The sequence below is a fragment of the Devosia sp. genome, from assembly GCF_028290625.1.
Taxonomy (GTDB): domain Bacteria; phylum Pseudomonadota; class Alphaproteobacteria; order Rhizobiales; family Devosiaceae; genus Devosia.
This window is the reverse complement of record NZ_JAQGJM010000037.1, coordinates 1-56,478: the sequence shown is the minus strand read 5'-3', so window position 1 is coordinate 56,478 and position 56,478 is coordinate 1. Positions and strand designations below refer to the sequence as shown.

Genomic DNA, 56,478 nt, shown 5'->3' with positions numbered 1-56,478 from the left:
CGTGGCGGCCGATTTTCAGGGGTCATTTTCGCTCTTTCTGCAGCACCGGGATTTACCACGCCTCGCGCCCGAAAAGGCATCAAAGCTTTGATTATCCTTAAGCTATCCGGCCGCTTGGGGATTAACGATGTTCGCTTTCAACAGGGGTGCCGAGCGATGTGACATGCTAAACAAGACGTTAACAACACGGATATGACGGCCATGCTGACCAAAAGAATAGCTCTGCTCGCGGCCAACCCGGCCTTTGGCGCTATCGTCGGCAGCGGTCTGCAAAGCGAAGCTCGGCTCAAGGTTTATGCCTTTGAGACGCTCGAGGCTGTGACCACCTTCGTCCGCATTTCGCCGATCGACATGGTGATCCTGGACGCCGATAGCGTGCCGGCCGATATCATGGAGACCGTCGCGGCATTGCGCGACCTGCCCAAGCGGGCCCAGCAGGATCTGGCACTGATGCTGCTGACGCGCGCCGAGCCGGCCTTCCACGCGGCGCTGCTGGCCCAGGGCATCGACGTGGTGCACGGCAAGCCGGTCGCGCCGGGGCGGCTGCTGGAAAGCGTGCGTGGCCATTTGCATATGCGCGCGGCCGGCCCGATCGTCGATGGCATTTACCGTGGCCCCGAACGCCGCCGCCATGGTGGCGCCAGCCGCGTCGCGCTCGTCGCGCCCCGGCTCGACAATGTGATCCAGCTCTTCGGCCGGGCCAGCCAGACCGCCTGACTTTGTCGTCTAGAGCGTCAGCAAGGCTTCGTACTGATCCCCGATCCGCTCGACCGAGAAATCGGCAGCGCGCGTCTGCAAGCGGTTTGCGGAGGTGGGGTTTGCCAACATTCGCGACATCGCTGCGGCAATAGCCCCGGCATCGCCAACCGGAGCCAGTTCCCCCAGGGCGCCGTTTTCCAAAATCTCGCGCGGACCATGCGGGCAATCGGTGCTGACCACCGGCAGGCCAACCGCCATCGCCTCGACAATGACGTTGCCAAACCCCTCGCTGGTCGAGGTCAATACGAACAGGTCGGCCGCCGACAGGCTTGGTCTGATATCGGCGACGAAGCCGGGCAGCAGCACATCGGCTTCGAGTCCGCGCTCGGCCACCAGAGCGGTTAGCTCACCCCGGAGCGGACCATCGCCAAGGATGACGAGTTTGGCCGGCATGTCGCGGCGCAACAGGGCGAAGGCTTCGATCAGCGTGCGATGATCTTTGACCGGCGCGAGGCGGCCGGCCGTGATGATGATTGGGATGTTCGCGGCGCGCACTGCTGTCAGGCCCCCCATCCATTCGCTGTCCTCGACCGGCTTGAGTGACGGCGGCGGCAGGGGGTTATGGATGACGGCGATCTTGTCCGCCGCGATGCCGTGGCTAAGATCGCCCGCAATGCCTTGCGACACGGCGATTGCCCGCGTGGCTCGCCGCGCCATCAGGCCGGAAAATCGGCGTGCCAGTTCCGAGCCGGTTCGGCTGTCGCGCAGGATGGCGGCAGCGTGGAAGCTGGGGAAGAACTTTGCCCGGCTGGCCGAGAGCCACAGGGCGAGCGCCGTCGTCAGATTGGCGAATTCGGGGGCGCTGAAGACAGCGTCGGGCTGGTGGCGGCGGAAAAACGCCGCCATGCGCAGGAGCCCGCGCAGCGTCGCGGGCTTGCCGAAGCGCTCGCCGCCAAAGAGCGCGATACCGAAATCCACCAGATGCACATCGGGGGACACATGGACCCGGTTGGGGCCGAGGCCGTTCCACACCAACAGCGTCGTATCATGCCCGCGCCGCGCCATTTCATTGGCGACCAGCACCCAGACCCGCTCGGCGCCACCGCCGATCAGGCTGGGGACGTGGAAGATCAGCTTGGCCATCGATGCGTGGTCTCGCTAGGCCACGCGCTCGGCGCGCGGGCCGCGGATATCGCCCACAATGCCCAACCCGAGCGCCAGCACCAGGCCGAGACCCAGGCCACCGGCGCCGCCCAGCATGACCATCAGCACGGTGCGTGGCGGCCAGCTGCGCGCCAGCGGCGGTACGGCGGTCGAGATCACCCGCACATTGCTGGTGTCGAGATTCCCGCTTTCGCTGAGCTGCTGCGAGCGGCTCAGGAAGGCCTCATAGACCGCGCTCCTGGATTTGGCCTCGCGCTCCAGTTCGCGCAGGGCGATCTGTGCCTGATTGTCGGAGAACACCGCCGTACGCTGGCCGTCGGATTTGGCGGTCAGCGCCTGCAACGCGTTTGTTGCTTCATCGAGGCGCGTCTTGGCGGCGGCGATCATGCGGGTGCTTTCGCTGGCCACCTGGGCCTGCAAGGCATCCACTTCGGTCTGCAATTGCAGGATGATGGGGTGACGGGCGCCATAGACCATCGACTGGCTCTGCAGCTTTTGCTGCGAGGTCGCCAGTTGCGCCCGCAGCGAGTCCAGCGTGGCGTTCTGCGCGGCGTCGCCGCTGCCAGTGCCGCCGGCGCGCAAGCCGTCATAGGTGGTTTGGGCCGCAATGACCTGCCCCTGCGCGGTGACGACCTGCTCGTTGAGCTGGTTGAGCAGCAGCGTGCTGGTCAGTTCACCAGCGCTCGACTGCAGGCCGTTGGCGCGCTTGTAGTCTTCGACGGCCGCGTCGGCCAGGTTGACGGCCTTCTTGAGCTCATCGAGCCGGCTATCGAGGCCGCTGACGATCTGGTTGGAGCCGTCGGTCTCGGCGCGTGACAGCTCGTCCTGAAACGCCACGAAAATGGCGTTGGAGATGAGGATGGATTTGTCCACATCCTGGGTGGTGACCGCCATGGTGGCGACGAAGGATTTCTCGTCGGCGGTAATCTTGATGGCCGCGCGCAAAGCCGCGAGCGCCGCCACGTCCGGGTCGACCTTGCCTGCCGGATCGGCGAATTCGGGGTCGCCGGTCAAGCGCAGGTCGCTGACGACGCGGGTCAGCACATTGCCCGAAGTCATGACGCGCAACTTGCTTGCCGCCGCCAGCAGGGCCGTATCAGGCTGTTGTCCGGCCGTAGCCGCCGCCGCGTCGCCCAAAACCTGCAGCCCGGCGGGGTCGATCAGGATATCGGAAGTCACGGTATAACTGGGCTTGCTGAGCATGCCATAGGCACCACCGGCGACCGCGCCGAGCACGGCCAAAGCCGCGATCCAGCGGAGTCGCTGCCGCAGCCAGACCGTTATCCGGCGCAGGTCGAGTTCGAGAAAATCACCGATCTTTTCGAGAGTGACAGTCTCGTTCTGAGGTTGCGCTGGCGCCTGCGGCTTTGCCGCCGGGCGTGGATCGGCAATGCGCACCATGGGACGTTCGCCGACGGCACGCGTGCGCGGGCGGGCAAAGGTTCGGCCACCCGCATCCGGCTTTGCGGGGGTCATGCTGTCCGAGGCGTTGGACATCGTGTGAGTTTCCGTGGCTTTGTTCGCCAGCTTTATAAGCCGGAACCACAGCCTGCCTGCGCGGCTTCTGGATTCTTGGTAAATCTCAGCGCGGCTGGCGCACCACCCCATCCACCACCTCGAGCCGTCCGGCCCGATTGGTGGTGTGCCTGAACTCACAGCGCCAGCCGGGGACGTCAAGAGGGCGGACGGGGCCGACGCCAACGCGATCCAGATTGAGTTCGGTGATTTCGACCAGGCCCATGCCGCTGCCATAGCCGTGCGTGCCGTCCTGCACCGGCAGCATCGGATATTGGCCGCCCAGGATAAAGGCACCGGCGGGGCGCGCCGAGGCCTGGTCGATCAGGATGGGATTGGCGGCGTGGGGAAGGAAGGGGCCGGACAGGGTTTCGGCGTGAAACACCAGCATGGAGTCGGAGGAACTGCCGCGACCGCCATCGGCGGCGAACAGCCAGAAGCGGTCGCCGTGGTGGAGCAAGGTGGCGTCGGAGAGTGGGGTGTCGGCGACGAGGACGGCGTGGCGCACCCAGCGGTCGGGGAAGTTTTCAGCGCGGTAGAGATAGAGGTCGCGGCCGCCAGCGGTTTCAGGGATCATCCAGAATGCGCCGTCATGTTGGAAGACCTGCGGGTAGGACAGGTGGAACGGCTCTTCCAGCACGACGCGGGGCACGCCGAACGTGCCGTCGCCATCGGCCTCGGCGACGGCGATGACGCCCTTGTGGGTGGCATGGGGAAAATCCTCGACAAAGAGGAAATAGCGGCCGTCTACCTCAACGGGGAAGGGATCGGCGTAGAAGCGCGAGCCGTCCTCGGGTAGCTCCTGCCATTGCGGCGCTGACAGCGTGGCATAGCCGGTGGCAGTCATATCAAAGCCAAGCCCGGCGAGGGGCTCGGGATGAAAGCGATATCCGACGCGCCAGTGGAATGGTTTGTAGCGCAGCTTGAGGAACAGGCGGTGTGCAAGCTTCGGCGCGATGCCCAGCCAGTAGGCGGCGGTTAGTGCGGTCGGTGATTTGGCGGCCGCGAGCGGTTGCAGCGTCGCCGTCCTGCCCGCTGCAATATCGCGGACGCTACGCTCCAGCAGATCGAGCGTGCGGATGAGAATGTCATCGAGGGCGCGGGTAAGCCAGATGCGCTCGCTCACCATGGGGCGCGCATTGCCGATCGGCTGGCCGTTGAGCAGTGTTTGAACGACTGGTTGGGCGCCGGTGAGAATGGCGCGAGCGGTACCGTCGAGGGTGGGGTGACTGTCGAACAGCACGCTCAGGGTGGGGGTGTCGCCGCTTGGGGCGGTTCCGGTTAGGTCGATTACTAGACTGGGTGGCGACTTGCCTTCGACTGGATTGACCGTCGCCCGTGAAGCGAGTCCGGGGCCAAAGCGGAAAGCTTCGAAGGCCAGGATCGCGTCGAGGGCGCCCGATGCGGTATTACCCGCGAAGGAGACGCGTAGCTGGTGCCCGGAATGGCTTAGGCGGTGGATCAATTCGGCATGCCAGTGGCGGGATTGGACGGGCAGGATGACGGCAATGGCGAGCGGCATGCCTGTCTCTCCGGCTTCGGTCCCACTGCAAAAACAGTGCAATTTTACGCGTTAAGGATGCCTTAAGGGACATGGCGACGGGCGGGCCGGCCGAGCGTATTTCTACGCACAAGGCCTGCGTCGGGCCGAATGGACGACACGAACATGATCGACAGCAGAATCGGGAGCAAGGCGCCGAAGGCCGGACGCGTCTGGCCGCCGTTTTATACCCATCGCCCCTATCCCGAAAAGCAGCCGCCCGAGAGCGAGCCGCACTTCTGGCAGCAGCATCCGGTGATCGCCGAAAGTCGCACCACCTTCCTCGATGCGCCTATGCACACCCTGACCATGACGCAGACGCTGGAGCTTGCCCGCGAGGCGATGCAGGCGCGCCAGCCACTGCACCATACGGTCATCAACGTATCCAAGCTGGTCAACATGCACGCCAACGAGGAATTGGCGCGCGACGTTTCGGAAGCCGACCTGATCAATATCGATGGCGCGGGCGTGGTCTGGGGCGCACGCCTGCTCGGCATTGCGGTGCCGGAGCGCGTGGCGGGTGTTGAGATCATGGAACGCCTGTTCGAGCTGTGCGCCGACAAGGGTTTTAAGCCCTATCTGCTGGGCGCCGAAAGCCAGGTGCTTGACGCGGTGCAGGGGCGGCTGCAGCGGGATTATCCCACGCTGCAGATCGCCGGTGCGCATGACGGCTATTTCACCGACGAAGAAGCGATCGTGCTCGACATCAATGCCTCGGGCGCCGATTGCCTGTTCGTGGCCATGTCGAGCCCGCGCAAGGAGCGCTTCCTCTACAAGTATCGCCTGGTGCTGGCGCCTTATTTCATCATGGGCGTGGGCGGCAGTTTCGATGTCTATGGCGGCAAGGTGCGCCGCGCCCCGGTCTGGGTGCAGACCATCGGCATGGAATGGCTCTATCGCGTGTTGCAGGAGCCGCGGCGGCTGTGGCGGCGCTATTGGGACACCAATCGCGCCTATGCCAAAATGCTGTGGACCAGCTACTGGACGCAGCGGCGCGGTCCTCGCCGATAGGCTGGCCTCGTAGTGACTGGGCTGCCGTGGCGGCGGAGAGAGTGGCGAATGACGAAAACGGGTGCGCAAGTGTTGGACGTACTGGTGGCGACGCCGGGCGGCGGCGTCGGCCAGGGCGGGATCGACCGCATGATGGCGGCGCTGCGCACCGAGGCGGAACGCCAAGGCCAGCCCGATCTGCGCATCCAGTTCGCCGCCTCGCGCGGGCTCGGCCATATCGGCTTTTCGATCTTGCATATGAGCGTGTTCATCGTCCGCATGCTGGCGCTCCGCCTGGCCGGCCGCCTCGATGTGCTCCACCTGAACCTCGCCATCCAGGGCAGCACCTGGCGCAAGCTGATCCTCGCCTCGATCGCGCATGGCATGGGCGTGCCCTATGTGCTGCATCTGCATGGCGCCGAATATCAGGAATATTGGACCGATGCGCCGAGCCGGCGCAACCGGGCGATCGGCTGGCTGTTCGCCCATGCCGGGCGGATTATCGTCCTCGGCACCATTTGGGAGCAGTTCGTCACGTCGCGCATTCCCGAAATCGGCTCGCGCGTGCTGATCGTCCCCAATGCGGCGCCGCGCCCGGTGCTGGCGCATCGCGGCGGCGGCAACCAGGTACATATTCTCTTTCTGGGGCGGATCGGCGACCGCAAGGGCGTGCCCCAACTGGGCGCAGCGCTGGCGCGCATGCAGGGCGATCCAGGCTGGCGCGCCACCATTGCGGGCGACGGCAATGTCGAGGCTGCGCGGGTCGCGGCGCGCCAGGCGGGACTGGCCGATCGGGTCGATATCCCCGGCTGGGTCGGGCCCGAACAGGTCGCTGAGCTGATCGCCAATGCCGATATCATGGTACTGCCCTCGTTCCACGAGAACCTGCCGATCTCGGTTATCGAGGCGATGGCGGCGGGGCTGGCTGTCGTCGCGACGCCGGTCGGCGCCGTCGAGGATATCATCACCAACGAGGTCAACGGGCTGCTGGTGCCGCCCGGCGACGTCGATGCGCTGACACTGGCCTTGCAGCGCCTGGTGGCGGACCCCGCCCTACGGGCGCGGCTCGGCAAGGCGGCGCTGGAGGTGCATCGGGCGCGGCTCGATATGGCGCCGTATCTGGGCGCCATCACCGATGCGTGGCGGGGCGCTGCGCGGCATTCTACGCATTAAGCTTAACGAACGGTAAAGATTGGGCCGGTCCCCCCGGCGGTCTATTAAAGTCAGACCAGTCGGAACGAAGCGGTGACGCCATGATTCATGAGACATCGGCCAGACTTACTGCGGGCGCTGTCGTGGCCTTCCCGGCCCGCCAAGATACCGATCACGTCACCATCACCGAAATTCACGACGCCGCCCGCTGGGATGGCCTGCTGGCCTTGGCGGACCACCCGCAACTGACCCAGACCTATGCCTATGGGGCCGCCAAGGCGGCGCAGAACTGGAAAATCGTGCGGGTCTGCCTGTCGATCGGCACCGTGCCGATCGCGCTGTGCCAGGTGCTGGAAAAGCGGATTTTCGGCATACGCGTGGTCTCGCGGATCAATCGCGGGCCGCTGATGTTGCAGTCCAACCCCTCCAATGACAGCGTGCTGACGGTCTATCGCGCTATTCGCCAGCGCTGGGGCCACTGGTATTCGGGTCCGCTGACCATCGCGCCCGGATTGACGCAGAGTGACGAGAACGCCGCGCTGTTGCGCCAGGCCGGGTTCGTGCGCCGCGGCAAGCAGAGCTGGTGGTCGGGCCGCATCGACCTGACGCGCCCGCTCGACGCCATCAAGGCGGGCTTCGCCTCGACCTTTCGCAACCGGCTGCGCAAGGCGCTGGACGGTGGCCTGACGTTGCGCGTCGCCAGCGATGTCGAAACCGCCGACTGGATGATTGCGCGCCATGTGGAAAACATGCGCGACAAGGGTTTTACCGCGGTCGACGCCAATTTTCTGGTTAACCTGCGAGCCACGGCGCCGCAGGACTTTATCGTTTTTCAGGCTATACTCGGTGACAAGCCGATTGCCGGCATGTCGGTGATCCGCTTTGGCGACGTCGCCGAATATCATACCGGCTGGTTCGGGCCCGAAGGGCGCGACGCCAATGCGGGGAATTATTTGATGTGGGCTATTATGGCCGAGATGAAGGCGCGCGGTTGCACGACCTTCGATATCGGCGGGCTCTATGAAGGCCATGGCTATACTCAATTCAAACGCGGCATGAGACCGCTTGAGTATCGGCTCGCGGGCGAATGGGTCGCGTTTTAAGGGTGGGGCAATGTTGAAACTGGACGCGGCGCGAGGCGCCTATGTGCGCGCCCCGGCGATCGTGCGGCGCACGCTTGCGCCGTTCCTGCGCCTGTTGCCGACCAGTTTCATCTATGGCCGCACCTATCGCGACTGGCGCGCCACTATAGCGCGCGGCGCCAGCGACGACTGTTTCGCACAAAGCTTCCAGCTCAACTCGCTGCGCCAACTTCTGGCCAAAGCCCATGCGGGCAGCCCGTTTTATGCGGAGCTGTTTGGGCATACCTTCGGCCCCCATTTCGACGCGGCCACGATGACGCTCGCCGATTTCCGCAAATTGCCGATCATCGACAAGCAGACGCTGGCCGCGGCGGGCGACGCCATGCTGGCGGTGCCCAAATCCAGCATGGATATCTCCCATACCAGCGGCTCCAACGGCGAGCCGCCGTTCAGCTTTTATCTCGACAAGGATCGCAGCGTCCGCGAGATCGCCTTCGTGCATCATGTCTGGAGCCGCACCGGCTATGAGCCCGACCACGCCAAGGTGGTGATGCGCGGTTTCGCCACGCAGGTGCCCAGCGGCAGGAGCCACGAATGGTCCCCGGCGCTGCGCGAACTGCGCCTGGCGGTGTTTCCGATGACGCGGGCCGATGCTGCTGTTTACCTCGACCTGATCGATCAGCGCCGCATCCGCTATCTCTATGGCTATCCGTCGGCCATCGAGACCTTCGCGCTCCATCTCAACCGGCTCGGCCGCCGGCCCAAGTTGCCGCTGCTCGGCATCTTGCCGATTTCGGAGCCGCTGTATGGTCACCAGCGCCGGCTGTTCCGCAAGATTTTTGGGGACACGCCAATCGCGCCATTTTATGGGCTCAGCGAGAAGACGCTGTTCGCCGCCGAACTGAGCGGTCAACCCGACATCTATGAGTTCGATCCGCTTTATGGCGTCGCCGAACTCGTCGATGAAGGCGGCAAACCTGTGACCCGCATCGGGCAGGAGGGGCGGCTGATCGGCACTGGCTTCGTCTCCACCGGCATGCCCTTCGTCCGCTATGACAGCCAGGATCGCGCCAAGCTGGTGCAACTGCCGAGCGCCGAGAATGGCCAGCGCCTGCGCGTGAGCGGCATCATGCCCCGCCGCAAGCCCGATTTCCTGATCAGCCATGCCGGTGATCGCATTGTGGCGATCGACCTGACGCCTGAGGACCCGTCCTTCTTCGAGGATATCGAAGGCTATCAGTTCTACCAGAACACGCCGGGGCTCTGCGTCATCAAGTATGTCGCCACGCCGGGCGGTGGTGACGCCAAGGTCGAACGCATCCGCAGCGAACTAGCCCGCAAGGCCAAGGGCAAGCTCGACTTCGTGGTGCAGCGCGTCGAGGGGCTGGAAAACCCCGGCAGCGGCAAGCGGGCCTATATCGACCAGCAGTTGGACCTTGCCGATTACTGAGCGGCGGGCAGTCCCAGCGGCGCCAGTAGCGTTTCGTCAGGCACGGCAGGGCCGGTCGGCTGGATGAAGGTCATCCCATAGGGATTGGCATATTCCCAATAGGCCCAGGCCATGCCGTAGCTTTCGGCGAGTGTGCGCGCATCGGTGATGTAGCGGTTGCGGTCATCCGTCCGGGCGCCGGAATCGCCCTTGGCGTTCATGTCGATGACGCCGAATTCACCCATGAACAGCCGATTTGGCGCAATGCCCTGGCTCTTGGCCCAGTAGACGCCCTGCTCGAACAGTTTGGCCATCTCTGCCTTGTCCCAGTTGCGGGCATAATAATCGTCGATATCGCCGGAGATCTGCAGCCAGTTGGCTTGCTGTTCGATGAAACCGACGCCGGCAGCGTCCATCCGTGCGGTCAAGTCGGCCTCGACATGCTTCCGACTGCGAGAGCTGGCCGGCCAGGGCAGTCCCGAGGCCCAGCCACCATCGTCCATCCGCTGGTGGGTGAAACTGTGCGGATCATACATGTGGAAGCTATAAAGGATGTTTGGGTCGTCGAACGCGGTGGCATCCAGGTTCAGCAGGTCCCCGATGTCGCCACCGCAGGCGCCTGTCGCAACTATGGTGATGTCGGGGCTGACAGCGCGGATCATCTGGACCTGCGCGGTCTGGATGCGCTGCCAGTCATCAGTGCCGGTATCGTCGCAGGGATAGTAGTGCGGCTCGTTATACGGCTCGATGGCCACATTCTCGGTGCCGATCGCCGCCAGCATCTTGGCAACATCAACCACCATGGCGTCGTAGCGGGCAACGGGTTTGGAGTCCGCGCCCTGCTCGATAGCTTCCTGGCTATAGGCATCCACCTGGGAGTTGAAATGCAGGTTGAAGACCACCTTGAGGCCCGCCGCCACCACGTGACGTACGGCCTTATCCAGCACGTCGAGTGCCGCCTGCCGCTGCGCGCCGTCATTGGCAAGCAGCGGGCCGGGATCGACCGAGAGCCGCACGAAATCGAAACCGAAGCCCTTGATCCGCTCGAACTGGTCTTGCGCGGGCCATTCGTCAAGCGGTCGGTAACCGCTCAACCATTCCGACATGGTGTTATAGGGCGGCTGCCGGTAGTTTCCCGTAGCATCGAGGGGCGACCAGTTGAGCAGGTCTTGGACGCCAATGCCCCGATGCAATGTCAAAGGCGCGGCCTGCACGGCCCCGATAGCCAGGAGACTCATCACGGCGATGCCGAAACTGCGGTTCATCACGATAGCGCTCCGCGCTCTGTTCTGCGGTCACTGGCGCTCGCCGAGCGCCTTCGGCGGCCGTTTTAGCAGCATGCCGCGCGCTCGCCGCCGGGTTTCGGGCGATATGGTATATGCGGGTGGGCGCCGATGAAGCTGGCCTGGTATGTGGCGCGGCTGCGCAATATGAGCCCCGGCGAGGTGCTGCACCGGCTGGTCGAGACCCAGCGGCGTTCGGCATCGCGCAAGCGCCACGAAGGCTGGGACCGGTTTTCCGCCGGAGCCTTGCCGATAGCGCTGCCGGGCCTGCGCAGCGCATTGCTGGCGGCGCCAGCGTCGCACGAGGCCATCGCCAAGGCCGCAGAGGCCATTATGGATGGTCGCTTCGCTGCGCTTGGCCTCGAATGGCCGCGGCGCGCGCCGTCCGACTTGTTCCCATCGAGCCTGTGGCAATTGTCGCCCGATACCGGCAAGAGCTGGCCGGCCGACACCTATTGCTTCGACATCAACTACCGCCAGACCGCTGGCGTCGGCGATATCAAATATGCCTGGGAGTTCAACCGGCTGCAATTTCTGCAGCCGCTGGCCGCCAAGGTTGCACTGAGCGGTGGCGTGGCGGAAGTCGCGGCCATCGAGCAGGCTATCGAGAGCTGGTACACGGCCAATCCCCCGTTCCGCGGCATTGGCTGGGCCTCGGGCATCGAAGTGGGCCTGCGGGCCATCAGCCTGTTGCTGGTGGTTTCGCTGTGTGGCGAGCGTCTGTCGCAACCCACGCTGTTGCGGATCGGCGCGATCCTGGGCGCCAGCGCCTTTTGGCTGCATCGCTTCCCCTCCGATTTCTCCTCGGCCAACAACCACCTCATGGCGGAACTGGCTGGCTGCTACCTGATCGCCATGGCGCTGGATGATAAAACCGTCGCCGCGGGCGTGCTGGCCGATGTCGAGCGCGAGGTCATGCTGCAGATCCTGCCCGACGGGGTCGGCGCCGAACAGACGCCCACCTACGCGGCCTTCACCGCCGAAATGGCGTTGCTCTGCGGCCTGGTGGCGCAAAATGCCGGAACGCCATTCGCGGCGGAGGTTGCGGACCGGCTGGGCCTATTCGCCGATTTCATCTTCTGGATCAGCGGACCTGACGGCACCGCGCCGGCGATCGGCGACGATGACGAAGGGCGGGTGATCGGTCTCTGCCAGCCGGAACCCGACTATCCGGTCTCTGTCGCTGTCGCCGTCCGCGGATTCCTGCGGCAAAGCGCGCCGACCGCCGCTGCTGCGACATTGCGCAATGCCATCTTCCCGGCGCCGATTGCCCTCGATCCGGTGGCCAGCGGCGCCCGCACCTTCCCCGTGGGCGGCTATAGCGTCTGGCGCGGCCAGCACACAGGCCGCCAGGTCGGCGCGGTGCTCGATCACGGCCCGCTCGGCTATCTGTCGATCGCGGCGCACGGCCATGCCGATGCACTCTCGCTCAAGCTGGCGATCGACGGCAAACCGGTGCTGGTCGATCCCGGGACCTATCGCTACCAGGGCGGCGGAGCTTGGCGCGACTGGTTCCGCTCCAGCCAGGCGCACAATACGATGACCGTCGCAAATTCCAGCCAGAGCCTTGCTGCCGGCGCCTTCAACTGGTCGCACAAGGCGCGGACGCGGCTGGAGTCCAAAACCGACTACCCTTGGCGGGTGACGGCCTCCCATGACGGCTATCAACGCCGCTTCGGCGTCCGGCACCAGCGCATCACCGCCATGACGGAGCAGGGGATGACCATTTCCGATAGCCTCTCCGGGGCAAGCTCGCCGCTGGACTGTGAATTGACGTTCCAGCTTGCCCCCGATCTGGTTGGGCAGATTGACGGCAATGCCGTGGCGGTGAGCCGGGCGGGAAAACCCATTTGCCGGCTGGTGCTGCCCACCGGCGCGATCCAGATCATCCGCGGGGGCGGACCCACCGAAGGCGGATGGGTTTCCACCCGCTTTGGCCACAAGGACCCGGCCGACCGCATCGTCTGGAGCGGGGAAGTGGGCACTAGCGGGGTCACCACCAATATTCAGTTCGATCGCCGGCGGGTCGCCCGATAAGTGGCATTTTAGCAGTTAACCCCAGTGCGAGTTAGCGCGTCGCACCGTGGTGAATCGATGCTAAATCCTGCTCTGAAGAAAGCTGCCGTGGACCGCCAAGGCCATTGTGGAGCGGTAGCGCTTTCGACGTGCGGCAGGCGGCAATGACCCAGGACAGTTTGCACCATTGGCCAGTGGAGGCCCGGAAGCGGCGTCGCTACCGGATTCCCAGCCGGACCTATTTTGGCTACGCGGTCGGCTTCGTCGAAGGCGTGCTGGCCATACTGTTGGTGCTGCTCTCAGCCCGCGCCCGTCCCGAATCCCCGCAAAGCTTCATCTTGACCGTGCTGGTCGGCAGCGCTTACGGCGTGAGTTGCGCGCTGGCCTCGGCGCAGTTCTTGCGCTCACTAGCAACCCGGCGCCCGATGATGCTGCGCTCGGTCTTGATCTGGATGGTCGGCGTCGTCGTGCTACTCGGCGTGCTGCTGCTGTCGGGTGGCTACACCCTCGACGGCGGATGGGCCATGCCGGTGGCCGCCGGATTGGGGCTGGTCGCGGCGCGACTGGCCTTCCTGGGAATCAGCTCGACGCTGATGCATGCGGGCCGGTTGCAGATCGAGCGCGTCGCGCTGGTCGGGCGCGCGTTCGATCTGGCCCAGTTCGGCCAGAATGTCGAAGTGTGGCGCCAGGGGGCCCAGGTGGTGCGCACGCTCACCCTGGATGACGCCGGGTCCGCCAGTTTATCGCAAGCGCAGACCGCGGCGTTCGCCCGCGAATGTGTCGAGTACCGTTGCGATACCGTGCTGCTGGTCAGCATGCACGATGACGCCAAGGCGTTCAACGCGCTGGTGGCGCCGTTCCGCTCCTATGCGCTGAACGTCATGCTGTCGCCGGCCGGCAGCACTGAACGCCAGATGCTGGTCGACCTGCTGCCAGTGGGAGCCACCCAGCCGGGCCGTGTCCTGGCCAAGCCGATCGGCGATACCGGTCGCCTGCTGAAGCGGACTTTCGACGTTGTCGGGGCGAGCTTCGGGCTGCTGTTGCTGTCGCCGCTGTTCCTGATCGTGGCGGTGTGGATCAAGCTCGATAGCCGCGGCCCGGTATTGTTCCTGCAGGAGCGTCGCGGCTTCAACGGCAAGAGTTTCCAGATCTACAAATTCCGCTCGATGAGCGTCATGGAGGATGGCCGCTCGATGCAACAGGCCGTGCCGGACGATCCGCGCATCACCACGATCGGCGCCGTGCTACGCCGCACCAGCATCGACGAATTGCCGCAATTGATGAACGTCCTGCTCGGCAATATGAGCCTCGTAGGCCCCCGCCCGCATGCCATCTCGCATGATGCCGAACTGGCCCTGCGGTTCGAACGTTATGCGCAACGCCAGCGCATCAAACCGGGTATTACCGGCTGGGCGCAGGTCAATGGCTTCCGGGGCGATACCTCGACGCAGGAAAAAATCGAAGGCCGCACCCTGCACGATCTCTATTATGTCGAACACTGGTCGCTGTGGTTCGATATGCGCATCCTGATGCTAACCTTTCTGTCACGTAAGGTTCGCGATAACGCGCTTTAGGCTAAGCACGCGTCCCGTATTCTCAATTTCAAATCGTTGCAGCGCCGTCCGTGCCCAACAATTGAGCATGAGGAAATTCTGCCTATGCGGCTTGACAAATCCGCTGGTGGCGGCAAAAGTGAAACCGATTTCATAGTGTGAAAGCGCATGCGGATAGACCTCTCGCTGCTCGTCCCATATCTGCCGTTTATGCTGGAAGGCGCGCTGTTGACGGCGCAGGTCTGCGTGCTGGCTTTGCTCGGCAGCCTGATCGTCGGCGCGCTCATGGCGGTGGCGCGCACGTCCGCCAATAGCCTGCTGCGCCGGGCGGCCTCGATCTATGCCGACCTGTTCCGCAACGTGCCGTTCATCGTGCAACTGTTCTTCTTTTACTACGGCCTGCCGGAGATCGGCATCTATATCGATGCCTTCACCACCGGCGTCGTGGCCCTGTCGATTGCCGGCGGGGCGTTCACCTCCGACGTGATCCGCTCGGGCATTCTGGCTATCGAGCCGGGGATTATCGAAGCCGCCCAAGTCAGCGGCCTCTCCAAGCGCAAGACCTTCACCAAGATCGTGTTGCCTGTCGCGCTGCGCACCTCGGTGCGGCCGATGGGGTCGGTGTTCATCAACCTGATCCTGACCTCCTCAATTCTGTCGACCATCACGCTCAATGAGCTGACCGGCACCGCCAAGATAGTCGCGTCCGATACGTTCAAGCCGTTCGAGGTCTATGTCGTGCTGCTGATCGCCTACGCCACGCTGACCTATCTGGTGTCGCTGCTGATCGCGGCGCTGCATCGCCGGCTGAACCGCGATCTCGGGGAGGCGGTTCGCTGATGCGCTATACCGAATTTACCCCCTTCGATATCGTCCTCTTGGCTCAGGGCCTAGGCGTGTCGGTTGGGTTGTTCCTTGCCACCACGGTGATCGGGCTGCTGATCGGCACGCTCTGGGCCGTGGTACGGTTCTATCGCGTGCCGGTGTTGGCGCAGGTCATCACCTTCGTGGCCGAACTGCTGAAGAATTCGCCGGTGCTGGTGCAACTCTTCCTAGTGTTCTTCGGCTTTCCGGCCTTTTTCCATATCAATCTGGGCCCTGTGGAAGCCGCCGTCATCACGCTGTCGGGCAATACCGCCGCCTTCGTCTATGTCATCGCAGTCTCGGCCATCGAGAGCATCGGTCGCGACCAGATCGAGGCGGCCCGCGCCTTTGGGCTGACCAAGTGGCAGGTGCTGCGCCACATCATCGCGCCGCAGGCTATGGCCTTCGCCATCGGGCCGCTAACGGGGCTGCTGGTCAACCAGTTGCAGGTCACGTCCTTGATCTCGGTGATCGGCGTGATGGACCTGACCAAGATCGGCAATATCCTCAACCTGCGCACGCTCAAGCCCTTCATCGTCTGGGCCGTGGTCGGGGTGCTGTACTATCTGGCGGCCAAGCTCATCGCCTTTGCCGGCGCAACCCTGGAACGGCGCCTGCGGGCCCATACCGCCTGGAAAGGTCTCTGATCCATGATCAAGGCACAATCGGTCCGCAAGGTTTTTGGCAGCGTCACGGTGCTCGACGGCGTCGATCTCACTGTTGCGCCGGGGGAGGTGGTGTCGATCCTCGGCTCGTCGGGCTCGGGCAAGTCGACCTTGATCCGCTGCATCAACGGGCTGGAACGGCTCGATGGTGGCTCCATCACGGTCGACGATTTCGACGTGAGCAAGCCCAGGGAACTGGCCGAAGCGCGCAAGCGCAGCGGCACCGTGTTCCAGATGTTCAATCTCTATCCGCATATGACGGCGCTGCAGAACGTCACGCTGGCACCCGTCGAAGTGCTCAAGCGCCCCAAGGCGGAAGCCGAGGCCGAGGGTAGGGCGCTGCTGGCTTCGGTTGGTCTGGCCGATCGCGCCGATGCGTTTCCCAGCCAGCTTTCGGGCGGCCAGCGCCAACGCGTCGGCATCTGCCGGGCCTTGGCGATGAAGCCGCGCTATCTGCTGCTGGACGAAGTCACCTCTGCGCTCGATCCCGAAATGACCGCCGACGTACTCGACATCCTGGCCAAGCTCGCCAAGGAGGGCACCACCATGGTGTTCGTCACCCATGAGATCGAGTTCGCCCGCACCATTTCCTCGCGCGTGGTGTTCCTCGAAAAGGGCCGGCTGGTGGTCGATTTGCCCACCGAGCAGTTCTTTGCCGCCGATGGCGGTCTCGCCAATCCGCGCATCGCGCAGTTCCTCTCCAAGATGCGGAAAGACTAGACCATGCAGCTCCTCGCCAATGTCGAGGCCTATCCGGGCTTCGACACCGCCATCGCCATGCTCAAGGACGGCGCACCGGGCCTTGAAGCCATGGTCGCCGGCATGGGCTATGTCGAGCGCGACGTCCGCGTCCGTTCCGTCGGCTTTGGGGGCTGGCCCAATATGCTGGGCAAGATGGAATTCGATGCCGGCGTCATGAACGGCACCACCCGCGAAGTCGGCAGCGTCGGCGCGGTACCGGACACGCTGCCGGTCTCGGCGCTGGCGCTGGAAATCATGAAGCGCCTGCCTCATGTGATGCTGACCGGCGACGGCGCGCGCCGCTTTGCTACTGAAATCGGTTTCAAGATCGATGAGACGCTCTACGAGGATAGCAAGCGCGTCTGGTGGGATCGGCTGCTCAAGGAGCTGACGGCCGAAGAGTTGCTCGCCTTCCCCAATATTCCGCTGGCGCCGCTCAGCCGTCACATCACCGACCCGGAACGCGTCCGCGACACCACCGTGTTCCTGTCTTCGGACTTGACCGATACCATTTCGGTCGCCACCTCGACCTCCGGCTGGGCCTGGAAATACCCCGGCCGCCTGGGGGACTCGCCCATTCCGGGCGCCGGTTTTTATGCCGATAGCCGCTACGGCGCGGCCGCCTGCACCCATACGGGCGAAATGACCATGCGCTGCTCGACGTCGCGCACCATCGTGCTGGCCATGAAGCTGGGCCGCTCGCTGGACGACGCCATCAAGCTGGCAGTCGAGGAACTTGCCGAATTGACCACCGGGTTCCTGGCGGGGGTCGTGATCCACGCGATCGACGCCGCCGGCAACCACAGGGTCGTGAACTTCAGATGCCAGGACGACATCTTCTACTGGTACTGGGAGCCGAAAATGGCCGCGCCGGAACGCCGGACGGCCGAGAAATCATCACTCTAAGGGAGAACTAAAAATGAAGCGTATTCTGACTACCCTGGCTGCGCTGGCGCTGGTCGCCGGTACGGTCCTTCCGGCAACTGCCGGCATGATCGACGATATCAAGAGCCGTGGCGTCGTGCGCATCGGCGTGTCGCTCGGCGGCGAGCCGATCGGCTTCCGCGATGCCCAGAACAACCCCGTTGGCTATGACGTCGACGTCGCCACCATGCTGGCCGAAAAGCTCGGCGTGCCGGTGGAATTCACCGACGTTTCGGGCGATGCCCGCGTTTCCATGCTGGTCGCCGGCCAGCTCGATATCGTCGTCGCCAACACCTCGGCAACGCTGGAACGCGCCAAGTCCATCAACTTCTCCATCCCCTACAACCGGGCTGGCCTGCGCATCATCGTGCAGAAGGACGCCGGCATCACCACGCTTGAAGGCCTTGCCGGCAAGAAGGTCGTGGTCGGTCGCGGCACGACTGGCGAAGCTTTCCTGAAGAAGGCCGTGCCGGATGCCGAATTGGTCTATACCGACAATTTCTCCCCCGACGGCGTGCTGCTGCTGCAGCAGAAGCGTGCTGACGCGGCGATCGAAGATTCTTCCTTGCTCGACTACCTCGCCACCACCAATGAAAACCTGGTGACGCTGCCGGGCCTCTATTCCAACGACCCGATCGGCATCGCGGTCGCCAAGGGTGATCCGGAATTCGTGCGCTGGATCGACATGTTCGTCTCCGACTACATCCAGTCGGGCGCTTACGACGTCAACTACAAGAAGTGGTGGGGCGAAAAGGCCAACCCACCGGCCCTGACCCCGCTCTGGTAAGCTGACTGCACCCCCGGATCACCAAGTGGTCCGGGGTTTTGCTTCACGCCGTAGCGCGCGGCACGAAAGTGGTGGGCACGAGGACTGGCTTGTCACCCGGCTGGAAGCGCTGCGGATCGACCAGGAACCGCACCACCTGATCCACATAGACCGCCTTGTCGTAGCCGATCGAGGCAATCGGATAGGCCCCGAAATCGGTCAGTGACAGGTTGTCGAACCCATAGAGCCGGAACCGCTTGGGTCTGTTCAGCGGAAAGTCATCCCGGCAGGCGTCTAAGACGCCCATCGCCATCGCGTCCGACGAGCAGAACACCGCATCGGGCAGGTCGTGGCGCTTGATTTCGGCGGCAGCGGCAAGCCCGCTGGCATAGGAGTAGTCGCCCTGTATCTCGCGGACCAGATCGATCCCGCTTTGCGCCAGCGCCGCCTTGTAGGCCTGCGTGCGGGCCAGTTCCACCAGCGACGAATTGCGGCCGGTGACCAGCACGGCCGTGCGCACGCCCTTGGCGGCCGCGTCGGCGACGGCTTGGCCGATGCCGCTGGCATGATCGGCGATTACCGCGGGCGACAGGGCATCGTGGCGGCCGTTCAGCATCACGACGTGGTCGGAGCGGAACATGCGGCGCACGGTGGGGGCGTCGGCGAAATCGGAGAACACCAGCGCGGCATCGACGTGATAGGCCACGCCATTGCGCAAAAATTCCTCGACGCGGCCCACCGATCCGACGCGGATCAGGATCACCTGCTTACCGGTCGACTGGATCGCGTCGAGCAGCAGATCGAACAGGTCCAGATCGGACAGGTCGTGGATATGGTTGACCACCACTGCCACCAGGTTGACGGTCTTCTTGGTCAGGCTCTGGGCGAGCAAGTTGGGCTTGTAGCCCAAAGCCTCGGCGGCCTTGATGACGCGCTCGCGCTTGTCGGCCGAAACCGGGCGCTTCTCGGTCGAGAGCGCGCGCGACGCCACGGCGCGGGAGACCCCGGCAAGCTGCGCCACATCGGAAATTGTCGGGGCGGCCGGGCGTCCGTTGTCTTCGGCCATAGGCGATGCGTCCCTGTTTTCCGTTTTCACCAGCGGATTTCGTCGATCACCGGCGACAATCCTTCCACTATCATGTCTGTTCGAATCGGCAATCGTCTACGCGCTTGTTTCGCCAGCACTATCCTCGGAAACTATAGGCCAGCATGATCATCTGCATCGATATTGGCGGCTCGGCTATCAAGGGCGCCATCGCCACTAGCCCGGACGCCATCACGCCGCTCGAGCGCATCGTCACGCCACTCGATGATCGGGCCGCCTTTGACGCCGCCATCGCCGCAGTGGTGGCGCAGGCGCCGGACGCCAGGGCCGTGTCGATCTCGATCACCGGCGTGGTCGATCCGCGCGATGGCCGCATCAAGGTGGCCAATATTCCCTGCATTGATGGGCGGGCGCTGGCCGCCGACCTATCGGCGCAACTGGGCAAGCCCGTTCTCGTTGCCAATGATGCCGACTGCTTTGCGCTAGCTGAGGCTGGCGCGGGGGCAGGGCGCGGCCATGCCATCGTCTTCGGGGTAATCCTGGGCACTGGCGTGGGCGGCGGTCTGGTGGTGGACGGAAAGATCGTCAACGGCGCGGGCGGTTTTGCAGGCGAATGGGGCCATGGGCCGGCGACGGCAACCAGCGCCGGCACGCCGCCCATTGCCGTTCCGCGGTTCCCCTGCGGCTGTGGTCAGGTCGGCTGCGTCGATACCATCGGCGCAGCGCGCGGCATCGAGCGGCTGCATCAGCATATCCACGGCATAGCTGCTAGCAGTACCGATATCATCGCGGCCTGGCAGACTGGGGATGTGGCGGCGGCGCGGACTGTCGATGTGTGGGTCGATCTCGTGGCCTCGCCGCTGGCGCTGGTGATCAATGTCGTTGGCGCCTCTATCGTGCCGGTTGGCGGTGGTCTCGCCAACGCCCCGGCGCTGATCGAACTGCTGGATCGCACGGTGCGCCAGCGCATCCTGCGCCGCACCGATGAGCCGCTGCTGGTCGTGGGGCAATGTAAGGTCGAACCCGGCCTGATCGGCGCGGCTATCCTGGGCCTGGGGGCACATCATGACTGACATCCTGCTGGAAATCTGCGTCGACAGTGCCGAGGGACTGGCGGCGGCTATCGTGGGTGGAGCGGACCGGATCGAGCTGTGCTCTGCATTGGAGCTTGGCGGCCTCACCCCATCACCCGGGTTGATCCGGCAGGCGGCGCTGGCACCGATCCCCGTCTACGCCATGGTGCGGCCGAGGCCCGGCGATTTCATCTTCGGGCAGGCCGATGTCGATGTCATGCGTGCCGAGATTGATATCATCCGCGAGGCCGGACTTGCGGGTGTGGTGCTCGGGGCCAGCAGGCCGGGCGGGGCGTTGGACGAGACTGCACTGCGAGAGCTCATCACGCATGCCGCTGGCCTCGGCACCACTTTGCATCGCGCCATCGATCTCGTTCCCGACTTTGACCTGGCCGTGGACCTCGCCGCCGATCTGGGTTTTGAGAGGATTTTGACCTCGGGCGGAGCGCGTCATGCCGTCGAGGGCATGGACACCATTGCAGCGATGATCGAGCGCGCTGCAGGCCGGATCTCCATCATGGCCGGCTCGGGCGTGCGTCCGACCAATGTCGGTGCGCTGCTGGACCGACTGCCGCTAACCCAGGTTCATGCCTCCTGTTCCGGCCCGGCTCGCGCCGCAGATGCTGCGGCGGTACGGCTGGGTTTTGCCGATCCGACCGGCAGGGAGACCAGCGCCGAGATTGTCGCCGAGCTGAAACGCGCCTTGCGGCGCTGATCGCATCAAGCTGGGAGGACCGTCCGTGAGCCGCCGCATCTCCTCCAAGATCGACTCCTGGCTTGGCGGCATCTTGCGATCCTTGATCGGCGTCGTGGTCGGCCTTGCGCTGATCGTCGGCATGGTGGCGCTGCTGTCCTGGAACGAAATCGGCTTGCTGCAAGCAGAACGGGCACTGGCGCTGGGGAGTGCGCCGATATTGGCCAATCCCAACATCCTCGTCTGGACCATTCGGCCCCTGGCAATCATCGGGCTGATGGCCGGTTTCATGCTGCTCGGCGGGCCGCTTGCCGCCATCGCCAGTCTGAGCTCGGGGTTCGGCGCCATGGTGCGGTTCGGCACGGCCATTTTCGCTACCGCGCTCGGGCTGGGGCTCGGCGCGCTGACCATTGCGTTTGTCTGGCTGTTCTACCGGCCCTGGCTGTCGCTCGGCGTCGTGCTGATAGGCGCGGTCGTGAGTATCGGCATTGTCTATCTCGGGGTCCGCATCGCCGATATCCGCTATCCATCCGAGCCGCTGCCGCCTCCCGATGCGGAACCGTCGGCGGTTTAGGCGGGGTGGCGACAAGGTCGCGGCGCTGCTAAACTATTCTCCGGCTTGACGGAACACGGGCGGCTGTCGCCCAGCGTCGTGCACAGGGAGGTCTGCCATGCGTCTGATGAAGCTTCTCCAACTCGCCTTGATTGCCCTTGGTCTCACCGTCGGCGGCCTCGCCCCGCCGGTGATGGCGCAAAGTGCCGACACCAGGGTGATCGTGCCCGATGTTCCGGGCGGTGCGCTGCTGTCCGGCTGCTACCGCGTTACCGAGCGGCTCTATGGCCCCTATCGCATGGTGTTCTGCCTCGAGCAGCGCGGCACCTATACGGTCACCGGGCGTGGCGTCGAGTGCAATGGCCGCCTCAACTGGTCGGCCCAGGGTCGCGATGTCAGCATCAACCTGCGCCGCTCGTCCTGTGGCAATGGCGTCGCCTGGAGCGCCGACCGCATGTCTTGCCGTGGCACCGGGCTGTTTGCCGGCATCCTGGCGCGGATCATCGTTCCCGACCTGCCGGCGATCGGCGCCCTGCGCTGCACCTATACGCCGACGGCCGGCAATGCGCGTCCGGTCACCATCGTGGCCCGACGCATCAACTGACACATTGGCGCGCCGGTGCTTGTCACCGGCGCTCTATTCTAGTGGCCGAGCATCAGCTTGATCGCGAGGCCGATAATCGCAACGGTCGCGACCCCACCGACCCAGAGGCCCACGAACCACAACAGCCGCGATCCGAGTGCTTGCGTCGTCATCAGTGATAGCCCTCCTGCGGGTCGATTTTGCCACGGAACACCCAATAGGCGTAGCCGGTGTAGATCAGAATGATCGGCACCAGCACGACGGCGCCCACCAGCAGGAATTGCAGCGAACTGTCCGGCGCCGCGGCGGCCTCGAAGGTCAGCGCCCCCGGAATGATGAAGGGGTAAAAGCTGATGCCGATGCCGGCAAAGCTCAGCACGAACAGGCCCAGCGCCGCCAGGAACGGCTGTAGATGCTTGTCATGCGTCAGGCCATGCCAGAGCCCGAAGCTGCACACCGCCAGCAGCAGGGGCACGATCGAGGAGAAGAAGGCCGTCGGAAAGCCGAACCAGCGCTCGAAATAGACCGGGTTGAGAGTGGAGGTCCAAATGCTCACCACGCCGATCAGGCCGACGGTGATCGCGGCCGTCACCAGGGCGATCCGGCGGGCGTGAGCCTGCAATTGGCCGCTGGTCTTGAGGTTGAGCCAGGTGGCACCCAGCAGCGCATAGCCGATGACCACGGCCACGCCAGTCAACACGCTGAACGAGGTCAGCCAGTCCCACCAGCCGCCCGCATAGGCGCGGCCTTCGACCTTGATGCCCTGCACCAGGGCGCCCAGCGCGATGCCCTGGGTAAACCCCGCCACCATCGAGCCGATGGAAAAGCCCCAGTCCCACAGGTGGATCCAACGGCCCGAACGCCAGCGGAATTCGAAGGCGACACCGCGGAACACCAGGCCCAGCAGCATCAGCATAATGGGCATATACAGCGCCGGGAAGATGATCGCATAGGCCAGCGGGAACACCGCCATAAGGCCGCCACCACCCAGCACCAGCCAGGTCTCGTTGCCGTCCCACACCGGGGCGACCGAATTGGTCATGACGTCGCGATCATGCCGGGCGGGAAACAGCGGGAACAGGATGCCGACGCCGAGGTCGAACCCGTCCAGGATCACGTAGGTCAGCACCACGAAGGCGATCAGCGCCGCCCAGATGAAGGGGAGATCAAGGATCATTTGCAGCTCCTATCGGCGCGTCTTGTGCCGGTCCCGGATTGATGCCCGCGGCCTTGACCGGACCCTTGTTCAGCTCGTGTTCGTCACTCACCAGCGGCCGGCGCATCAATTGCAGCAGGTAAAGCACGCCCGCGCCGAAGACGACGAAGTAGACCACGATAAAGGCGATCAAGGAGGTGCCCACGGCCGGCGCCGAAACCGGCGACAGGCTCTCAGATGTGCGCATCAGCCCGTAGATGGTGTACGGCTGCCGCCCGACCTCGGTCGTGTACCAGCCGGCCAGTACGGCGACGAACCCTGAGGGGCCCATCACCCAGGCCGCGCGATGCAGCCATTTCCAGTCGTAAAGCTTGCCGCGAATGCGCGCCAGGATCGACCAGGCGCCCACCAGCAGCATCAGCACGCCCAGCCCCACCATGATGCGGAAGGTGAAGAACGGGATCAGCGCCTTGGGCCGGTCTTCGGGCGCCCAGTTCTTGAGGCCCTTGACCTCGCCGTCCAGCTCATGGGTCAGCAGCAGTGAGCCAAGTTTGGGAATTTCGATGGCGAAACGAGTCTCCTCCGCCGCGTCGTCCGGAATGCCGAACAGGATCAGCGGCGCGCCCTTGCGGGTCTCGTAATGGCCCTCCATGGCGGCGATCTTGGCCGGCTGATGCTCCAGCGTATTGAGCCCGTGCTGGTCGCCGACGAAAATCTGGACCGGCGTCACGAGGGCCGCCATCCACATCGCCATGGAAAAGATGATCCGCGCCGGATGGTTGTTCTTGTTCTTGAGCAGGTGCCACGCACCCACCGCGCCGACCGCGAAGGCCGTGGTCAGGAACGACGCCAGCACAGTGTGCACCAGCCGATAGGGGAAAGACGGATTGAAGATGATCGCCCACCAGTCGACGGGGATAAACTGGCCGACATCGTTGATGCTGTAGCCCTGCGGGGTCTGCATCCAGCTATTGGCGGCAATGATCCAGGTTGCCGAAATCAGCGTGCCGATGGCAACCATGCAGGTGGCAAAAAAATGCAGCCCGACCCCGACCCTTTTGCGCCCGAACAGCATGATGCCGAGGAAGCCGGCTTCAAGGAAAAACGCGGTCAGCACTTCATAGCCCATGAGCGGACCGATCACGGGCCCGGCCCGGTCCGAAAACACCGCCCAATTGGTGCCGAACTGGTAGCTCATGACGATGCCGGTCACCACGCCCATGCCGAAGACGATGGCGAAGATGGTTTTCCAGTAGTCGAACAGGCGCAGATACGCGTCGTCCTTCTTGATCAGCCACAGCGCTTCCAGCATGGCCAGGAAGCTCGCCAGCCCGATCGAGAAGGAGGGGAAGATGAAGTGGAAGGAGATGGTGAAAGCGAACTGGATACGCGCCAGGGTTTCAGCATCAAGGCCCAAAAACATGGTGTCCCTCCAGTTGCTTGGCCAATCAAGATCGCCCTCTGCAGGCTAGACCACAGTTCAGCCCGGCGCCATCGGCAAGGTGACGCGGGTCATGGTGACGCGCGACAAAGAGGACGCTGGCCGCTTGGGCAATGAATACTGGGTCGGGTGATCGCTCCTGCTTGCACTGGCCCAGATCAATAGCGGCCCGGTCCCAGATCGCTGATATCGATATCCGGCTTGGTGCCCGAGATCATGTCGGTCATCACCCGCGCCGAGCCGCAGGCCATGGTCCAGCCCAGCGTGCCATGGCCGCTGTTGATGTAGAGATTGGGCAACTTGCTGACCCCGATGATCGGCGTACTGTCGGGCGTCATCGGCCGCATGCCGGTCCAGAATGTCGCCTTCGCGGTATCGCCGGCGCCGGGGAATAGCTGGTTGACGACGAAGGCCAGGGTTTCCTTGCGATGTGGCGATAGGTCGGAATTATAGCCCGACAGTTCCGCCATGCCGCCGACGCGGATACGGTCGCCCAGGCGGGTAATGGCGATCTTGTAGCTCTCGTCTAGAACCGTCGAGACAGGTGCAGTGGCCGCGTCCACGATCGGCGCGGTGATGGAGTAGCCCTTGACCGGGTAGATCGGCAGATCGATCCCGATCGTGCGTCCAAGCCTGGGCGAAAAGCTGCCCATCGCCATGATGTAGCGATCGCCGGTGATGCGGCCGGCGCTGGTCTGCACGCCCGTGACTGCGCCGCCCTGCACATCCAACCCGTTGATGGTCACGCCGTAGCGGAACACCACGCCCAATTCGGCTGCCATCGCGGCCAGCTTGGTGGTGAAGATATGGCAATCGCCGGTTTCGTCGCCGGGCAGGCGCAGGCCGCCGGCAATCGGGGCGTCGGAGGCGCCAAGGCCTGGTTCGGCAGCGATGCAGCCGGCCTTGTCGAGCACCTCATAGGCCACGCCGTATTGAGCCAGCACTTCGATGTCCTTGTGGGCGTCGTCCACCTGATGCTGGGTGCGGAACAGTTGCAGCGTGCCCTGCATGCGCTCGTCATAGGTGATGCCGGTATCGGCGCGCAGCACCTTGAGCACGTCGCGCGAATATTCGGCGACCCGCACCATGCGCGCCTTGTTGATTGCGTAGCGTCCGGCGGTGCAATTGGTCAGCACTTGGACCATCCAGCGCACCATGTAGGGGTCGGCGACCGCTTTGACGATCAGCGGCGGATGCTTCATCAAAAGCCATTTGACCGCCTTGCGCGGAATGCCCGGCGCAGCCCAGGGCGACGCATAGCCGGGTGAGACTTCCCCCGCATTGGCGAAGCTGGTTTCCAGCGCGACCCCTGGCTGGCGTTCGATGACTTCAACCTCGTGCCCGGCCTTGGCCAGATAGTAGGCCGAGGTGACCCCGATAACGCCGCCGCCAAGGACTATGACTTTCATGACGCGACGCTCTCCGGTGCCTCTTTGAAGGCGATAGTGGCCTTGGGCGTGACGCCGCGCAATTGCAGAAATGCGCTGGCGCACCTGTCCGCAGAGCAGGGCCGCAACCTTACGGTCTGCGGGCCGTTGCGGCTGCGACCCACCGCTTGCGAAAGTGCATCCATGATCACGCCCGCCGCCGTTCCGCGCGCCACCTACCGGCTGCAGTTGAACAAGGATTTCGGCTTTGCCGAGGCGCTGGCGCTGGTGCCCTACCTCGGCCGGCTCGGCATCAGCCACCTGTACCTGTCGCCGATCCTGCGGGCGCGTGCCGGCAGCACGCACGGCTATGACACGGTGGAGCATCGCGAGATCAATCCCGAACTCGGCACGCTGGACGATTTTCGGCGGCTCGCGACGGTAGCGCGTGAGCGCGAAATGGGGATTATCCTCGATTTCGTGCCCAACCATATGGGGATTGGCGGCACTGAGAATGCTTATTGGCTCGATGTGCTGAAGCTGGGGCAGGGCAGCCGCTACGCGCATTGGTTCGATATCGACTGGACCCCTGCCGATACCAGCCTGAGCGGGAAGGTCCTCGTGCCGGTGCTGGGTTGCTCCTATGGCGAGGCGCTGGAGCAGGGGCGCCTCGTGCTGAAATTCTCGGCAGATACCAATAGCTTTGCCATCTGGGTCGATGACGCCAACCTGCTGCCGCTCGATCCCAAGACCTATCCTGCTTCCGTTGAAGTCGATGCCATCAACGCGGACAAGGTCCGCCTCGACCAATTGGTCAAGCAGCAGCATTGGCGGGTGGCGCGCTATTCGGTAGCGGTCGACGATATCAATTATCGGCGCTTTTTCATCGTCAACGAACTGGCCGGCATTCGTATCGAAGAAGCTGACGTGTTCGACCACACCCATGCGCTGATCTTCCAGTTGATCGATGAGGGGCTGGTCGATGGGCTGCGCATCGATCACATCGACGGGCTGCGTGATCCCAAGGCCTACGTCACGAAACTGCGCGAGAAGTCACCGCGGCCGATCTATCTGGTGGTTGAGAAAATCCTGGCGCCACATGAGCAGTTGCGGGCCGATTGGGGTGTCGATGGCACGACGGGGTACGAGTTTTCTGCTCATTTGACTACGCTGGGCAGTGATCCTGCTGGCGAGGTCGGGCTGAGCCGGGCCTATGAAGACCTCACTGATGAGCGTCGGGCTTTTACCGAGATCGAGCTTGAGGCGAAGCTGACCATCATCGACACCGAAATGGGTGCCGAGCTCGACCGAATTGCGACCTTGGCGCGCGCGATTGCGGAGGGAAAGAACGCCACCAGCGATCTCACCCGCAACGGTTTGCGCAATGCGATCAGGGTGCTGGTTGCCCATATGCCGGTCTATCGCAGCTACGTCGACGGTGACGGCAGCAGCGAAATCGATCGGCGCAATGTCGGCGTGGCGTTGCTTGAAGCGCGGCGCGACGCCCCGACGCTGGACCCTGCAGTGTTCGATTTTCTGGCCGATCTGATTGCCGACCCGGCCGAGCAGGACGGTTTGGAGTTCGTGCTGCGGCTGCAGCAGTTTACCGGGCCGGTAATGGCCAAGGGGCTCGAGGACACGGCGCTCTATCGCGATAACCGTATGATTGCCTTGAACGATGTCGGCGAGCGGCCGGATCGGCTCAATATCGGCGTCGCGGCGTTTCACGATTTCAACGCGACGCGGCTGGCACAGTTTCCCCATGCCATGCTGACCACGTCGAGCCACGATACCAAGCGCGGAGAGGATACGCGCGCTCGCATTTTGACGCTGTCCGGCAACACTGACGCTTGGAAAGCCGCCGTGGATGAATGGACGGCCTTGCTCGGCCCGGCGGCCGAGGGCATCACCCGCAATGAACTCTGGTATTTCTTCCAGATGCTGGTTGGCGCCTGGCCGACGGAATTTCCGGAAACCGGCGAGCTGCCGCCGGCCGCGCTCGACCAGTTCCGCCAGCGGCTCCAGGCGGCGATGCAGAAATCGGTGCGCGAAGCGCGGGTCAATTCCAGTTGGACAAAACCGAACGAGAGTTATGAGACGGCGCTGACCGGGCTGATGGATGCGGCACTGGCCGATACGCCGGACAACGGCTTTCTCGCCGCCTTCCGCCTTTTCGCGGCCGGCATTGGTGAGCAGGGTGCGCGCATTGGGTTGGCTCAGGTGGTACTCAAGCTCACCGCTCCCGGTGTGCCCGATATCTATCAGGGCGCCGAACTTTGGGAGCAGAGCATGGTCGACCCGGACAATCGCCGACCGGTCGATTTCGTCGCGCGCTGGCAGATGCTCGACAATGCCGATGCGCCGCTCGATATCGCCAATTGGCGTGATGGGTCAGTGAAATTGCAGGTGATCGAGAGGCTGCTGCGCCTGCGGAGCGATGATCCCGAGCTGTTCGCCCAGGGCTCGTATGAGCCGGTTGCGGCGGGCGATCATATCGTCGCGTTTCTGCGGCGGCGCGAAGGACAATCGCTGCTCGCGGCAGTGGCGTTGCATCCGTGGATTGCGCCGGAAGGTGAGCTGAAATTGCCGGAAGCCCTGGCGTCGACCCAGTGGCAGGATGCCTTCACCGGGGCAGCGAGCGTGCCCGACAGCGCGGCACTGGCCGCCCTGTCGGTCGCGGTTTGGCGCTCGGTCTAGTCTTTGAGATTATCTTCCACCACGGCTTCGGGGCGGTCTTCGCCCTCGGCGACTTCCTGGTGCCAGACGCCGTCGCGGGTTTCGTATTCGATGCCCGTCGAGGTGCCGGAAACCTGCTGGCGCTGCGCGGCCTGGGCAGCGGCCTCGTGTGCGGCCTTGTGGGTGGGGAAGGTTTCGGAGAACACGTCGCCCACCTTGTAGGCGAAGCCACCATCGTGCTCGACGATATCATAGGTAATCCTGGTCATTGCAGTCTCCTTGGAGCGGGCACAACGCGCCAGCCGGCCCGGAGTTCATGCTAGCTTGACGCCGCGCCTTTGGCTGCGCAAAAGCGAAGCATGTCGCACGAAATCGTCCCCCTCGATCGCTCCTTCTTCGACCGCCCCATGCTGGAGGTGGCGCGCGACCTCATCGGCACCACGCTTTTGGTCGATGGCGTGGGCGGCGTTATCGTCGAAACCGAGGCCTACGATCCCTCCGATCCGGCCTCCCACACCTTCAACGGCCCGACGCCGCGCAACGCGGCCATGTTTGGCCCGGCCGGCCACGCCTATGTCTACAAGATCTACGGCATTCACTGGTGCCTCAACTTCGTCTGCCGGCCTGGCAGCGCCGTACTGATCCGGGCACTGCAACCGACCCATGGTCTCGACGCGATGGCGGAACGACGCGGTGGGCTGGCGGCGCGCCAGCTTTGTTCCGGCCCCGGCAAGCTCTGCCAGGCATTGGGGATAACGATCGCGCAGAATGCCATGGCACTCGACGAAGCGCCCTTCACGCTGCTGCCGGCATCCGCCGTGGCCGATATCGCCACCGGTCCGCGCATCGGTCTCACCAAGGGTGTCGACACGCCGTGGCGCTACGTGCTGCGCGGCTCGCCGTTTCTGAGCAAACCGATCCCCGCCGCCTGACTTTGGTGCGCCACCGGACTATGGGGAACAATTTTTGGCCTTCGCGGTTGTGGTGATCGAGGCAGCGATGCGCGTCAACCGGACATGGCGGCAGAGGGAACAGGAGGGTTTTTCCGGTTTCCCACCTGACTAACGAAACGGTAGCCGAGCCCTTATCCCGCCCGCATCGCCGCCTCACCAATGTTCAGGAGGATGACATGCCCAGAGGGGACAAATCTGCCTATACGGACAAGCAGGAGCGCAAGGCCGACCACATAGCCGAGGGCTATGAGGATCGCGGCGTCTCCGAGAAGGAAGCCGAGCGCCGCGCCTGGGCCACCGTCAACAAGGACGATGGCGGCGGCAAGAAATCCGGCGCCGGCCGTGGCAAGGACACTGGCCATCCGGCCGCTCACAAGGGTGGCGAAAAAGGCGGCGAGGCCGCCGCGAGCCGTTCGGCCGCTGAACGCTCGGCATCCGCCAAGAAGGGCGCAGCGACGCGCAAGCGCAACGCCGAGAGCCACGCCTCACGCTAGAGGGCGGATAAACCGCGATTATCCACACTCGCGCCCGTGACCGCCTTGCGGTTCACCCCGCCTCTATGATTCAAGAGCGGGGTGAACGCGCTGGATTCGACATACGACATGTTCGGCACGGGAAACGCGGGCAGGCCTCGCGACCCGCTGGCCGTGCTGCGCGACATTTTCGGCCATCAGAGCTTTCGCGGCCAGCAGGAAAAGGTGGTCCGCCACGTCACCGACGGCGGCGACGCGGTGGTGCTGTTTCCTACCGGCGCGGGCAAGTCCGCTTGCTTCCAGATACCGGCGATCTGCCGTCCCGGCGTGGGTATCGTCATTTCGCCGCTGATCGCTCTGATGCGCGACCAAGTCGAGGCGCTGCGTCAGGCCGGCGTGCCGGCGGCGGCGCTCAATTCCTCGCTAAGTCCCGAAGAATCCGCCGATGTGCGCCGGCAACTGCGCAATGGCGAGCTTGATCTGCTCTATGTGGCCCCCGAGCGGGTGGCGACGCCGGGCTTTGCCAATATGCTGTCGGGCATCGATATTGCGCTCTTCGCCATCGACGAAGCCCATTGCGTGAGCCAGTGGGGTCACGATTTCCGGCCGGAATATCGCGAGCTGAGCAAACTCACCGAGTTGTTCCCCGGCGTTCCGCGTATCGCGCTGACCGCAACGGCCGATCCTACGACGCGTGAGGATATTATCGAACGGCTGGGGCTGGAAACCGCAAAGGTTTTCACCACCAGCTTCGATCGTCCAAATATCGCCTATTCGATCGTCGAGCGGGACAAGGCGCGCGACCAATTGCTGAGCTTCCTCGCCGCACACAAGGGCAGTTCGGGCATCGTCTATTGCCTGTCGCGCGCCAAGGTCGAAGACACCGCCGAATGGTTGTCGGGCAAGGGCATTCCGGCTTTGCCCTATCACGCCGGGCTCAGCGCCGAGCGGCGCAATGCCAACCAGGACACGTTCCTACGCGAAGACAATATCTGCATGGTAGCGACGGTGGCCTTCGGCATGGGCATCGACAAGCCGGACGTGCGGTATGTCGCCCATATGGACCTGCCGGCCTCCATCGAGGCCTATTATCAGGAAACCGGCCGCGCCGGCCGCGATGGCCAGCCGGCAGATGCCTGGATGAGCTATGGCATGGCCGACGTGGTGCAGCGCCGCCGCATGATCGACGAGGGCAATGCGCCTGACGAGGTCAAGCGCGTCGAGCACACCAAGCTCAATGCGCTGCTTGGCGTCTGCGAAACCGCCGATTGCCGCCGCAAGGCGATCCTGGCGCATTTCGGCGAGACCTATGAGGCGCCGTGCAACAATTGCGATACGTGTCGATCTCCCGTGGAATCGTGGGATGGCACCGAGGCGGCCATCAAGGCATTGGCGGCGATCTATCGCACCGGGCAGCGCTTCGGCGCGGCCCATATCATCGACGTTCTGGTGGGCAAACCCACCGAAAAGGTCGAGCGCTTTGGGCACCAGAATCAGGCCGTGTTCGGCGCCGGCAAGGACATTGATGCCAAGACCTGGCAATCGGTGCTGCGGCAGTTGACCGCCAATAGCCTGGTCGTGGTTGATCACGCCGCGCATGGCGCGCTGACCTTGGGCGAGGGCGCCCGCGCCGTATTCAAGCACGAGCGCAAGGTGACGCTGCGCAAGGACCAGCCGAAAAAGGCGGCCGATGTGCGCCGCCAACTGGCTGGCGCGGTGCAATTGGCGGAACCCGCCATGACGGTGTTCAACGCCCTGCGCGCCGAACGCCTGCGCATCGCCAAGGAACAGGGCGTGCCGCCCTATGTGGTGTTCCAGGACGCCACCTTGCGGGCCATGGCGCTGGCCCGGCCGCGCCAATTGCACGACCTGCTGGCCCTGCCTGGTATTGGGCAGGCCAAGCTGGAGCGCTATGGCGATGCGTTCCTGGCCGTGCTGGACCGGCACACCGCTTAGCTCCTCCGCCAACTCATCTCATCTGATCCACGGACGCCCCCCGGCAGGACTGTCCTGGTGCGTAGACGTCCGTAAGTATCGTCCTATGTAAATCTGCGCCAAATTCGGCAGCGTTAACGTAAAGATCGCGTTTCATTATCCGTTCGACTGCTTGGCTGCTAGAGAAACCACAGTGGTAACAAACCATTAAGCATAATCTAGTGATGGCGGGCATGGAGAGATCTCCACTGATGGGCTTGTCCGGAAGCGGACAACCGGTTGCCAGCCGCCATACGACGGTGGACCTTGCCACGTGGGCCGGCACCGGCGGACCTATCTCCGTGCAGCGCGGCAATACCGACAACCTCATTGCCGATATGACTGCCAACATATCGGCGATCGCGATGCCGAGCGGGCGAGCGCCGACCTCCTTCGCTTGCCCGTTCGGCGTCGTGTCAATTCGCCGCGCCGACTTTGACGATTGATTGGCGGGGCGACGCGCGGCATGGTGCGGTCCTATCGAGACGCCGGAAGGTTCCGCCTGCCCATGACTGAGCTTTCCGCCCCCCGCCCGCGCTTCGCCGTGCTCGATATCGCGCGCGGCGTCGCCATCGTCGCCATGGCGATCTACCATTTCTGCTGGGACCTGGCCTATTTCCGCTTCATCGACGCCGATGTGGGCTATGGGCTGGGCTGGGTGATCTTCGGCCGGCTGGTGCTGACGGCCTTCCTGCTGCTGGTGGGTATTGGCCTCGTGCTGGGCCATGGGCGCGGTATTCGCTGGCCGGCCTTTTGGCGGCGCGAGGCCATGGTAGCGGGGGCGGCGCTCATCATTACGGTCGCCACCTATTTCGCCTTCCCCGATAGCTTCGTCTATTTCGGCGTGTTGCACGCCATTGCGCTGACCAGCCTTTTGGCGCTGCCCTTCCTTCGTGCGCCGCTGGCGCTGGTGGTGGCGGTCGCCGCCGTGGTCATCCTGCTGCCGGCAATCTATTCCGATCCGTTTTTCGACCTCAAGCAAACCTCCTGGATCGGCTTCTGGGTCAAGGCGCCACCGACCAATGACCTGGTTTCGGTGTTCCCCTGGCTCGGCATCGTGCTGCTCGGGGTGATCGGTGCGCGGCTGGTGCTGGGCTCTGGCGCCGCCGAACGGTTGGCCGCCATCCAGCCGGACAACCGGCTGGCGCGCGTGCTGTCCAAAATGGGCCGTTGGAGCCTGATCATTTATCTGGTGCATCAGCCGATCCTGCTCGGCATTCTGTTTCCGCTGGCGGGGATATTGCATCCCGAAGTGGCGGCGCGGGAAAGCCAGTTCCTGGCTTCCTGCCACTCCACCTGCGAAGCGGGCGGCACCTCGGCGCAGCTTTGCGTCACCTATTGCCAATGCGGTCTCAAGGGCGTCGCCGACAACGATTTGTGGAACGCCGTCTATACCGGAATGGTCACCGCCGCCGAGCAATCCAAGCTCGATGAAACCACCCGGCAGTGTTCGGCACTAATTTATCCTGTTGCACCATCGGCACAGTAGTTTGTGCTGTCACAAAATATCGATAATCGAGTGCCGTTAGCCTCAATTAGGTCTTGAACAGCCTAAAAAATGGGCTTTGTATACGTCCATACACGATTTGCCCGAACAGGGGCCGGTTTCCCTGCCTCCCCTCGCCCGGGCGCCCCAATTGTTGAAGTCTGGATTTCCCGTGACCACCGAAAAGGTTGGCCGTGCGTATTTGCGCGGCGACTCCCGAGCCCATGTTGCCGATGCCCATGTGGGCAAAGGCCAAAAGCCGCTGACTCGCATCACCATCTATTCCCTGCGACATCCGTGGCAAGCCGCCATCGCGATCGGGGCGACCATTATTGCCTCGGTGCTGCAATTGATGATCCCGCGCCTGTTGGGGCACGCGGTCGACCAGGCCCAGGGCATTTTGAGCACTGGCGCCGAAGGCGCGCAGCAGGCGCTGCTCTGGAGCGCGCTGATCCTGCTCGGCGTGTCGGTGGCGCGCGGGTTCTTCACGCTGGCGCAGAACTATTATTCGGAAGCCGTCGGCCATCAGGTCGGCTACGAATTGCGGCTGGCCTTCTATGACAAGGTGCAGCGCCTGTCCTATTCCTACCATGACAAGGTCCACACCGGCGACCTGATCACCGTGGGCCTGCTCGACCTCGACGGCGTGCGCATGTTCTTTTCCACCGGCCTCGTGCGCACGGTATTGCTCACCGTCCTGATCGGCGTCGGCGCGTTCATGTTGCTCTCGACCGATTGGTTGCTGGGGCTGCTGGCGCTGAGTTTCGTGCCCTTCGTCGCCTGGCGCTCCTCGGTCGCCCAGCTCACGCTGCGAGCGACTTGGGTGACCCTACAGGACAAGCTGTCGGCCATGACCCGCGTCATGGAGGAAAACCTCGGCGGCATTCGTGTGGTCCGGGCCTTCTCGGCGCAGAAATTCGAACTGGCCAAGTTCGACCGGGCCTCCAAGGAGGCGCTGGAGTTGTCGCATGACCGCGTCAATATTCGCGTGCGCAACACCTCGGCCATGACCTTTTCTTTCTTTGCGGCCATGGGCTTAGTGCTGTGGTTCGGCGGCAACAAGGTGATTGCCGGCGACATGAGCGTGGGCACGCTCGCCTCGTTCCTGACCTTCATGACCATATTGCAGATGCCGGTGCGCCAGCTCGGCCTGATGGTCAATTCCTACGCCCGCGCCTCGATCTGTGGCGACCGCCTGTTTGCCTTCCTGGATGAGCCGTTGGCCATCGCGGACGCGCCGGGCGTGCCTGACCTCAAGGTCACCAAGGGAACGCTCAAGTTCGATGACGTGCACTTCACCTATCCGGGCGCCAATCATCCGACGCTCGACGGCGTCAGCTTCGAGGCCAAGGCAGGCCAGACGATCGGTATCGTGGGTGCGCCGGGCAGCGGCAAGTCGACGCTCGCGCATCTGATTCCACGGTTCTACGATGTCAGTGGCGGCAAAATTACCATTGATGGTCAGGATGTTAGCGCGGTGTCGCTGCAATCGCTGCGCCGCTCGGTCGCCGTGGTGCAACAGGACTCGTTCCTGTTCACCACCACCATTGAGAACAACATCGCCTACGGGGATCCGTGGTCCAAGGAAACCAAGATCGAAAAGGCGGCCGAGAGCGCGCAATTGCACAATTACATCATGGGCTTGCCGGCGGACTACGACACCGTGGTGGGCGAGCGCGGCGTCTCGCTTTCGGGTGGCCAGCGCCAACGCCTGTCCATCGCGCGCTCGCTGGTGCTCAAGCCGGCTATCATGGTGTTTGACGATTCCACCGCCGCAATCGACGCTGGCACCGAGCATCGCATTCGCAGCGCCATGCGCCGTTATGCTAGCAATCGGGTAACGTTGATCATCTCACATCGCCTCAGTTCGCTGATGCATGCCGACACCATCCTGTTCCTCGATGGCGGCAAGATCGTCGAGCGTGGCAGCCATGAGGAATTGCTGGCCAAGGGCGGCCGCTACCGCGCGCTTTATGACCTGCAGACGCGTCCCACCGAAGACCTCGAAATCGGGAGCGCGGCACAATGAGCGTCATCGAAGAAGACGAGCGCGAAACCGCCAGCTTTCCCGGCCAGCGCCCGCCGCGTGCCAGTGTCGGCTCGCATCGCATCGAAGAAGAAGTCTTCGGCAAGGCCTATGACCCCAAGACGGTGCGCCGCATCTGGGCTTTCGTTCGGCCCTATCAGCTCAAGATCTTTCTCTCGGTCATTTCCGTGCTGGTGTTCACCGCCACGCAATTGGCGATCCCGCTGATCATCGGCCGCGCCATCGACGGCGGTATGACGCAGGGCGGCAATTCCACCAATCTGCTCTGGGCAGTCGGCGCCTTCGCGGTGGCGGTGCTGGTCAATTTCGCGGCCTCCTATGTGCAGGAAACCCAGGTTGGCGCAGTTGCGGAAAACGTGTTGTTCGACATGCGCCGCGCCATGTTCGCGCAGCTCCAGCGCGTCTCGCTGAGCTTCATGGACAAGACCGAAGTTGGCCGCCTGATGAGCCGGCTGCAGGGCGACGTCAACTCCATGCAGGAATTCCTCGAGACCTCGGTGATCTCGGTGGGCGACATGGTGCTGCTCGTCGGCATCGTGGTGGTGTTGCTGACGCTGGATTTCCGGCTGGGCCTGCTGACGCTCAGCACCATGCCGATCCTGTTCATCGTGCGCATTTTCTGGCTGCCGCCGGCTAAGCGCGCGTTCTGGGCGGCGCACGAAACCAATTCGATCACCAATGGCGCCATGGCCGAAGGCATCAATGGCGTGCGGACGGTGCAGAACCTGGATCGCCAGAAGGTCAATTTCGACCTCTATGACGACAAGGCCTATACCAACCTTTTGACCCAGCTCACCGGCTCGCGCTTTGCACAGGTCATGGTGCCGATCGTCGATAGCCTGACCGGCGTCGCCATGGCTATCGTCGTGGTGGTGGGCGGCTCGCTGGTGCTCAATGGCGGGCTGGAAATCGGCGTCATCGTGACGTTCCTGTTCTATATCCAGCGCTTTTTTGATCCTATTCGTTCCCTTACAATGCAGTATTCGATCATGCAGCGCGCTATGACTTCGGGCCGCCGCATCACCGAAGTGCTCGATATTCCCACCTCCATCAACGACAAACCTGACGCCATAGTGCTGACGCGCGACATGGACGGCTCGGTCGAATTCAAGGACGTGGTGTTCGGCTATAGCGAAGACCGCCCGGTGCTCAAGCATGTCAGCTTCAAGGTGAAGCCGGGCGAGACGGTCGCCCTGGTCGGCCCGACGGGCTCGGGCAAGACTTCGGCCATGTCGCTAGTGCATCGCTTTTACGAAGTGCAGTCCGGCGCTGTGCTGGTGGGCGGGCACGATGTGCGCGACATCACCCAGGAATCGCTGGGCGAGCAGGTGGCCATGGTGTTGCAGGAGCCCTTCCTGTTCACAGGCAGCGTGTTCGATAATATCCGCTACAATAAGGCTTCGGCGACGCTGGACGACGTGATTTCTGCCGCCAAGGCGGTGGGGGCGCACGAGTTCATCTCCCGCCTGCCCGGCGGCTATGACAGCATTCTGGAACAACGCGGCTCCAACCTTTCGTTGGGGCAGCGCCAATTGTTGAGCTTCGCCCGCGCACTGGTTGCCGACGCCAAAATCCTGGTGCTGGACGAGGCCACGGCCAATATCGACAGCTATACCGAGCGGCAAATCCAGAAGGCGCTGCTGATCCTGCTCGAAGGGCGCACCGGCATGGTGATCGCCCACCGGCTGGCCACTATTCGCGGTGCGGACCGCATCATCGTGCTGCAGAATGGCGAGCTGATCGAGACCGGCAACCACGACGAGCTGATGGACCTGAACGGGCTCTACGCCAAGCTCTACAATATGAACTATTCGTCGTTCGACGATATTCCCGATGAGATGATCGCCGGGAACGGACCGAAGGCGGCGTCGACTTAGCCATTCAGCCCGTGTGCGCGGCCGCCCCCACCCCTGACCTCTCCCCACCAGGGGGAGGGAGACGATGGAGCCGCTTGCTCGGAGTCCGAGGGACGATGGCTGATTGGGAGGGTCTCCCTCCCCCTCGTGGGGAGGGACAGGGGTGGGGGGACGTCTGGCCCGTGCCATTCCATTCAGCCCCCGTTCAACCTCCATTCTGCTAGGGTCCCGGCAACTCAGCCCAGGTGATCCATGCGCATATCCGTCTCGATTCTCACTCTGCTTGCTCTCACCGCACCGGGCTTTGCCGCCGAGGCGATCAGCTATAAGGGCACGCTCAATGGCACCCCTATCCTGGTGGAACTGACCGATCCGGCCGGTGGCCCGGTGGCGGGGCGCTATAGCTATGTCGAGCATGGTGTCGATATTCCGCTAGAGGCGGCCGAGGGTGCGGCGGGGCAAATCGTCTTGACCGAAGAGGCGCCCTGCGCGCCTGGGCTCTGCCCGGTGGACGACGATTACAACGTGACCGCCTGGCCGGTGGCGGCGACGTGGACGCTGTCGATTGCGGTCGATGGGAGCCTGACCGGCTCCTGGCAGGCGCAGGGCAAGTCCAAGACACTGGCCATCGACCTGCAAAAAGTCGGCCAGCGCACCTTGCCCGACGCCACCGACCCCACCCCCTATGGCCTGCACGATAGTGCATACGCCCTGACCTTTAGCCGAGGGGCTGTGTTCTCCGCCGAGACCGCTCCCTATGACTTTCTCAAGCTGGATGTGCCGTTGCAGGAAGGGCCGGTCGAGACCCTCCAGGGGTCCCATTTCCGCTATGTCACCGATCCGCGCACCAAATTTGCCTTCCCGCGCATCCTCGACCTGTCCGACGGCGGCGACATTACTGCGGCCAATGAGGAGCTGGCTGCCGAGCATGCCGGCATCAGCCTTGGGGCCTTCGATTGCTTGTCGCAGATCTATTCCGGCTTTGGCGGGCGCGACGACATGCTCGAGATGGGCATCGGCACGCTGGCGGGCTATGACGACGAAACTGTCATCATGACCTATCTGTCGCCAACGCTCACCACTTGGACCGAGTCGGGCAGCACCTTCTGCGCCGGCGCCTATCCCAACAATCACAGCAATGTCTTCATGATCGACACCGGGACCGGTGAGCCCCTGGCCCTCGCCCGCGTGTTCAAGGACTGGATCGCGGTGACCAATACCACCGATTATGCAGCGCCGATCGATCAGGCCGCGGCGCTGGCCGCGCCGCAGGACTATATCTGGCAGGCGGGGCAAACGCTGATCGACTACGTCATCGCCAACAAGACCTCCGAGGATGCCGCCTCCGACGACGATTGTGGCATCAACGATCTGATCGCCTCCAATCTGGGCGTCCGCTTCCTGCCGGGCGACACGGTGGTGTTCGATCTTGAGGGCCTGCCGCATGCCATCTTGGCCTGCGGCGAGGACCTGCTGACGGTCAAGCTGGCCGATATCCCCGAACTGCTGGCCCCGACGGCCGCCGAGGTGTTCCCCTCGCTCGCCAAAAAATAGGCGTTCTCCGGCATGGCCTCATGCCGGATCGCCACTGGCGCGACCGGCATCCAGAGTTCACAAGACCTCCAGAATTGGCGGAGGAATCATGAGCATCTGGATCGGCTTGGCCATGCTGGCGGCGGTGTTCACCACCTCCGCCATCTCGGGCGTTTTTGGCATGGCGGGCGGGCTGATCCTCCTGGCGCTACTGTTGATCATGCTGCCGGTGGGCACCGCCATCGCGGTGCAGGGCGTCATCCAGATCGTCGCCAATGGCTCCCGCGCTATCCTGTCACGCAAGTTCATCGATTGGCGCATTCTGGGCACCATGATGGCGGGCCTGGCGACCGCTGGGGTGATCCTGTGGATCGCTCGCTATACCCCGGCGCTGGCCACCGTCTATGTCGCGGTCGGACTGATGCCGATCCTGGTGTGGATTCCGGCGTCCTGGTTGCGCCTCGATGCCGCCAAGCCCGTGCATGCTTTTGCGTGCGGCTTCATCGGCGGCGGGCTCAACCTGACCGTCGGTGTCTCCGGGCCTTCGATCGATATCTTCTTCATTCGCACCACGCTGGATCGCCGCACCGTGGTCGCCACCAAGGCGGCGATGCAGGTGCTGTCCCATATCGCCAAGGTAGTGTTCTATTGGCAGGCCACCATGGTGCTGACCTCGCTCGAATGGGGCGCCGTCGCGCTGGCCGCGCCTTTCGCCATCGCCGGCACCAGCGCAGGGTATTGGGTGCTGCAGCGCATGACCGACGTCAATTTCAGGGTGTGGATGCGCTGGATCGTCACGGGCATCGGGGGATATTATTTGGTGCAGGGTGTGTTGTTGCTAGTTTAGCCTTCTTTTCTCGCCTCCGAGCGGGAGGGCTCATGCGCAGGATCGTCCAGTCGTCTCCCTCCCCCTCTGCGGGGAGGGATCAAGGGTGGGGGGGCGCTTAGCCACAATCCAACATCGTGGCTCCGAACACCCCCACCCAACCTCCCCCGTCAAGGGGGAGGAGTTCGTCCGGTGGACGGACAAAGTGCTGCTAACACACCAATTGGCCGTGCAAGTGATTGCCAATTGGTCCCGGCGCCATCTTGTCGTTATGGTGCGCCATCTGGGGAGATGGCATGCATAGTTTCGACAGCGTCACCGCACGCTTGATTTTGCTGTTGGCGGAGACCGGCTCGATCGGCCGCGCCGCCGAGCGCGAGGGCATCGCGTCCTCTGCCGTCAGCCGGCGGGTATCGGACCTGGAAAGCCGGCTCGGCGTGGTGCTGTTCGACCGCTCGGCGCAGGGCGTGCGGCTGACCAGCGCCGGAGAGGCTTATGCGCAAGCCTGTCGCAGCGTGTTGCGCGCCATCGCCGACCTCGATGCAGTGATGGTGGATTTCGGCAATGGCCAGCGCGGCAGCCTGCGCCTCGCCTGTACCAGCTCCGCCCTGACCGGCCGATTGCCCGAACTACTGGCGCGCTTCGCCAAGGAGCATAAGGCCATCGTGCTGGAAATTCAGGAAATGAGCGCCGCCAAGGCATTGCTGGCGCTCGATGAAGGCCGCGCGGATATCGCCATCGTCTCCGACAATTATGATTTCGCCCGCTTCGAGATCAAACCCTTCGAGGACGACCGGGTGTGGGTGGTGGCGCCGCCCGATCATCCGTTGGCCAAGGTGATTCAGCCGCGCAAGGACATCGCCTTCGATGCTGTCATCGTCCACGACATCGTGGGCATTCACCACGCGGGCTCGCTCGACCGCCTGTTGATCGAAGCCGCCAATAAGGCCGGTAAGCCGCTGGGCGAAACCGTGCGGGTCGAAAGCTTTCCGGCGCTGGTGCGCATGGTGGAGGCCGGCTTCGGCATCGGCTTTTTGCGCAGCAACAGCCTGCACCTGCTGGCGGGGACCGACCTGATCTGCGCGCCGCTGGCCGAGCCCTGGGCGCTGCGGCAACTGCTGGTGGCGCGGCGCAAATCCAGTCCGCTTTCGGCGGCCATGAAGCGCTTCATCACGCTCTGCGCCGATACCTATACGCCCTCGATGTAAGGCTTGCGACAATAAGGGCCTTGAGCCGCCTCCGCTTCCGCACTAGAGCGGAGGCAGGGAGACGCCACATGTCCACGTCGCGCAGGTTCAGCAAGGAGATCGGGACGGCATTTGCCGTGCTGGCGCTCTATCTGCTGACCATCCTGACGCCGCTGCATCAGGCGCGCGCCACCCAGCTCGACTTCGCCGCCCTTGGCTATCAGACGATCGAAACCGGCTGGGTGCTGTGCTCGGCCGACACAGATCGCAGCGAGGGCAAAAGCCTCGTGACGAAGTGTCCGGCCGCTGGCATCGGCAAGCAACAACTGGTTGCGCCCGCCCTTGCGGTGATCGCTGTCGATGCGCCTACGATGGTGTCGGTCGCCTATGTTGACCTTCCCCACCATCGGGTCGCGCCGCGCCTCAACTGGTCCGCGCCACCCAGAGCCCCTCCGGCAATCGCCTGATCTCCCGGCCTTTCGGCCAGCCCAGTCCTTTGTTTTCTGGAGAAAATCCAATGCTTCGCGCTTCTATCCGCGCCGCCTTTGCGGCCATCGTCATGCTGTCGTCCTCCGCCGCTTTCGCCCATGAGGGCCACAATCTGGGTGCCACCAAGGCTGTGGGCACACTTGAACTGCGGGGCGGCTTTGCCCGCGCCACTCTGCCCAATGCCCCCGTTGGCGGGGCCTTCGTCACCATCACCAATAACGGCGCAACGCCGGACCGGCTGGTCTCGGTGTCGTCGCCAGCCGCCGATGTCGGACAAATCCACGACATGTCGATGGAGGGTGACGTCATGAAAATGCGCCAACTGCCCGATGGCGTCGTCATCCCGGCCGGCGAGACGGTGACTTTGGAGCCCGCCGGTCTGCACATCATGTTCATGGGGCTGAAGCAGCCGTTCGTCGAGGGCCAGACCGTCAAGGTCACGCTGACCTTCGAGGAAGCCGGCACCGTCGATCTCGACCTGCCAGTGCTGGGTGCCGCCGCCGACTCGTCCATGCCCATGGACCATATGGACCACGCGAAGTAGGGGCGGGCGATGATCAGATCTTTTCGCCTCTGGCTCTGGGTGGCGGTTGTCGCCCTGGGCCTGACCGCCGGCGCCGCGGCCCTACTGCTGCGGCAACCGGCGCAAGCGACCCGCGGCTTTGGCGGCGGCACCTATTCGCTGGTCGACCAGAACGGCAAGGCGGTGGACCAGACCATGTTCCAGGGGCATCCCTCGGTGCTGTTCTTTGGCTATACCCACTGCCCCGATGTCTGCCCGACCACCATGGCGGAGATGGCCTCGTGGTTCCAGGAACTGGGCGATGAGGGCAAGGACTTGCGGGCCTATTTCGTCACCGTCGACCCGGAGCGCGACACCACGGCGGTGCTGGGTGATTATGTGGGTTGGGTCTCCGATCGGATCACCGGGGTGACCGGCGATCCGGCGGAAATCGCCAAGATTATCAAGGCCTGGGGCATTACTGCCGAGAAGGTGCCGCTGGGGGATGGGGCCTATTCGATGGACCACACCGCCTCGGTCTTCCTGCTCAACACCAGGGGCGAATTCGAGGGCACCATCGCCTATGGGGAGGCCAATGCTACGGCCTTGGGCAAACTGCGGAACCTCCTCGCCAAGACTTGAGGTTGCGGGGCGGGTGCGAATCCGCCTCGTCTTCGTTAAGGTGCTGTAGTCAGCATGCCGGAGTTCTTGCGATGCAGCCACGGATCAACATCATCACCATTGGGGTGGATGACCTCGAGCGCGCCTTCGCGTTTTATCGGGCGTTGTTCGACCTGCCCGATGACAGCATCGGGGCAGGGGAGGATCACGTCGCCTTTTTCATGAGCGAGGATTTTTCCTTCGTGCTGTTCCCGCGCGAGCAGATCGCCCAGACCGCCGGCAAGGAAGTCGCCATTACCGGGACGGCGCAATTCGTGCTCAGCCACGCGGCGGAAAGCCCCGACGAGGTCGATGAGATTCTGGACCAGGTGCTGGTCGCCGGCGGCGCGATCATTACGCCGGGCACGCAATCGGAATGGGGCTATTCGGCCTATTTCGAGGATAGCGAAGGCAATGTGTGGGAGCTGATGGCGGCGGCCAAGGCCAACTAGACCTGGCCGTTCCGCGTCTTGAACGCCGCCCGAGCTGCGTCGACTTCGGCGTGATGCGCCTCCGCCCACATCCAGACGCTGCAGAAGGCGGCGCCAAGGCTGCGGCCGAGGTCGGTGAGGGTGTAATCGACATGCGGCGGGATCACCGGGTGGACCGTGCGCTTGATCAATCCGTCATATTCCATCTGGCGCAGGGTCTTGGTCAGCATCTTCTGGCTGATGTCGCCGACCAGGCGGCCGATCTGGGTGAAGCGGACCGTGCCGTGCTCGTCCAGGGTTTCGAGGATCAGCATGGTCCACTTGTCGGCGACCTGGCCGATGACATTGCGCACCAGGGCCTCCAGCGCCGGATCGAGCGGTTCCATCGCCACGCGTTCCGACCAGCGGTAAATTTTGGGGGCGGCAGAGGGGCTATTCACCGACACTCTCCTTTGGGTGTGTATCGAACTTTCGGGAGCCTACTTCCATATAGAGAGTGTGCGGCATATCTGTCCTTCACGCAACCACGAAGAAGGATATCGCCATGCAGATCACCGGAAACACCATTCTCATCACCGGCGGCGGCTCGGGCATTGGCCGGGGTCTGGCCGAGGCATTTCACCGGCGCGGCAATCAGGTGATTATCTCCGGCCGCCGCCAGTCGGCACTGGACGAGGTCATCGCTGCCAATCCCGGCATGGTGGGCTATACCGTCGACATGGCGGATAAGGCGGACGTGGCTGAGTTTGCCAGCCGCGTGATCGCGGCGCATCCGGCGCTGAATGCCGTCATCAACAATGCCGGCATCATGGTGGATGAGGATGTGGTCGGCTCGGACTATCTCGAGACCGCCGAGGCTACCATCGCCACCAACTTGCTGGGGCCGATCCGGCTGATCGCGGCGCTGCTGCCGCATTTCCAGCGTCAGCCCAAGGCCGCGGTGCTGACCGTGTCGTCGGGGCTGGCCTTCGTGCCCAAGGCATCGACACCGACCTATAGCGCCACCAAGGCGGCGATCCATTCCTATTCGCAGTCGCTGCGCTATCTGCTGCGCAATACGTCGGTGGAGGTCATCGAGATCGCGCCGCCCTATGTGCAGACATTTTTGCAAGGGGCGCATCAGGCCAGCGATCCCAATGCCATGCCGCTGGATGCTTATCTGGCTGAGACGATAGAGCTGCTGGCAAGCGAACCGGCCAGTGGAGAGATTTTGGTCGAGCGGGTGAAGCGGCAGCGCTTTGCCGAGGCAACGGGGAATGCGCAGGCGGTGTTTGATTTTATCAATCCGCGGTGAGGGAGGGGCTCCACACACCCTTCTTCCCGCGGACTTGATCGGCGGGCCTCTGGTCGAGCATGCCGGGTGGAGGGTGGCCCGCGGATCAAGTCCGCGGGAAGGACGGTGGGTGGGGTGGGTTTGTGCAAACAAAAGAGGGGCGCGGGGGCCAAGGGCGATTGTCCCACATTCTCGGTGTCACCCCGGCGCAGGCCTGGGCCTATCCCGAGATCATGCAATACGCCGCCAGATCGCTATACCGGCAACCTTGCGGCGGATCTGAAATCTCGAGATGGGCCCCGGCCTGCGCCGGGGTGACATCGTGGGTGAGGATAGCCGGAGGCTGCAAGCGAGGTTCGCTTGGCAGAAGCCCTAGAACCCGCCGCCGGTCTTGAAGCCGGTATTGCTCGGGCGACTGCCTTGCGAGCCGCCGGTGCGGGGGCGGGAGAAGCCGCCGCTGGAGCCGGTGCTGGGGCGCGAGCCTGAATTGCCGCTCGGCCAGTTGAAACCGCCGCTGCTTGGCTTGCTCTTGCCGCCGCCGAAACTGGAATCGGGCCAGTTGAAGCCGCCGCCGCCACCACTGCCGGACCAAGGGCCCGAATTGCTGCGTCCATTATTGGGCAGGCCGACGCCGCCGCCCCAATCGGTGGTGCCGGCTTGCCAGTTCTGGCTTTTCTGCCATTGGCCCCAATAGGTCGCCGCCGAAATGCCGCCACGCAGGAAATCGTTGAGCAGGTCGCCCACGAGACGATCCTCGCGGAAGGTCGAGCGGGGATCGTCGAAGCGCTGCTTCTTGAATTCCCACTGGATGTCTTCGAGCTCGCGGCGGCGGGCAGCCAGGGTCTTGAGGCGATCTTTCTGCTCCAGCGTTTCGCTGTCTTCGTCCTTGATGCGGGCGCGGGCGTCGTCGATCTGGGCGACGATGGTGTCGTCCTGCCCGGTGCGGGTCAGGCGTGCCTCGGACAGAAGGGTCTGGATATCTTCGCGACCGAGCCCAGCCGCCAATGCTGCGAGTGCCTCGGCGAAAGCGGGGTCATTGCCTTCCGACAGGCTGGCCAATGCCTTGGCGGTGTCGTCGCGCTTGTCTTCGGCGGCGACGATTTCGGCGTCGATGGCCGCGATGCGGCTCTGGATGGCGTCGAGTGCGTCGCGGATTGGCTTGCCGCCGGCGGCGTTGATGGCCTCTGTTTCCAGTGCATCGGCCTCGGCTTCCGCCTGCTTGGCCAAAGCAATCTGCCGCTCGGCATGTTCACGCAGCCGCAGCGGGATTTCGTTGAGCATGGCGAAGTTGGGCCGGGCTTTTTCGAATTTGACCAGCCCCGCCACGAGGCTATCGAGATAGCGGATCAGGTTGTTGGCGCGGTAGCCGCTGGTGCCATAGCCGCGCTCCCACAGATACATGAACAGCCCGTCGTCGCGGTACGGGCGGCCCTTCTGTTCGCGATCGGCCTCGGCCTGCTCGGTCTTGCGCATCGATTGCGCAGCGATATCGGCCAGCTCGGTGGCTTCCTTGCGCTTGGCCGCAAAGCCGGGGTCCTTGGCGATGCTGGCGCCGATGCGAGCGGCCAGCGCCTTGAGTTCGGCCTGTTTTGTATCGAGTTCCTTGAGCGCCGCGCCTCGGCTCTCGGTTGAATTGACCAGCCCGGCGTCGATCGCCGCCAGATCCTTTTCGGACTGGCTCAGATCCTTGGCATGCGCCTTCATCATGTCGCGGGCCTTGACCTCGGCCTGCGAAATGCGTCCGTCGAGTTCGGCCTGGATGGCGGGGTCAAGCCGCAATTGCGCCAATTGGCGGAACAGCTCGGCCTCGGTCTCGCGAATCTTGGAAATGCGCTCGGCCGAACGGGCCAGGCGCTTGGAAATCTCGTCCTCTTCGCGACGGATATCGCGCATCGCTTCATCGAGCGAGGCGAGGGCTTCGGGTCCGCGGATGCTCATTGCTCTACCACCGCGTCAACGCGCCGCCCAAGGTGGGCATGAGATATTCGACATCGAGGAAACCATCGGACTTGCGACCGACCTCGTTGGTCTGGATGATGCCATCGTCCTTCTTGTCGGACGCGACTGCATTGTAGACGCTTTCCGGCACGCGCACCGCCCACATGGCGACGGTTTCGGTCTGCCCGTTCTCCTCGTTGAGGATGGGCAGCGACAGGGTCTGGCCGTCGGGGTCGATAGCCTCGACGATGACGTAATAATTGGTGGCGGCGGTGTTGACCTCGGGAATGGTCCAGACCCCCGATTGCACGCCGGGGCGATTGACCACGCGCAGCGTATATTGCTGGCGCAACTGATCGCGCAAGGCCGTCAGGTGGCTTAGCGCCGCTTCGGCCTGCGGGCGGTTGCCTTCGGCCGCAAAGGCCTTGCCGCGGGTGCGCCAGTCTTCGGCCTCAACCACGGCCTGCTGCACCTTGGTTTCCTCGAAAATGGTCTGGTAGATGGCGTCCATCTGCGCCGGCAGGGCTTCGACCAGCTCGATGCGGGCCTGTTCGGCGATATTGGCCTGATAGGGCTTGTAGACCAGGTAGTAAACGCCCAGGAACACAGCCATCGCCACGACCAGACCGACAACCGGCCGGCCCCATTTGCCGCGGCTGGTATAGAGCCGCGCCACTGTAGTGCCGAAGCTGGGCTTGGGGGGATCGTAGACGAAGCGGCTTTCGGCCAGCGCCGAGACGCCCTGCTTGAGGATGTCGTCGGTAACCTCGATGCCCTGCTGGTGATAAATCTCGCGCAGCTTGTCGATCAACTGCTGCTCGCGGGTGACCCCGTCGAGTTCGCGCGTCGCCAAATCCTGACGATGGCGCAGTGTGTCCACCACGTCCATCGCCAGCATGATTTCGTCCAGCGGCGCCGCCGGTTTGGCCGTCACGTCACTCATCGTCGTGGGTCACCGTATCGGGGCCAATCCTTCAGGATTTGGTTTCGAGCAGGAGCGCATTGCCTTCGGCCGCCAGCACCGCCAGGCGCCGCTTGCCGTCCTCGACCGCGTCGCGGATTTCGGCCGAATTCTTGGTCGAGGCCACGCGCATCTCGTTGATGATGGTGCGGCTGCGTTCCTGGAAGTTGATGACGCTATCGAGCAGCTTCTTGACCGCATCGGCCCGGATGGTGGGGCCATAGCCGGCCTTGATCGCCTCTTCCTGCACCTTGTCGCCGATTTCGGACAGGGTTTCGAGGCTCTTGCTCATCCCTTCCTTCATGGCGTTGAGGGTTTCGGTGGATTCATGCAGGCCGAACATGCCGGTGAACGAGGCGCTGAGGGCGGTCAGCACGGTTTCGTTGGTGGAGAAGAACGAGATCGACTGCTGGTAGACGCGTTCCTTGGCATTGGTGGTCTGCATCAGGCGCGCCATCACCACTTCGGTGGTGCTGTAGGAAATGGTCAGGTTATCCGAGAGGTCCTTGGTGATCTGGTAGCGACCCTCTTCGTTCTGCATGTCGCGCAGCTTCTCGTCGCGATCCATTTCGAGGCGCGCGCGTTCGGCCGGGACAGTGCCGGTGTAGCCGGCGACCGCAGCCGAGGAGGCTTCCAGAGTGGACTTCTTTTCGGCCAGCCGCTTTTCGGCGGTTTCCAGCACTTCGAGCGCCATCACTTCGGCCTGCTTGAGCGCGCCGCGGAAGTCGCGATAGGCCTCCAGGATGGTGTGCTCGCGATCGATCTGGTCCTTGGTGTCGGCGGTGACCGACAGGTAGACGTCGCGGATTTTGTTGAAGCGCTGGGCGATATCGCCGCGGCTGACCTTCATCCACACATTGGAGGCGCGCTCCAACAGGTCGATCTTGTTGTCGGAGAGCTGGTCGACCATGCCCTTGGCATCGTCGCGGATCGAATCGAAGCCCTTGGTGATCTCTTCGTAGCGTTCGCCGATCTTCATGGCGGCGATCTGCACGCGCACCACTTCGTTGAAGGCGCTGGCCTGGCTGAGCGTGCGCCCGATCAGTACGACGCGGGTTTCGTCCAGTTCGGTGATCTGCGAAAGCAGGCCGGTGATCGGCGCTTCGCCCTGCTGCTCGGGCCAGATGCCCAGGTCACGGATCGCCGTGACGGCTTTATCCAGGTATTGCAGGGGTTTTTCGGCGACAACAGGCATCGGCGGCGTCGCACTCAATGTGGCATTGGCGGTGTCGTCGGTCATTTTCGCTCCCCGTAGTGAACGCCTCGGACGGGCGTTGTGCGCTTGGCGCGCTCATAGATTGCCGCTGGGCAGCGCACTGACAATTGCAACTGCCTCCGGGCCCAACTATTTAGCTCATATTGGTGCGAAAAAGCCGCACGTAAAGAGCGAGATGGCACCACATGGCGGGCAAATGTAGAACCGGGCTTTCGGGCCACAATGGGGCGCTGCCACAGATGAGCCAAAACCATGTCGCCGGGGGCTTGCGCTGATGGAGTTCGGGGGCCGCTACCGCGTCGCCGCGCCACGCCAACAGGTGTGGGCCGCGCTCAACGATACAGCAGTGCTCAAGGCCGCGATTCCGGGCTGCCACCGCATCGATTGGGCGGGGGAAACCGCGCTCGATCTCGAGATCAAGGTCAATCTCGGCGTGGTGCATCCGGTGTTCAAAGGCGGGCTGACGCTGTCCGGGATCGTGCCGGCCGAACGCTACACGCTGACCGGCAAGGGCAAGGGCGGGCTGCTGGGCCTGGCGGAGGGTTCGGCCGATATCGTGCTGAGCGACGCTGGCGATGAGACCGAACTGGTCTTCACCGCCACCGGCGGTGCGTCCGGACAGATCATGCGGCTGGGCAAGGCCATTATCGGCAATTCGGCACAGAAGATCATCGATGGCTTTTTCGAGCGGTTCGGGGAGGCGATGGGGGCCACGGTGACGCCGCTGCCGCCGCCATCTTAACGCGCCGCTAACCACGCCGTTATCTGCCTCAAAACCATCATGATTGGCCCCGCTTTGTTGGGTTAGGAAACAGCTAACACTTTCCCCTCAATGCCAGCCAATCGATGTGACATGACCGACCGCACCCAAGATACCATTGCCCTGTTCGCCATCGCGGTCGCTGCCATGCTGGCGGTGTTCTCCGCCGACGGTAATCTGGCCGATTTGTTCGCGCATATCATGGCCTGGTTCTAGGTGCGATCTGCCTCCCGCAGCGTACTCCCGCCCAAATTTTGACCATCCGGAAAAAATTGCTGCTTTTCCTCTTGCGGGGCGAACGTTTGCACGATTGTATCGCCAATCAGCGCACGGGGATTGTCCGTTGGAGCCACGCGCCCACGCTCATGTGCGATACAGGGAGACTTTTCCAATGACACTGACTTCTTTGACCAAGGCCATTGCCGGCGGCGTCGCACTGAGCGCCATCGCAGCAGGCGCCGCCTTCGCCGACCCGGCCGTGATCTATGACGGCGGCGGCAAGTTCGACAAATCCTTCAACGAAGCCGCCTATAACGGCGCCGAGATGTACAAGAAGGAAACCGGCGGCGCTTACGGCGAATTCGAAATCACCAATGACGCCCAGCGCGAGCAGGCCCTGCGCCAGTTCGCCAGCCGTGGCTACTCGCCCATCGTGACCCCCGGCTACAATTTCGTCACCGCCCTGCAGGCCGTGGCGCCTGAATTCCCCGATCTGCACTTCGTGATTCTCGACGCCGTCGTCGACCTGCCGAACGTGCGCTCGGTGCTGTTCAAGGAACAGGAAGGCTCCTACCTCGTCGGCATGCTCGCCGCCATGAAGTCCGAGAGCGGCACCATCGGCGTGATCCCGGCCTTCAATCTCGATCTGCTGGAAGCCTTCGCTTGCGGCTTCAAGCAGGGCGCCGTCGCGGCAAAGCCCGATATCAAGGTTTTGGAGACCTATATCGGTTCGGGCTTTGACGCCTTCAACGATCCCGCAAAGGCCACTGAAGTTGCCAAGAGCCAGCTCGATCAAGGCGCGGACGTGCTGTACCAGGTCGCCGGCGGTGCCGGTGCTGGCGTGCTGCAGGCTGCGGCCGACGCTGGCAAGTGGGGCATCGGCGTCGATAGCAACCAGAACTACCTGCATCCCGGCAATGTGCTGACCTCGATGACCAAGCGCGTCGATGTCGCCACCTACAATGCCTTCATGGATGAAAAGAACGGCAAGTGGACTGCCGGCATCCTGAACCTGGGCCTGGCCGAAGACGGCGTTGGCGCTGCGTTCGACGATAACAACAAGGCCCTGATCACCCCGGAAATGACCGCTGCGGTCGAGAAGGCCCGCGCCGATATCGTTTCGGGCGCCCTCAAGGTGCATGACTTCCGCGAAGACAAGGCTTGCCCGGTCTGATGGCAGCACAGGTTTAGTCGCCTTATGGCAACCCAGACCTCATCGAAGCAGCGGCTGGAAACAGCCGCTGCTTCTGCGCCCGCAATCGAATTGCGCGGCATCAACAAGCATTTCGGTGCAGTCCACGCCAATCGGGATATCGACCTGATCGTGCGGCGCGGCACCGTGCACGGCATCGTGGGCGAAAACGGCGCCGGCAAATCGACGCTGATGTCGATTCTCTATGGTTTTTACACCGCCGATAGCGGCCAGATTCTCGTCAACGGCCAGCCCCACGCCATCACCGACAGCCGCCACGCGCTGGCGCTCGGGATTGGCATGGTGCACCAGCATTTCATGCTGGTCGAAAATTTCTCGGTCCTCGAAAATGTTGTCCTCGGCGCCGAAGACTCGCCCCTGCTCGGCAAGACGCTGGCCCACGCCCGCGCCCAGCTCAAGCGCCTCGCCACCGACTATGGCCTGGAAGTCGATCCCGATGCGATCATCGAGGACCTTTCGGTGGGCCAGCAGCAGCGCGTCGAAATTCTGAAGGCGCTGTATCGCGGCGCCGAAATCCTCATTCTGGACGAGCCCACCGGCGTTTTGACGCCGGCCGAGGCCGACCATCTGTTCCGCATCCTGCGCACGCTGCGCGATGAGGGCAAAACTATCCTCCTGATCACCCACAAGCTGCGCGAGATCATGGCCATCACCGATGAAGTGTCGGTCATGCGCCAGGGCGCCATGGTCAAGACGCTGGTCACCGCCCAGACCTCGCCGCCCGAATTGGCCGAGGCCATGGTGGGCCGCCGCGTGCTGCTGCGCGTGGAAAAGGGCCCTGCCGCACCCGGCAAGGTGATGCTGGAGGTGCAGAACCTCGTCGTCACCGACGATTTCGGGATTCCGCGCGTCAAGGATATCAGCTTTTCCGTGCGCGCTGGCGAAATCGTCGGCATAGCGGGCGTCTCGGGCAATGGCCAGTCCGAATTGCTGGAAGCCATTTCCGGCATGCGCGACCAATTGCTCGGCACCGTCATGCTCAATGGCGAACCGCTCTCCTTGCGGGGCGATGACGGCGCCGCGCGGGCGCGCCTCGCGGGCCTCGCGCATGTGCCCGAAGACCGCCAGCGCATGGGGCTGGTCACTGTGTTCCAGGAATGGGAAAATTCCATCCTCGGCTATCACCACGAGTACGGCAGCGGCCTCGGCCTGGATATCGCCAAGGCCAAGGCCGAGGCCAAGGAGCGCATCGCCAAGTTCGATATCCGCCCCGCCAATTCGGATCTCAAGACTGCCAATTTCTCGGGCGGCAACCAGCAGAAGATCGTGCTGGCGCGCGAGATGGAAGGCAATCCCGACGTGCTGATCGTCGGCCAGCCGACGCGCGGCGTCGATATCGGCGCCATCGAATTCATCCACAACCAGATCATCAAGATGCGCGACGCCGGCAAGGCCATCCTGCTGGTCTCGGTGGAATTGGACGAAATCCGTTCGCTCTCCGACCGTATCCTGGTGCTGTTCGACGGCCATATCGTGGGCGAGGCCGATCCGGCGACGGCCGACGAGGGCGAGCTTGGCCTGTTGATGGCCGGTGTCACCAAGGACGGCCACGCCCCCGATGCCGGTCCCGGCACCGTGCCGGCCCATGAAACCCTGATCGAGAAGAACCTCACCGAAATGAGCCCGCAGGATAACAAGGACAAGTCGGGGTTAGACGAATGAGCGTGCGCGTCCCCCTGCCACGTTGGGTCGACGTGGCGCTGCTGCCTATTCTGAACGTCGTGCTGGCCTTCCTGATCGGCGGGCTGATCGTGCTGTCGGTCGGCCAGAACCCGCTCGAAGCGGTCGGCTACATGATCTACGGCGCCTTCGGCTACGGCAGCGGCTTCGGCTATACCCTCTATTACACCACCGATTTCATCTTTGCGGGCCTTGCCGTGTCGCTGGCCTTCCATGCTGGCATGTTCAATATCGGGCCTGAAGGGCAGGCCTATGTAGCGGGGCTGGGCGTCATCATCGTGGCGCTGCTGCTCAATGGGCTGCACTGGGCGCTGATGTTCCCGCTGATGATCACTGCGGGCGGCCTGTTCGGGGCGTTCTGGGCATTTATCCCGGGCTATCTGCAGGCCAAGCGCGGCAGCCACATCGTCATCACCACGATCCTGTTCAACTTCATTGCCATCTCGCTGATGGGCTATGTGATCACCAAGATCCTCAAGCCCGCCGGCGTCGATTCCGACGAAAGCGCGCCGATCCAGGCCATTTCGCGCGTGCCGCAATTGCGCGAGTTCTTCGCGCTGTTCAAGAATTCGCCCGTCAACCTGACGTTCCTGTTGGCGATCGTGGCGCTGTTCTTCGTCTATTGGCTGGTCTGGCGCACCAAGTTTGGCTACGCCATGCGCACGCTGGGCCGTAACCCGACGGCGGCGCGTTATGCGGGCATTTCCAGCTCGCGCATGATCATGACCACGATGGCGCTCAGCGGCGCTTTGGCCGCCATGGTGGCGGTCAACAATGTGGGCGGCGTGCAGGGGAGGCTGATCCTCAATTTCGTCGCCGGGGCCGGCTTTGTGGGCGTCGCGGTGGCCTTCATGGGCAAGGCCCATCCGGTGGGCGTGGCTCTGGCCTCGCTGCTGTTCGGCGCGCTTTACCAGGGCGGGCAGGAACTGGCCTTTTCGATGCCCGGCATCACCCGCGAAATGATCGTGACCATCCAGGCCTTGGTGATCCTGTTCACCGGCGCCATGGGCGACATGCTGCGGATCCCGCTGGAAAAACTTTTTGCGCGATGGCAACGCACGGCCGGGGGCGGATGATGCAGTATTTCAACGATCTGGTCCTGATATTCGATTCGACGGTTCGGCTGGCGGTGCCGCTGATCCTGGCGTGTCTGGCAGGGCTCTATTCCGAGCGCTCGGGCATTGTCGATATCGGGCTCGAGGGCAAGCTGCTGGGTGCGGCCTTCGCTGCGGCCGCCATGGCCGCCGTCAGCGGCTCGCCCTGGCTTGGCCTGCTCGCCGGTATCGGCGTGGCGCTGTGCATGTCGGCCATTCACGGCATCGCCTCGATCAACCTCAAGGGCGACCAGACCATTTCCGGCGTGGCGCTGAATTTCCTCGCCGCGGGCCTGACGACGTTCTTGGGCCAGAGCTGGTTCCATCGCGGCGGCTTCACGCCCCAGCTCAGCGCCGACCAGCGCTTCAACCCGATCACGCTGCCCTTTGCCGAACAGCTCAAGGACGTGCCGATCATCGGCGAGATTTATTGGGAGCTGATATCGGGCCACAATATCCTGACCTATGTGGCGTTCATCGCCGTGCCGGTGACCGCCTTCGTGCTGTTCAAGACCCGGTTCGGGCTGCGCCTGCGCGCCGTTGGCGAAAACCCCAAGGCGCTCGACACCGCAGGTATGTCGGTGAGCTGGCTGCGCTATCAGGCGCTGATCATCACCGCAGTGCTGGTGGGCATTGGCGGCACGTATCTGTCGATCGCCCAATCGGCCGGGTTCAACAACAACATGTCGGCCGGGCGCGGCTATATCGCTCTCGCGGCGCTGATTTTTGCCAAGTGGAAGCCATGGCCGGCGCTGCTGGTCTGCCTGCTGTTCGGGTTCCTCGATGCGATGCAGTTCCGCCTGCAGGGCATCAAGTTCCCGGTGATTGGCGAGGTGCCGGTGCAGGCCATTCAGGCTTTGCCATATGTGCTGACCATCATCCTGCTCGCAGGGTTCATCGGTCGCGCCGTGGCGCCAAAGGCATCAGGCATTCCGTACACCAAGGAACGCTAGCATGATCCTGAAAAGTGGTTGCCGGTTTTCAGACCGGATCATGCGGCACTAAAGAGTGCGCCCCAAGGCGCAGAGGACGAGAGATGTCACAGACCCCGACGGACAAGGCCTTGTACGAGGCCGCCGAAGCCATTCGCGCCAAGGCTTACGCGCCCTATTCGAAATTCTCAGTCGGCGCCGCCATCCTGGCCGATGACGGGAAGATCTATTCCGGCTGCAATATCGAGAACGCCGCCTATCCGCAGGGCAATTGCGCTGAGGCTTCGGCTATCGCTGCCATGATCGCCGGCGGCGGCAAGCGCATCACCCGCATCTACGTGACCGGCCCTGGCTCGGCGCCAGTCACGCCTTGCGGCGGCTGCCGCCAGCGCATCCGCGAATTCGCCGATCTCAATGTCACCGTGATCTCGCATGGCGTCGAAGGCGAGGCGCTGGTCTGCACGCTGGAACAATTGCTGCCGCACAGCTTTGGGCCGGAGTATTTGGGGAAATAATGGTAAGTTTCGGATCAGGAGGGCGCGATGAGTGATACGCGAACGCCGGATGTTCCTTTAGGTATCGCGGAACGGCTATTTGTCAAATTTTTGGGCAAAATTCACTGCAAGATAAACGTGGATGAGCACCGGGACGTATTGTTCGCTGAGCGGAAATCTAAGAATTATATTGTTATCAAAGAAAGTTACCCAGGTAATACTTACTATTCGTATTATTCTGTGAATGAGTTCAGACATCTTGAGGCTTGCGTGAACAATATGCTGGCAGCTCTACCCCCCAGCGAGATAGCTCCATGACCAAAGCTCTCAAGACCATCCAGAAGATCGCCGGCAGCGAGCCCATCGCCGCCGCCATCGTGCTGGGCTCGGGCCTGTCGGCACTGGGCGATGAGCTGACCGACAAGGTCATCATCCCGTTTTCCAGCCTCAAGGGGTTTCCTGCGGGCGGGGTGTCGGGGCACGGCCGGGACCTCCTGATCGGCACAATGGGCGGCAAGCGCGTCGCCATCCTCACCGGACGCGAGCATTATTACGAGCACGGCAATGCTGCAGCCATGCTGCCGGCGCTGCAGACCATGGCGGATCTGGGCGCGAAAACGCTGCTGCTGACCAATTCGGCCGGCTCGCTCGACGAGCGTTTTCGCCCCGGCGAGCTGATGCTGATTTCCGACCACATCAACTATGCGGGCATGAATCCGCTGATCGGCGAGCCAACCGATCGGCGCTTCGTCAACATGGTGGATTGCTACGCGCCCGACCTGCGCGCCAAGGCCAGGGGCCTCGCCGAGAAGCTGGACATTCGCCTCAATGAGGGCATTTATCTCTGGTACTCGGGCCCCAGCTTCGAGACTGTCGCCGAAATCCAGATGGCAATCCGGCTCGGCGCCAATGCGGTGGGCATGTCGACGGCGCCCGAAGTCATTCTGGCTCGTTTCCTGGGACTGAAAGTGTGGGCCTGCTCGTCCATCACCAATATGGGCGCCGGGCTCTCGAACGAAACTATCAGCCATGAGCATACCAAGACCATGGCCGTACAAGGCGCGGAAAAACTGAGAAAACTCATTCCCGCGCTGGTGGAGGAACTATGAACCTCAAAGTTGTCGACAACACGCAGCACGTTCCGGCGCACCGTCGCAATCCGGGTTTTCCGCTCGACCTCGACTGGGTCGGGCGGGTGCGGATGAACCGCTCGGCGCTGGAACGGCGGGCCGGCAGCATCGGCGCGCGGCGGACGGTCAAGAAGGACTATCAGCTGGCCTGGCTGCTCAAGGCCATCACGCTGATGGACC

At 63.5% G+C, this 56,478-nt stretch carries 53 protein-coding genes and 3 pseudogenes (1 of these 56 only partly in view); 42 read left to right on the top strand and 14 right to left on the bottom strand.

What is annotated here, in order from left to right; all coding sequences use genetic code 11:
- On the bottom strand, window positions 1-26 hold the 5' portion of the coding sequence (gene wecB / locus JWR51_RS20605; RefSeq protein ID WP_299752069.1) for a UDP-N-acetylglucosamine 2-epimerase (non-hydrolyzing). 1,117 nt of this gene lie to the left of the window's left edge; the window shows 26 of its 1,143 coding nt (coding positions 1-26); its start codon is at window positions 24-26; the stop codon falls past the left edge of the window.
- 175 nt (window positions 27-201) lie between these two features.
- On the opposite strand from wecB, the gene JWR51_RS20600 reads away from it, so the two are divergent.
- A complete protein-coding gene (locus tag JWR51_RS20600; protein WP_299752066.1) occupies window positions 202-717 on the top strand; it encodes a hypothetical protein in 516 nt (171 codons plus the stop codon).
- 9 nt (window positions 718-726) lie between these two features.
- Here JWR51_RS20600 and JWR51_RS20595 read toward each other — a convergent pair whose 3' ends face one another.
- The 3 genes from JWR51_RS20595 to JWR51_RS20585 all read right to left on the bottom strand — a co-directional run bounded on the left by JWR51_RS20595 (window position 727) and on the right by JWR51_RS20585 (window position 4,900).
- Window positions 727-1,842, bottom strand: a complete 1,116-nt coding sequence (locus JWR51_RS20595) for a glycosyltransferase (protein ID WP_299752063.1) — start codon at window positions 1,840-1,842, stop codon at window positions 727-729.
- A gap of 15 nt (window positions 1,843-1,857) precedes the next feature.
- Window positions 1,858-3,360 (bottom strand): GumC family protein, encoded by a 1,503-nt coding sequence (locus tag JWR51_RS20590; RefSeq protein WP_299752060.1) that lies wholly within the window; start codon window positions 3,358-3,360, stop codon window positions 1,858-1,860.
- Window positions 3,361-3,445: 85 nt separating this feature from the next.
- On the bottom strand, window positions 3,446-4,900 hold the full coding sequence (locus JWR51_RS20585) for a hypothetical protein (RefSeq protein WP_299752057.1): 1,455 nt from the start codon (window positions 4,898-4,900) through the stop codon (window positions 3,446-3,448).
- 144 nt (window positions 4,901-5,044) lie between these two features.
- Between JWR51_RS20585 and JWR51_RS20580 the strand changes: the two genes are divergently transcribed.
- The 4 genes from JWR51_RS20580 to JWR51_RS20565 all read left to right on the top strand — a co-directional run bounded on the left by JWR51_RS20580 (window position 5,045) and on the right by JWR51_RS20565 (window position 9,592).
- Window positions 5,045-5,929 (top strand): WecB/TagA/CpsF family glycosyltransferase, encoded by an 885-nt coding sequence (locus JWR51_RS20580; protein ID WP_299752054.1) that lies wholly within the window; start codon window positions 5,045-5,047, stop codon window positions 5,927-5,929.
- A gap of 48 nt (window positions 5,930-5,977) precedes the next feature.
- Window positions 5,978-7,081 carry a glycosyltransferase family 4 protein gene (locus tag JWR51_RS20575; protein WP_299752051.1) on the top strand — a complete coding sequence of 368 codons (1,104 nt, stop codon included), beginning with the start codon at window positions 5,978-5,980 and terminating at the stop codon, window positions 7,079-7,081.
- An 80-nt stretch (window positions 7,082-7,161) separates the two neighbouring features.
- Window positions 7,162-8,163, top strand: coding sequence for a GNAT family N-acetyltransferase (locus JWR51_RS20570; protein WP_299752048.1), 1,002 nt, complete (start codon window positions 7,162-7,164; stop codon window positions 8,161-8,163).
- A gap of 10 nt (window positions 8,164-8,173) precedes the next feature.
- Window positions 8,174-9,592 carry a hypothetical protein gene (locus JWR51_RS20565; RefSeq protein WP_299752045.1) on the top strand — a complete coding sequence of 473 codons (1,419 nt, stop codon included), beginning with the start codon at window positions 8,174-8,176 and terminating at the stop codon, window positions 9,590-9,592.
- Here JWR51_RS20565 and JWR51_RS20560 read toward each other — a convergent pair.
- Window positions 9,586-10,836: a cellulase family glycosylhydrolase gene (locus tag JWR51_RS20560; protein ID WP_299752324.1), complete on the bottom strand. Its 1,251-nt coding sequence runs from the start codon at window positions 10,834-10,836 to the stop codon at window positions 9,586-9,588. The two genes, JWR51_RS20565 and JWR51_RS20560, sit on opposite strands and share 7 nt — an antisense overlap.
- 129 nt (window positions 10,837-10,965) lie before the next feature.
- Here JWR51_RS20560 and JWR51_RS20555 point away from each other — a divergent pair, with 129 nt between their 5' ends.
- The 7 genes from JWR51_RS20555 (at window position 10,966) to JWR51_RS20525 (ending at window position 18,404) form a co-directional block, all read left to right on the top strand.
- Entirely contained in the window at window positions 10,966-12,891 is a 1,926-nt protein-coding gene (locus tag JWR51_RS20555; protein WP_299752042.1) for a heparinase II/III-family protein, read from the top strand.
- Between the two features lie 143 nt (window positions 12,892-13,034).
- Entirely contained in the window at window positions 13,035-14,444 is a 1,410-nt protein-coding gene (locus JWR51_RS20550; protein WP_299752039.1) for an exopolysaccharide biosynthesis polyprenyl glycosylphosphotransferase, read from the top strand.
- A 147-nt stretch (window positions 14,445-14,591) separates the two neighbouring features.
- Window positions 14,592-15,263, top strand: a complete 672-nt coding sequence (locus JWR51_RS20545; RefSeq protein WP_299752036.1) for an amino acid ABC transporter permease — start codon at window positions 14,592-14,594, stop codon at window positions 15,261-15,263.
- Entirely contained in the window at window positions 15,263-15,934 is a 672-nt protein-coding gene (locus tag JWR51_RS20540) for an amino acid ABC transporter permease (protein WP_299752033.1), read from the top strand. The genes JWR51_RS20545 and JWR51_RS20540 overlap by 1 nt, the downstream gene beginning before the upstream one ends.
- Window positions 15,935-15,937: 3 nt before the next feature.
- Window positions 15,938-16,672, top strand: a complete 735-nt coding sequence (locus JWR51_RS20535; protein WP_299752030.1) for an amino acid ABC transporter ATP-binding protein — start codon at window positions 15,938-15,940, stop codon at window positions 16,670-16,672.
- 3 nt (window positions 16,673-16,675) lie between these two features.
- Window positions 16,676-17,599: an isoaspartyl peptidase/L-asparaginase gene (locus JWR51_RS20530; protein WP_299752028.1), complete on the top strand. Its 924-nt coding sequence runs from the start codon at window positions 16,676-16,678 to the stop codon at window positions 17,597-17,599.
- 13 nt (window positions 17,600-17,612) lie between these two features.
- On the top strand, window positions 17,613-18,404 hold the full coding sequence (locus tag JWR51_RS20525; protein WP_299752025.1) for a transporter substrate-binding domain-containing protein: 792 nt from the start codon (window positions 17,613-17,615) through the stop codon (window positions 18,402-18,404).
- Between the two features lie 43 nt (window positions 18,405-18,447).
- On the opposite strand, the gene JWR51_RS20520 is transcribed toward JWR51_RS20525, so the two are convergent.
- A complete protein-coding gene (locus tag JWR51_RS20520; protein WP_299752022.1) occupies window positions 18,448-19,449 on the bottom strand; it encodes a LacI family DNA-binding transcriptional regulator in 1,002 nt (333 codons plus the stop codon).
- Between the two features lie 143 nt (window positions 19,450-19,592).
- On the opposite strand from JWR51_RS20520, the gene JWR51_RS20515 reads away from it, so the two are divergent.
- From JWR51_RS20515 to JWR51_RS20500, 4 genes are all read left to right on the top strand, one after another.
- Complete coding sequence (locus JWR51_RS20515; protein ID WP_299752019.1) at window positions 19,593-20,501, top strand: ROK family protein; 909 nt, start codon at window positions 19,593-19,595, stop codon at window positions 20,499-20,501.
- The gene (locus JWR51_RS20510) at window positions 20,494-21,216 is read left to right on the top strand and encodes a copper homeostasis protein CutC (protein ID WP_299752016.1); all 723 of its coding nucleotides are present in this window, start codon (window positions 20,494-20,496) and stop codon (window positions 21,214-21,216) included. Before JWR51_RS20515 ends, JWR51_RS20510 begins: the two co-directional genes overlap by 8 nt.
- A gap of 25 nt (window positions 21,217-21,241) precedes the next feature.
- The gene (locus JWR51_RS20505; protein WP_299752013.1) at window positions 21,242-21,769 is read left to right on the top strand and encodes a TMEM43 family protein; all 528 of its coding nucleotides are present in this window, start codon (window positions 21,242-21,244) and stop codon (window positions 21,767-21,769) included.
- Window positions 21,770-21,866: 97 nt separating this feature from the next.
- Window positions 21,867-22,352, top strand: a complete 486-nt coding sequence (locus tag JWR51_RS20500) for a hypothetical protein (RefSeq protein WP_299752011.1) — start codon at window positions 21,867-21,869, stop codon at window positions 22,350-22,352.
- Window positions 22,353-22,503: 151 nt separating this feature from the next.
- Here the strand turns inward: JWR51_RS20500 and cydB are convergent, their stop codons facing one another.
- From cydB to JWR51_RS20485, 3 genes are all read right to left on the bottom strand, one after another.
- Entirely contained in the window at window positions 22,504-23,508 is a 1,005-nt protein-coding gene (gene cydB, locus JWR51_RS20495; protein WP_299752008.1) for a cytochrome d ubiquinol oxidase subunit II, read from the bottom strand.
- The gene (locus tag JWR51_RS20490) at window positions 23,498-24,910 is read right to left on the bottom strand and encodes a cytochrome ubiquinol oxidase subunit I (RefSeq protein WP_299752005.1); all 1,413 of its coding nucleotides are present in this window, start codon (window positions 24,908-24,910) and stop codon (window positions 23,498-23,500) included. Before JWR51_RS20490 ends, cydB begins: the two co-directional genes overlap by 11 nt.
- Before the next feature lie 176 nt (window positions 24,911-25,086).
- Entirely contained in the window at window positions 25,087-26,421 is a 1,335-nt protein-coding gene (locus JWR51_RS20485; protein ID WP_366525634.1) for a D-amino acid dehydrogenase, read from the bottom strand.
- A gap of 78 nt (window positions 26,422-26,499) precedes the next feature.
- Between JWR51_RS20485 and treY the strand changes: the two genes are divergently transcribed.
- Entirely contained in the window at window positions 26,500-28,992 is a 2,493-nt protein-coding gene (treY, locus tag JWR51_RS20480; protein ID WP_299752000.1) for a malto-oligosyltrehalose synthase, read from the top strand.
- Here treY and JWR51_RS20475 read toward each other — a convergent pair.
- Entirely contained in the window at window positions 28,989-29,240 is a 252-nt protein-coding gene (locus JWR51_RS20475) for a hypothetical protein (protein ID WP_299751997.1), read from the bottom strand. The two genes, treY and JWR51_RS20475, sit on opposite strands and share 4 nt — an antisense overlap.
- 90 nt (window positions 29,241-29,330) lie before the next feature.
- On the opposite strand from JWR51_RS20475, the gene JWR51_RS20470 reads away from it, so the two are divergent.
- From JWR51_RS20470 to JWR51_RS20405, 14 genes and pseudogenes are all read left to right on the top strand, one after another.
- Complete coding sequence (locus JWR51_RS20470; RefSeq protein WP_299751994.1) at window positions 29,331-29,903, top strand: DNA-3-methyladenine glycosylase; 573 nt, start codon at window positions 29,331-29,333, stop codon at window positions 29,901-29,903.
- Window positions 29,904-30,100: 197 nt separating this feature from the next.
- On the top strand, window positions 30,101-30,418 hold the full coding sequence (locus JWR51_RS20465) for a plasmid stabilization protein (protein WP_299751991.1): 318 nt from the start codon (window positions 30,101-30,103) through the stop codon (window positions 30,416-30,418).
- A 108-nt stretch (window positions 30,419-30,526) separates the two neighbouring features.
- Window positions 30,527-32,353, top strand: coding sequence for a DNA helicase RecQ (gene recQ / locus JWR51_RS20460; protein WP_299752322.1), 1,827 nt, complete (start codon window positions 30,527-30,529; stop codon window positions 32,351-32,353).
- A gap of 230 nt (window positions 32,354-32,583) precedes the next feature.
- Entirely contained in the window at window positions 32,584-32,817 is a 234-nt protein-coding gene (locus tag JWR51_RS20455) for a hypothetical protein (RefSeq protein ID WP_299751989.1), read from the top strand.
- Between the two features lie 62 nt (window positions 32,818-32,879).
- Window positions 32,880-33,860, top strand: a complete 981-nt coding sequence (locus JWR51_RS20450; RefSeq protein ID WP_299751986.1) for a heparan-alpha-glucosaminide N-acetyltransferase — start codon at window positions 32,880-32,882, stop codon at window positions 33,858-33,860.
- 199 nt (window positions 33,861-34,059) lie between these two features.
- Entirely contained in the window at window positions 34,060-35,886 is a 1,827-nt protein-coding gene (locus JWR51_RS20445; protein ID WP_299752319.1) for an ABC transporter ATP-binding protein, read from the top strand.
- On the top strand, window positions 35,883-37,781 hold the full coding sequence (locus JWR51_RS20440) for an ABC transporter ATP-binding protein (RefSeq protein ID WP_299751984.1): 1,899 nt from the start codon (window positions 35,883-35,885) through the stop codon (window positions 37,779-37,781). The genes JWR51_RS20445 and JWR51_RS20440 overlap by 4 nt, the downstream gene beginning before the upstream one ends.
- Window positions 37,782-38,012: 231 nt before the next feature.
- A complete protein-coding gene (locus JWR51_RS20435) occupies window positions 38,013-39,314 on the top strand; it encodes a hypothetical protein (protein ID WP_299751981.1) in 1,302 nt (433 codons plus the stop codon).
- Window positions 39,315-39,402: 88 nt separating this feature from the next.
- Entirely contained in the window at window positions 39,403-40,140 is a 738-nt protein-coding gene (locus JWR51_RS20430) for a TSUP family transporter (protein WP_299751978.1), read from the top strand.
- 275 nt (window positions 40,141-40,415) lie between these two features.
- Window positions 40,416-41,327 (top strand): LysR family transcriptional regulator, encoded by a 912-nt coding sequence (locus JWR51_RS20425; protein WP_299751975.1) that lies wholly within the window; start codon window positions 40,416-40,418, stop codon window positions 41,325-41,327.
- 68 nt (window positions 41,328-41,395) lie between these two features.
- Window positions 41,396-41,773: a hypothetical protein gene (locus JWR51_RS20420; RefSeq protein ID WP_299751972.1), complete on the top strand. Its 378-nt coding sequence runs from the start codon at window positions 41,396-41,398 to the stop codon at window positions 41,771-41,773.
- A gap of 155 nt (window positions 41,774-41,928) precedes the next feature.
- Window positions 41,929-42,339 (top strand): annotated as a pseudogene (locus JWR51_RS20415) (copper chaperone PCu(A)C); the annotation flags it as partial.
- A 9-nt stretch (window positions 42,340-42,348) separates the two neighbouring features.
- Window positions 42,349-42,939 carry an SCO family protein gene (locus JWR51_RS20410; RefSeq protein WP_299751969.1) on the top strand — a complete coding sequence of 197 codons (591 nt, stop codon included), beginning with the start codon at window positions 42,349-42,351 and terminating at the stop codon, window positions 42,937-42,939.
- A gap of 71 nt (window positions 42,940-43,010) precedes the next feature.
- Window positions 43,011-43,409: a VOC family protein gene (locus tag JWR51_RS20405; RefSeq protein ID WP_299751966.1), complete on the top strand. Its 399-nt coding sequence runs from the start codon at window positions 43,011-43,013 to the stop codon at window positions 43,407-43,409.
- On the opposite strand, the gene JWR51_RS20400 is transcribed toward JWR51_RS20405, so the two are convergent.
- A complete protein-coding gene (locus tag JWR51_RS20400; protein ID WP_299752316.1) occupies window positions 43,406-43,774 on the bottom strand; it encodes a helix-turn-helix domain-containing protein in 369 nt (122 codons plus the stop codon). The two genes, JWR51_RS20405 and JWR51_RS20400, sit on opposite strands and share 4 nt — an antisense overlap.
- A gap of 158 nt (window positions 43,775-43,932) precedes the next feature.
- On the opposite strand from JWR51_RS20400, the gene JWR51_RS20395 reads away from it, so the two are divergent.
- Complete coding sequence (locus JWR51_RS20395) at window positions 43,933-44,682, top strand: SDR family oxidoreductase (protein WP_299751964.1); 750 nt, start codon at window positions 43,933-43,935, stop codon at window positions 44,680-44,682.
- A gap of 351 nt (window positions 44,683-45,033) precedes the next feature.
- On the opposite strand, the gene JWR51_RS20390 is transcribed toward JWR51_RS20395, so the two are convergent.
- The 3 genes from JWR51_RS20390 to JWR51_RS20380 are packed head-to-tail and all read right to left on the bottom strand — an operon-like array spanning window position 45,034 to window position 48,800.
- Window positions 45,034-46,599 carry a hypothetical protein gene (locus JWR51_RS20390; protein WP_299751961.1) on the bottom strand — a complete coding sequence of 522 codons (1,566 nt, stop codon included), beginning with the start codon at window positions 46,597-46,599 and terminating at the stop codon, window positions 45,034-45,036.
- Between the two features lie 4 nt (window positions 46,600-46,603).
- Entirely contained in the window at window positions 46,604-47,542 is a 939-nt protein-coding gene (locus JWR51_RS20385; RefSeq protein ID WP_299751958.1) for a DUF6384 family protein, read from the bottom strand.
- 31 nt (window positions 47,543-47,573) lie between these two features.
- Window positions 47,574-48,800, bottom strand: a complete 1,227-nt coding sequence (locus JWR51_RS20380; protein ID WP_299751956.1) for a cell surface protein — start codon at window positions 48,798-48,800, stop codon at window positions 47,574-47,576.
- Window positions 48,801-49,050: 250 nt separating this feature from the next.
- Between JWR51_RS20380 and JWR51_RS20375 the strand changes: the two genes are divergently transcribed.
- From JWR51_RS20375 to JWR51_RS20330, 10 genes and pseudogenes are all read left to right on the top strand, one after another.
- A complete protein-coding gene (locus JWR51_RS20375) occupies window positions 49,051-49,518 on the top strand; it encodes an SRPBCC domain-containing protein (protein WP_299751953.1) in 468 nt (155 codons plus the stop codon).
- 111 nt (window positions 49,519-49,629) lie between these two features.
- Complete coding sequence (locus tag JWR51_RS20370) at window positions 49,630-49,752, top strand: hypothetical protein (RefSeq protein WP_299751949.1); 123 nt, start codon at window positions 49,630-49,632, stop codon at window positions 49,750-49,752.
- Window positions 49,753-49,927: 175 nt separating this feature from the next.
- Entirely contained in the window at window positions 49,928-50,929 is a 1,002-nt protein-coding gene (locus tag JWR51_RS20365; RefSeq protein WP_299751945.1) for a BMP family ABC transporter substrate-binding protein, read from the top strand.
- 24 nt (window positions 50,930-50,953) lie between these two features.
- Window positions 50,954-52,504 (top strand): annotated as a pseudogene (locus JWR51_RS20360) (ABC transporter ATP-binding protein); the annotation flags it as partial.
- Window positions 52,505-52,626: 122 nt separating this feature from the next.
- Window positions 52,627-53,724: an ABC transporter permease gene (locus JWR51_RS20355; protein WP_299751942.1), complete on the top strand. Its 1,098-nt coding sequence runs from the start codon at window positions 52,627-52,629 to the stop codon at window positions 53,722-53,724.
- Window positions 53,724-54,695, top strand: coding sequence for an ABC transporter permease (locus JWR51_RS20350; protein WP_299751938.1), 972 nt, complete (start codon window positions 53,724-53,726; stop codon window positions 54,693-54,695). Before JWR51_RS20355 ends, JWR51_RS20350 begins: the two co-directional genes overlap by 1 nt.
- Before the next feature lie 83 nt (window positions 54,696-54,778).
- Window positions 54,779-55,189, top strand: coding sequence for a cytidine deaminase (locus tag JWR51_RS20345; protein WP_299751935.1), 411 nt, complete (start codon window positions 54,779-54,781; stop codon window positions 55,187-55,189).
- A gap of 27 nt (window positions 55,190-55,216) precedes the next feature.
- Window positions 55,217-55,486 carry a hypothetical protein gene (locus JWR51_RS20340; RefSeq protein WP_299751932.1) on the top strand — a complete coding sequence of 90 codons (270 nt, stop codon included), beginning with the start codon at window positions 55,217-55,219 and terminating at the stop codon, window positions 55,484-55,486.
- Window positions 55,483-56,277, top strand: coding sequence for a purine-nucleoside phosphorylase (locus tag JWR51_RS20335; RefSeq protein WP_299751930.1), 795 nt, complete (start codon window positions 55,483-55,485; stop codon window positions 56,275-56,277). The genes JWR51_RS20340 and JWR51_RS20335 overlap by 4 nt, the downstream gene beginning before the upstream one ends.
- Window positions 56,274-56,478 (top strand): annotated as a pseudogene (locus tag JWR51_RS20330) (deoxyribose-phosphate aldolase); the annotation flags it as partial. The gene JWR51_RS20335 and the pseudogene JWR51_RS20330, both read left to right, overlap by 4 nt.

Bases quoted from the DNA above. Each gene is read 5' to 3' on its own strand.
- JWR51_RS20600 (WP_299752066.1), top strand. From the start codon at position 202: ATGCTGACCAAAAGAATAGCTCTGCTCGCGGCCAACCCGGCCTTTGGC.
- JWR51_RS20595 (WP_299752063.1), bottom strand. From the start codon at position 1,842: ATGGCCAAGCTGATCTTCCACGTCCCCAGCCTGATCGGCGGTGGCGCC.
- JWR51_RS20590 (WP_299752060.1), bottom strand. From the start codon at position 3,360: ATGTCCAACGCCTCGGACAGCATGACCCCCGCAAAGCCGGATGCGGGT.
- JWR51_RS20585 (WP_299752057.1), bottom strand. From the start codon at position 4,900: ATGCCGCTCGCCATTGCCGTCATCCTGCCCGTCCAATCCCGCCACTGG.
- JWR51_RS20580 (WP_299752054.1), top strand. From the start codon at position 5,045: ATGATCGACAGCAGAATCGGGAGCAAGGCGCCGAAGGCCGGACGCGTC.
- JWR51_RS20575 (WP_299752051.1), top strand. From the start codon at position 5,978: ATGACGAAAACGGGTGCGCAAGTGTTGGACGTACTGGTGGCGACGCCG.
- JWR51_RS20570 (WP_299752048.1), top strand. From the start codon at position 7,162: ATGATTCATGAGACATCGGCCAGACTTACTGCGGGCGCTGTCGTGGCC.
- JWR51_RS20565 (WP_299752045.1), top strand. From the start codon at position 8,174: ATGTTGAAACTGGACGCGGCGCGAGGCGCCTATGTGCGCGCCCCGGCG.
- JWR51_RS20560 (WP_299752324.1), bottom strand. From the start codon at position 10,836: ATGAACCGCAGTTTCGGCATCGCCGTGATGAGTCTCCTGGCTATCGGG.
- JWR51_RS20555 (WP_299752042.1), top strand. From the start codon at position 10,966: ATGAAGCTGGCCTGGTATGTGGCGCGGCTGCGCAATATGAGCCCCGGC.
- JWR51_RS20550 (WP_299752039.1), top strand. From the start codon at position 13,035: ATGACCCAGGACAGTTTGCACCATTGGCCAGTGGAGGCCCGGAAGCGG.
- JWR51_RS20545 (WP_299752036.1), top strand. From the start codon at position 14,592: ATGCGGATAGACCTCTCGCTGCTCGTCCCATATCTGCCGTTTATGCTG.
- JWR51_RS20540 (WP_299752033.1), top strand. From the start codon at position 15,263: ATGCGCTATACCGAATTTACCCCCTTCGATATCGTCCTCTTGGCTCAG.
- JWR51_RS20535 (WP_299752030.1), top strand. From the start codon at position 15,938: ATGATCAAGGCACAATCGGTCCGCAAGGTTTTTGGCAGCGTCACGGTG.
- JWR51_RS20530 (WP_299752028.1), top strand. From the start codon at position 16,676: ATGCAGCTCCTCGCCAATGTCGAGGCCTATCCGGGCTTCGACACCGCC.
- JWR51_RS20525 (WP_299752025.1), top strand. From the start codon at position 17,613: ATGAAGCGTATTCTGACTACCCTGGCTGCGCTGGCGCTGGTCGCCGGT.
- JWR51_RS20520 (WP_299752022.1), bottom strand. From the start codon at position 19,449: ATGGCCGAAGACAACGGACGCCCGGCCGCCCCGACAATTTCCGATGTG.
- JWR51_RS20515 (WP_299752019.1), top strand. From the start codon at position 19,593: ATGATCATCTGCATCGATATTGGCGGCTCGGCTATCAAGGGCGCCATC.
- JWR51_RS20510 (WP_299752016.1), top strand. From the start codon at position 20,494: ATGACTGACATCCTGCTGGAAATCTGCGTCGACAGTGCCGAGGGACTG.
- JWR51_RS20500 (WP_299752011.1), top strand. From the start codon at position 21,867: ATGCGTCTGATGAAGCTTCTCCAACTCGCCTTGATTGCCCTTGGTCTC.
- cydB (WP_299752008.1), bottom strand. From the start codon at position 23,508: ATGATCCTTGATCTCCCCTTCATCTGGGCGGCGCTGATCGCCTTCGTG.
- JWR51_RS20490 (WP_299752005.1), bottom strand. From the start codon at position 24,910: ATGTTTTTGGGCCTTGATGCTGAAACCCTGGCGCGTATCCAGTTCGCT.
- treY (WP_299752000.1), top strand. From the start codon at position 26,500: ATGATCACGCCCGCCGCCGTTCCGCGCGCCACCTACCGGCTGCAGTTG.
- JWR51_RS20475 (WP_299751997.1), bottom strand. From the start codon at position 29,240: ATGACCAGGATTACCTATGATATCGTCGAGCACGATGGTGGCTTCGCC.
- JWR51_RS20470 (WP_299751994.1), top strand. From the start codon at position 29,331: ATGTCGCACGAAATCGTCCCCCTCGATCGCTCCTTCTTCGACCGCCCC.
- JWR51_RS20465 (WP_299751991.1), top strand. From the start codon at position 30,101: ATGCCCAGAGGGGACAAATCTGCCTATACGGACAAGCAGGAGCGCAAG.
- recQ (WP_299752322.1), top strand. From the start codon at position 30,527: ATGTTCGGCACGGGAAACGCGGGCAGGCCTCGCGACCCGCTGGCCGTG.
- JWR51_RS20455 (WP_299751989.1), top strand. From the start codon at position 32,584: ATGGGCTTGTCCGGAAGCGGACAACCGGTTGCCAGCCGCCATACGACG.
- JWR51_RS20450 (WP_299751986.1), top strand. From the start codon at position 32,880: ATGACTGAGCTTTCCGCCCCCCGCCCGCGCTTCGCCGTGCTCGATATC.
- JWR51_RS20440 (WP_299751984.1), top strand. From the start codon at position 35,883: ATGAGCGTCATCGAAGAAGACGAGCGCGAAACCGCCAGCTTTCCCGGC.
- JWR51_RS20435 (WP_299751981.1), top strand. From the start codon at position 38,013: ATGCGCATATCCGTCTCGATTCTCACTCTGCTTGCTCTCACCGCACCG.
- JWR51_RS20430 (WP_299751978.1), top strand. From the start codon at position 39,403: ATGAGCATCTGGATCGGCTTGGCCATGCTGGCGGCGGTGTTCACCACC.
- JWR51_RS20425 (WP_299751975.1), top strand. From the start codon at position 40,416: ATGCATAGTTTCGACAGCGTCACCGCACGCTTGATTTTGCTGTTGGCG.
- JWR51_RS20420 (WP_299751972.1), top strand. From the start codon at position 41,396: ATGTCCACGTCGCGCAGGTTCAGCAAGGAGATCGGGACGGCATTTGCC.
- JWR51_RS20410 (WP_299751969.1), top strand. From the start codon at position 42,349: ATGATCAGATCTTTTCGCCTCTGGCTCTGGGTGGCGGTTGTCGCCCTG.
- JWR51_RS20405 (WP_299751966.1), top strand. From the start codon at position 43,011: ATGCAGCCACGGATCAACATCATCACCATTGGGGTGGATGACCTCGAG.
- JWR51_RS20400 (WP_299752316.1), bottom strand. From the start codon at position 43,774: ATGGAACCGCTCGATCCGGCGCTGGAGGCCCTGGTGCGCAATGTCATC.
- JWR51_RS20395 (WP_299751964.1), top strand. From the start codon at position 43,933: ATGCAGATCACCGGAAACACCATTCTCATCACCGGCGGCGGCTCGGGC.
- JWR51_RS20390 (WP_299751961.1), bottom strand. From the start codon at position 46,599: ATGAGCATCCGCGGACCCGAAGCCCTCGCCTCGCTCGATGAAGCGATG.
- JWR51_RS20385 (WP_299751958.1), bottom strand. From the start codon at position 47,542: ATGAGTGACGTGACGGCCAAACCGGCGGCGCCGCTGGACGAAATCATG.
- JWR51_RS20380 (WP_299751956.1), bottom strand. From the start codon at position 48,800: ATGACCGACGACACCGCCAATGCCACATTGAGTGCGACGCCGCCGATG.
- JWR51_RS20375 (WP_299751953.1), top strand. From the start codon at position 49,051: ATGGAGTTCGGGGGCCGCTACCGCGTCGCCGCGCCACGCCAACAGGTG.
- JWR51_RS20370 (WP_299751949.1), top strand. From the start codon at position 49,630: ATGACCGACCGCACCCAAGATACCATTGCCCTGTTCGCCATCGCGGTC.
- JWR51_RS20365 (WP_299751945.1), top strand. From the start codon at position 49,928: ATGACACTGACTTCTTTGACCAAGGCCATTGCCGGCGGCGTCGCACTG.
- JWR51_RS20355 (WP_299751942.1), top strand. From the start codon at position 52,627: ATGAGCGTGCGCGTCCCCCTGCCACGTTGGGTCGACGTGGCGCTGCTG.
- JWR51_RS20350 (WP_299751938.1), top strand. From the start codon at position 53,724: ATGCAGTATTTCAACGATCTGGTCCTGATATTCGATTCGACGGTTCGG.
- JWR51_RS20345 (WP_299751935.1), top strand. From the start codon at position 54,779: ATGTCACAGACCCCGACGGACAAGGCCTTGTACGAGGCCGCCGAAGCC.
- JWR51_RS20340 (WP_299751932.1), top strand. From the start codon at position 55,217: ATGAGTGATACGCGAACGCCGGATGTTCCTTTAGGTATCGCGGAACGG.
- JWR51_RS20335 (WP_299751930.1), top strand. From the start codon at position 55,483: ATGACCAAAGCTCTCAAGACCATCCAGAAGATCGCCGGCAGCGAGCCC.